The sequence below is a fragment of the Microbispora hainanensis genome, from assembly GCF_006874475.1.
GTDB classification, from domain to species: Bacteria; Actinomycetota; Actinomycetes; order Streptosporangiales; family Streptosporangiaceae; genus Microbispora; species Microbispora hainanensis.
Genome location: NZ_VIRM01000054.1, coordinates 1 through 54,328 on the forward strand (window position 1 = coordinate 1; position 54,328 = coordinate 54,328).

General features: G+C 71.4%; 58 protein-coding genes and 1 tRNA gene (1 of these 59 cut by a window edge). 24 read left to right on the plus strand and 35 right to left on the minus strand.

Annotated features, from left to right (window positions below):
- The first annotated feature begins 142 nt into the window (after positions 1-142).
- A complete protein-coding gene (locus FLX08_RS32155) occupies positions 143-925 on the plus strand; it encodes a hypothetical protein (RefSeq protein ID WP_142624026.1) in 783 nt (260 codons plus the stop codon).
- Positions 926-1,005: 80 nt separating this feature from the next.
- Here the strand turns inward: FLX08_RS32155 and FLX08_RS32160 are convergent, their stop codons facing one another.
- The 4 genes from FLX08_RS32160 to cysS all read right to left on the minus strand — a co-directional run bounded on the left by FLX08_RS32160 (position 1,006) and on the right by cysS (position 4,631).
- Positions 1,006-1,899: an inositol monophosphatase family protein gene (locus FLX08_RS32160; protein WP_244313065.1), complete on the minus strand. Its 894-nt coding sequence runs from the start codon at positions 1,897-1,899 to the stop codon at positions 1,006-1,008.
- A 231-nt stretch (positions 1,900-2,130) separates the two neighbouring features.
- Positions 2,131-2,203 (minus strand) — tRNA-Thr (locus FLX08_RS32165).
- A 51-nt stretch (positions 2,204-2,254) separates the two neighbouring features.
- A complete protein-coding gene (gene rlmB, locus FLX08_RS32170; protein WP_142624027.1) occupies positions 2,255-3,214 on the minus strand; it encodes a 23S rRNA (guanosine(2251)-2'-O)-methyltransferase RlmB in 960 nt (319 codons plus the stop codon).
- Positions 3,215-3,236: 22 nt separating this feature from the next.
- Positions 3,237-4,631, minus strand: coding sequence for a cysteine--tRNA ligase (gene cysS, locus FLX08_RS32175; protein ID WP_142624028.1), 1,395 nt, complete (start codon positions 4,629-4,631; stop codon positions 3,237-3,239).
- A 521-nt stretch (positions 4,632-5,152) separates the two neighbouring features.
- On the opposite strand from cysS, the gene FLX08_RS32180 reads away from it, so the two are divergent.
- Complete coding sequence (locus FLX08_RS32180; protein ID WP_142624029.1) at positions 5,153-6,820, plus strand: DUF2637 domain-containing protein; 1,668 nt, start codon at positions 5,153-5,155, stop codon at positions 6,818-6,820.
- A gap of 155 nt (positions 6,821-6,975) precedes the next feature.
- Here FLX08_RS32180 and FLX08_RS32185 read toward each other — a convergent pair whose 3' ends face one another.
- The 3 genes from FLX08_RS32185 to FLX08_RS32195 all read right to left on the minus strand — a co-directional run bounded on the left by FLX08_RS32185 (position 6,976) and on the right by FLX08_RS32195 (position 8,413).
- Positions 6,976-7,245: a GlsB/YeaQ/YmgE family stress response membrane protein gene (locus tag FLX08_RS32185; protein ID WP_142624030.1), complete on the minus strand. Its 270-nt coding sequence runs from the start codon at positions 7,243-7,245 to the stop codon at positions 6,976-6,978.
- Between the two features lie 209 nt (positions 7,246-7,454).
- Positions 7,455-7,913 (minus strand): 2-C-methyl-D-erythritol 2,4-cyclodiphosphate synthase, encoded by a 459-nt coding sequence (gene ispF, locus FLX08_RS32190; protein WP_142624031.1) that lies wholly within the window; start codon positions 7,911-7,913, stop codon positions 7,455-7,457.
- Positions 7,914-7,930: 17 nt separating this feature from the next.
- Positions 7,931-8,413 (minus strand): CarD family transcriptional regulator, encoded by a 483-nt coding sequence (locus FLX08_RS32195; protein WP_030510364.1) that lies wholly within the window; start codon positions 8,411-8,413, stop codon positions 7,931-7,933.
- 257 nt (positions 8,414-8,670) lie between these two features.
- On the opposite strand from FLX08_RS32195, the gene FLX08_RS32200 reads away from it, so the two are divergent.
- The gene (locus FLX08_RS32200; RefSeq protein WP_244313066.1) at positions 8,671-9,318 is read left to right on the plus strand and encodes a copper chaperone PCu(A)C; all 648 of its coding nucleotides are present in this window, start codon (positions 8,671-8,673) and stop codon (positions 9,316-9,318) included.
- A 115-nt stretch (positions 9,319-9,433) separates the two neighbouring features.
- Here FLX08_RS32200 and FLX08_RS32205 read toward each other — a convergent pair whose 3' ends face one another.
- Both FLX08_RS32205 and FLX08_RS32210 read right to left on the minus strand, forming a co-directional pair.
- Complete coding sequence (locus FLX08_RS32205; protein ID WP_142624032.1) at positions 9,434-10,123, minus strand: response regulator transcription factor; 690 nt, start codon at positions 10,121-10,123, stop codon at positions 9,434-9,436.
- Positions 10,120-11,310, minus strand: coding sequence for a sensor histidine kinase (locus FLX08_RS32210; RefSeq protein ID WP_425280656.1), 1,191 nt, complete (start codon positions 11,308-11,310; stop codon positions 10,120-10,122). The genes FLX08_RS32205 and FLX08_RS32210 overlap by 4 nt, the downstream gene beginning before the upstream one ends.
- 103 nt (positions 11,311-11,413) lie before the next feature.
- On the opposite strand from FLX08_RS32210, the gene phoU reads away from it, so the two are divergent.
- Together phoU and FLX08_RS32220 are read left to right on the plus strand one after the other, a co-directional pair.
- Positions 11,414-12,073: a phosphate signaling complex protein PhoU gene (gene phoU / locus FLX08_RS32215; RefSeq protein ID WP_142624033.1), complete on the plus strand. Its 660-nt coding sequence runs from the start codon at positions 11,414-11,416 to the stop codon at positions 12,071-12,073.
- A 564-nt stretch (positions 12,074-12,637) separates the two neighbouring features.
- Entirely contained in the window at positions 12,638-13,411 is a 774-nt protein-coding gene (locus FLX08_RS32220) for a hypothetical protein (RefSeq protein WP_142624034.1), read from the plus strand.
- Positions 13,412-13,463: 52 nt separating this feature from the next.
- On the opposite strand, the gene FLX08_RS32225 is transcribed toward FLX08_RS32220, so the two are convergent.
- From FLX08_RS32225 to mshA, 3 genes are read right to left on the minus strand one after another with little or no spacing between them, the layout of a single operon-like run.
- On the minus strand, positions 13,464-14,207 hold the full coding sequence (locus FLX08_RS32225; protein ID WP_142624035.1) for a phosphoglyceromutase: 744 nt from the start codon (positions 14,205-14,207) through the stop codon (positions 13,464-13,466).
- A gap of 39 nt (positions 14,208-14,246) precedes the next feature.
- A complete protein-coding gene (locus FLX08_RS32230; RefSeq protein WP_142624036.1) occupies positions 14,247-14,732 on the minus strand; it encodes a type III secretion system chaperone family protein in 486 nt (161 codons plus the stop codon).
- A gap of 10 nt (positions 14,733-14,742) precedes the next feature.
- Entirely contained in the window at positions 14,743-16,026 is a 1,284-nt protein-coding gene (mshA, locus tag FLX08_RS32235) for a D-inositol-3-phosphate glycosyltransferase (RefSeq protein ID WP_244313067.1), read from the minus strand.
- A 181-nt stretch (positions 16,027-16,207) separates the two neighbouring features.
- On the opposite strand from mshA, the gene FLX08_RS32240 reads away from it, so the two are divergent.
- Genes FLX08_RS32240 through FLX08_RS32250 form a run of 3 tightly spaced genes read left to right on the plus strand, consistent with a single transcriptional unit; the run spans position 16,208 to position 18,329 of the window.
- Positions 16,208-16,957, plus strand: a complete 750-nt coding sequence (locus FLX08_RS32240; protein ID WP_208761798.1) for an SDR family NAD(P)-dependent oxidoreductase — start codon at positions 16,208-16,210, stop codon at positions 16,955-16,957.
- Positions 16,954-17,772, plus strand: a complete 819-nt coding sequence (locus FLX08_RS32245) for a class I SAM-dependent methyltransferase (RefSeq protein ID WP_142624037.1) — start codon at positions 16,954-16,956, stop codon at positions 17,770-17,772. The genes FLX08_RS32240 and FLX08_RS32245 overlap by 4 nt, the downstream gene beginning before the upstream one ends.
- A gap of 29 nt (positions 17,773-17,801) precedes the next feature.
- Positions 17,802-18,329 (plus strand): GNAT family N-acetyltransferase, encoded by a 528-nt coding sequence (locus tag FLX08_RS32250; protein ID WP_142624038.1) that lies wholly within the window; start codon positions 17,802-17,804, stop codon positions 18,327-18,329.
- A 16-nt stretch (positions 18,330-18,345) separates the two neighbouring features.
- On the opposite strand, the gene FLX08_RS32255 is transcribed toward FLX08_RS32250, so the two are convergent.
- Entirely contained in the window at positions 18,346-18,864 is a 519-nt protein-coding gene (locus FLX08_RS32255) for an O-acetyl-ADP-ribose deacetylase (protein ID WP_142624039.1), read from the minus strand.
- A 51-nt stretch (positions 18,865-18,915) separates the two neighbouring features.
- Between FLX08_RS32255 and FLX08_RS42550 the strand changes: the two genes are divergently transcribed.
- The 5 genes from FLX08_RS42550 to FLX08_RS32280 all read left to right on the plus strand — a co-directional run bounded on the left by FLX08_RS42550 (position 18,916) and on the right by FLX08_RS32280 (position 21,587).
- On the plus strand, positions 18,916-19,272 hold the full coding sequence (locus tag FLX08_RS42550) for a BlaI/MecI/CopY family transcriptional regulator (RefSeq protein WP_142564955.1): 357 nt from the start codon (positions 18,916-18,918) through the stop codon (positions 19,270-19,272).
- The gene (locus FLX08_RS32265) at positions 19,269-20,183 is read left to right on the plus strand and encodes a M56 family metallopeptidase (RefSeq protein ID WP_142624040.1); all 915 of its coding nucleotides are present in this window, start codon (positions 19,269-19,271) and stop codon (positions 20,181-20,183) included. Before FLX08_RS42550 ends, FLX08_RS32265 begins: the two co-directional genes overlap by 4 nt.
- Before the next feature lie 83 nt (positions 20,184-20,266).
- The gene (locus FLX08_RS32270; RefSeq protein ID WP_142624041.1) at positions 20,267-20,701 is read left to right on the plus strand and encodes a helix-turn-helix domain-containing protein; all 435 of its coding nucleotides are present in this window, start codon (positions 20,267-20,269) and stop codon (positions 20,699-20,701) included.
- A gap of 3 nt (positions 20,702-20,704) precedes the next feature.
- The gene (locus tag FLX08_RS32275; RefSeq protein ID WP_142624042.1) at positions 20,705-21,061 is read left to right on the plus strand and encodes a hypothetical protein; all 357 of its coding nucleotides are present in this window, start codon (positions 20,705-20,707) and stop codon (positions 21,059-21,061) included.
- Between the two features lie 187 nt (positions 21,062-21,248).
- Positions 21,249-21,587 (plus strand): DUF2516 family protein, encoded by a 339-nt coding sequence (locus tag FLX08_RS32280; protein ID WP_142624043.1) that lies wholly within the window; start codon positions 21,249-21,251, stop codon positions 21,585-21,587.
- A gap of 82 nt (positions 21,588-21,669) precedes the next feature.
- Here FLX08_RS32280 and FLX08_RS32285 read toward each other — a convergent pair whose 3' ends face one another.
- Both FLX08_RS32285 and FLX08_RS32290 read right to left on the minus strand, forming a co-directional pair.
- A complete protein-coding gene (locus FLX08_RS32285; protein WP_142624044.1) occupies positions 21,670-22,641 on the minus strand; it encodes a magnesium transporter CorA family protein in 972 nt (323 codons plus the stop codon).
- 81 nt (positions 22,642-22,722) lie between these two features.
- Complete coding sequence (locus tag FLX08_RS32290) at positions 22,723-23,139, minus strand: VOC family protein (protein ID WP_142624045.1); 417 nt, start codon at positions 23,137-23,139, stop codon at positions 22,723-22,725.
- A 112-nt stretch (positions 23,140-23,251) separates the two neighbouring features.
- On the opposite strand from FLX08_RS32290, the gene FLX08_RS32295 reads away from it, so the two are divergent.
- Positions 23,252-24,886, plus strand: coding sequence for a DUF2207 domain-containing protein (locus FLX08_RS32295; protein WP_167530653.1), 1,635 nt, complete (start codon positions 23,252-23,254; stop codon positions 24,884-24,886).
- Here the strand turns inward: FLX08_RS32295 and FLX08_RS32300 are convergent.
- Positions 24,845-25,504 (minus strand): CGNR zinc finger domain-containing protein, encoded by a 660-nt coding sequence (locus tag FLX08_RS32300; protein ID WP_142624047.1) that lies wholly within the window; start codon positions 25,502-25,504, stop codon positions 24,845-24,847. The two genes, FLX08_RS32295 and FLX08_RS32300, sit on opposite strands and share 42 nt — an antisense overlap.
- Positions 25,505-25,589: 85 nt before the next feature.
- On the opposite strand from FLX08_RS32300, the gene FLX08_RS32305 reads away from it, so the two are divergent.
- Positions 25,590-26,471: an alpha/beta fold hydrolase gene (locus tag FLX08_RS32305; RefSeq protein ID WP_142624048.1), complete on the plus strand. Its 882-nt coding sequence runs from the start codon at positions 25,590-25,592 to the stop codon at positions 26,469-26,471.
- A gap of 11 nt (positions 26,472-26,482) precedes the next feature.
- Here FLX08_RS32305 and FLX08_RS32310 read toward each other — a convergent pair whose 3' ends face one another.
- Complete coding sequence (locus FLX08_RS32310) at positions 26,483-27,424, minus strand: asparaginase (protein WP_142624049.1); 942 nt, start codon at positions 27,422-27,424, stop codon at positions 26,483-26,485.
- Between the two features lie 45 nt (positions 27,425-27,469).
- On the opposite strand from FLX08_RS32310, the gene dtd reads away from it, so the two are divergent.
- Both dtd and FLX08_RS32320 read left to right on the plus strand, forming a co-directional pair.
- Positions 27,470-27,895, plus strand: a complete 426-nt coding sequence (gene dtd, locus FLX08_RS32315; protein WP_142624085.1) for a D-aminoacyl-tRNA deacylase — start codon at positions 27,470-27,472, stop codon at positions 27,893-27,895.
- Positions 27,896-27,930: 35 nt separating this feature from the next.
- Positions 27,931-28,461 (plus strand): VanZ family protein, encoded by a 531-nt coding sequence (locus FLX08_RS32320; RefSeq protein WP_142624050.1) that lies wholly within the window; start codon positions 27,931-27,933, stop codon positions 28,459-28,461.
- Positions 28,462-28,468: 7 nt separating this feature from the next.
- On the opposite strand, the gene ygfZ is transcribed toward FLX08_RS32320, so the two are convergent.
- From ygfZ to FLX08_RS32365, 9 genes are all read right to left on the minus strand, one after another.
- Entirely contained in the window at positions 28,469-29,575 is a 1,107-nt protein-coding gene (gene ygfZ / locus FLX08_RS32325) for a CAF17-like 4Fe-4S cluster assembly/insertion protein YgfZ (protein WP_142624051.1), read from the minus strand.
- An 80-nt stretch (positions 29,576-29,655) separates the two neighbouring features.
- On the minus strand, positions 29,656-31,239 hold the full coding sequence (locus tag FLX08_RS32330; protein WP_142624052.1) for a fused response regulator/phosphatase: 1,584 nt from the start codon (positions 31,237-31,239) through the stop codon (positions 29,656-29,658).
- Positions 31,223-32,926 carry an ATP-binding response regulator gene (locus FLX08_RS32335; RefSeq protein ID WP_142624053.1) on the minus strand — a complete coding sequence of 568 codons (1,704 nt, stop codon included), beginning with the start codon at positions 32,924-32,926 and terminating at the stop codon, positions 31,223-31,225. The genes FLX08_RS32330 and FLX08_RS32335 overlap by 17 nt, the downstream gene beginning before the upstream one ends.
- Positions 32,926-33,927 carry an ATP-binding protein gene (locus tag FLX08_RS32340; RefSeq protein WP_208761793.1) on the minus strand — a complete coding sequence of 334 codons (1,002 nt, stop codon included), beginning with the start codon at positions 33,925-33,927 and terminating at the stop codon, positions 32,926-32,928. The genes FLX08_RS32335 and FLX08_RS32340 overlap by 1 nt, the downstream gene beginning before the upstream one ends.
- A gap of 1 nt (position 33,928) precedes the next feature.
- Positions 33,929-34,330 carry an anti-sigma regulatory factor gene (locus FLX08_RS32345; protein ID WP_142624054.1) on the minus strand — a complete coding sequence of 134 codons (402 nt, stop codon included), beginning with the start codon at positions 34,328-34,330 and terminating at the stop codon, positions 33,929-33,931.
- Positions 34,327-34,692 carry an STAS domain-containing protein gene (locus FLX08_RS32350; RefSeq protein WP_208761794.1) on the minus strand — a complete coding sequence of 122 codons (366 nt, stop codon included), beginning with the start codon at positions 34,690-34,692 and terminating at the stop codon, positions 34,327-34,329. Before FLX08_RS32350 ends, FLX08_RS32345 begins: the two co-directional genes overlap by 4 nt.
- Positions 34,692-35,528 (minus strand): STAS domain-containing protein, encoded by an 837-nt coding sequence (locus tag FLX08_RS32355; RefSeq protein WP_244313068.1) that lies wholly within the window; start codon positions 35,526-35,528, stop codon positions 34,692-34,694. The genes FLX08_RS32350 and FLX08_RS32355 overlap by 1 nt, the downstream gene beginning before the upstream one ends.
- An 82-nt stretch (positions 35,529-35,610) precedes the next feature.
- Positions 35,611-36,024: a Fur family transcriptional regulator gene (locus FLX08_RS32360; protein ID WP_142624056.1), complete on the minus strand. Its 414-nt coding sequence runs from the start codon at positions 36,022-36,024 to the stop codon at positions 35,611-35,613.
- Positions 36,025-36,373: 349 nt separating this feature from the next.
- Positions 36,374-36,868 carry a heme-binding beta-barrel domain-containing protein gene (locus tag FLX08_RS32365; protein WP_142624057.1) on the minus strand — a complete coding sequence of 165 codons (495 nt, stop codon included), beginning with the start codon at positions 36,866-36,868 and terminating at the stop codon, positions 36,374-36,376.
- A 161-nt stretch (positions 36,869-37,029) separates the two neighbouring features.
- On the opposite strand from FLX08_RS32365, the gene FLX08_RS32370 reads away from it, so the two are divergent.
- A complete protein-coding gene (locus FLX08_RS32370) occupies positions 37,030-37,392 on the plus strand; it encodes a DsrE family protein (RefSeq protein ID WP_142624058.1) in 363 nt (120 codons plus the stop codon).
- Between the two features lie 27 nt (positions 37,393-37,419).
- Here FLX08_RS32370 and FLX08_RS32375 read toward each other — a convergent pair whose 3' ends face one another.
- The 5 genes from FLX08_RS32375 to FLX08_RS32395 form a co-directional block, all read right to left on the minus strand.
- The gene (locus FLX08_RS32375; RefSeq protein WP_142624059.1) at positions 37,420-38,127 is read right to left on the minus strand and encodes a type 1 glutamine amidotransferase; all 708 of its coding nucleotides are present in this window, start codon (positions 38,125-38,127) and stop codon (positions 37,420-37,422) included.
- The gene (locus tag FLX08_RS32380) at positions 38,117-39,391 is read right to left on the minus strand and encodes a DUF1727 domain-containing protein (protein WP_142624060.1); all 1,275 of its coding nucleotides are present in this window, start codon (positions 39,389-39,391) and stop codon (positions 38,117-38,119) included. Before FLX08_RS32380 ends, FLX08_RS32375 begins: the two co-directional genes overlap by 11 nt.
- Positions 39,392-39,533: 142 nt before the next feature.
- Complete coding sequence (locus FLX08_RS32385) at positions 39,534-39,917, minus strand: hypothetical protein (RefSeq protein WP_341874364.1); 384 nt, start codon at positions 39,915-39,917, stop codon at positions 39,534-39,536.
- 35 nt (positions 39,918-39,952) lie between these two features.
- Positions 39,953-43,042: an ATP-binding protein gene (locus tag FLX08_RS32390; RefSeq protein ID WP_142624061.1), complete on the minus strand. Its 3,090-nt coding sequence runs from the start codon at positions 43,040-43,042 to the stop codon at positions 39,953-39,955.
- Between the two features lie 126 nt (positions 43,043-43,168).
- Positions 43,169-45,109: a hypothetical protein gene (locus FLX08_RS32395; RefSeq protein ID WP_142624062.1), complete on the minus strand. Its 1,941-nt coding sequence runs from the start codon at positions 45,107-45,109 to the stop codon at positions 43,169-43,171.
- A gap of 145 nt (positions 45,110-45,254) precedes the next feature.
- Here FLX08_RS32395 and FLX08_RS32400 point away from each other — a divergent pair, with 145 nt between their 5' ends.
- The 3 genes from FLX08_RS32400 to FLX08_RS32410 are packed head-to-tail and all read left to right on the plus strand — an operon-like array spanning position 45,255 to position 47,547.
- Positions 45,255-45,914: a hypothetical protein gene (locus tag FLX08_RS32400; protein WP_142624063.1), complete on the plus strand. Its 660-nt coding sequence runs from the start codon at positions 45,255-45,257 to the stop codon at positions 45,912-45,914.
- Positions 45,914-46,591, plus strand: a complete 678-nt coding sequence (locus FLX08_RS32405) for a DUF4352 domain-containing protein (protein WP_142624064.1) — start codon at positions 45,914-45,916, stop codon at positions 46,589-46,591. The genes FLX08_RS32400 and FLX08_RS32405 overlap by 1 nt, the downstream gene beginning before the upstream one ends.
- Positions 46,588-47,547: a hypothetical protein gene (locus FLX08_RS32410; protein ID WP_142624065.1), complete on the plus strand. Its 960-nt coding sequence runs from the start codon at positions 46,588-46,590 to the stop codon at positions 47,545-47,547. Before FLX08_RS32405 ends, FLX08_RS32410 begins: the two co-directional genes overlap by 4 nt.
- Here FLX08_RS32410 and FLX08_RS32415 read toward each other — a convergent pair.
- Complete coding sequence (locus FLX08_RS32415) at positions 47,501-48,823, minus strand: hypothetical protein (protein ID WP_142624066.1); 1,323 nt, start codon at positions 48,821-48,823, stop codon at positions 47,501-47,503. The genes FLX08_RS32410 and FLX08_RS32415 overlap by 47 nt on opposite strands.
- 148 nt (positions 48,824-48,971) lie before the next feature.
- Complete coding sequence (locus FLX08_RS41630) at positions 48,972-49,160, minus strand: hypothetical protein (RefSeq protein WP_208761795.1); 189 nt, start codon at positions 49,158-49,160, stop codon at positions 48,972-48,974.
- Positions 49,161-49,250: 90 nt separating this feature from the next.
- Between FLX08_RS41630 and FLX08_RS32425 the strand changes: the two genes are divergently transcribed.
- The 3 genes from FLX08_RS32425 (at position 49,251) to FLX08_RS32435 (ending at position 53,239) form a co-directional block, all read left to right on the plus strand.
- Entirely contained in the window at positions 49,251-52,028 is a 2,778-nt protein-coding gene (locus tag FLX08_RS32425; protein ID WP_142624067.1) for a helix-turn-helix transcriptional regulator, read from the plus strand.
- A gap of 159 nt (positions 52,029-52,187) precedes the next feature.
- Positions 52,188-52,514, plus strand: a complete 327-nt coding sequence (locus FLX08_RS32430; RefSeq protein WP_208761796.1) for a putative quinol monooxygenase — start codon at positions 52,188-52,190, stop codon at positions 52,512-52,514.
- Between the two features lie 32 nt (positions 52,515-52,546).
- Positions 52,547-53,239: an SDR family NAD(P)-dependent oxidoreductase gene (locus FLX08_RS32435; protein ID WP_142624068.1), complete on the plus strand. Its 693-nt coding sequence runs from the start codon at positions 52,547-52,549 to the stop codon at positions 53,237-53,239.
- A gap of 77 nt (positions 53,240-53,316) precedes the next feature.
- Here the strand turns inward: FLX08_RS32435 and FLX08_RS32440 are convergent, their stop codons facing one another.
- Together FLX08_RS32440 and FLX08_RS32445 are read right to left on the minus strand one after the other, a co-directional pair.
- Positions 53,317-53,616, minus strand: a complete 300-nt coding sequence (locus FLX08_RS32440) for a DUF1416 domain-containing protein (RefSeq protein ID WP_142624069.1) — start codon at positions 53,614-53,616, stop codon at positions 53,317-53,319.
- Positions 53,616-54,328, minus strand: the 3' portion of a protein-coding gene (locus FLX08_RS32445; protein ID WP_142624070.1) for a sulfurtransferase. It continues 127 nt past the right edge of the window; 713 of the gene's 840 nt are visible here — the last part of the coding sequence; its start codon lies beyond the right edge, outside the window; it ends in the stop codon at positions 53,616-53,618. The genes FLX08_RS32440 and FLX08_RS32445 overlap by 1 nt, the downstream gene beginning before the upstream one ends.

Here is a 54,328-nt window from a genome sequence, read left to right on the forward strand (position 1 = left end):
CACGGTGCGGCCGGATTCGACCGGCTCGGGTTCACTGGTCGCCGGGCGGAAAGGATTGCCCCCGGCGACGAGCCCGTTCACGTGATACGCACGTCAGCGGCCGAGCTGAGCATTGAGCCGGGCCTGGATATCATCGCCGGTCATGGCGTCATGGAGTGCGAGATACCGCGCGGGCGAATGCTTCGCCGTCTGGGACGAGCTTCGGGCGTACGGCCCTGATGGCGTCCCCGAGGGGCTTCACGAGGACGCCGAGGCGGTCGCACGAGAGACCATGAGACGCGTCGCAGCCAACGTGGACGTCATCGTGGAGCGGCTCACCGCGGTGGGCTACGCCTTCGCCTACCCCGAATATGCCCGTCAGGCCCCCACGAAGGATGATCTGGCAGCGGTGAGAAGGGCAGAGCAGGTGATCGGCCCGTTACCGCTCGCTCTGCGCGCCTGCCTGGAGATCGTGGGAGGCGTCGACCTATGCGGCGACGGGGGCTCGGCGTTGCCCCATGTCAGTTACCACGCAGATCCGTACGACGAGCGAATTCTCTACCCGGACCCGCTGATGCTCCCTCCAGGCTCCCGCCTGCAGCGAGACTGGGAATCATGGGGCGGCGACTTCGAGCAGGGGTGCGCCTGCACTGATCCCGAAGAAGAGGACCGCTGTCGATTTCACTCGGAAGGCTTCCCCTTCGCCTTCGCGCCGGACGAAGTCCACAAGGCCAACTTCAGCGGCGGTCAGCAGAACATCCTGCTTCCGAGCAACGCGGCGGATCCCGAGTTGATCGGCGCCCGCCACCGGACGGGTGTCACGCTTATCGATTACCTGCGGATTTCACTGGCCTGGGGAGGCTTTCCCGGTTATGACGAGGCCCCCGCATTCGTCGCCGTACCAGGGATGATCGAAAAACTGCGTCGTGACCTTCTCATGTTCTGAGCGCCACCTCTCGCCACGGCGCCAGACACAGTGACGCGCCCAGCGCGCGGCTCGCCGGTCCGGAGTGACCCTCAAGAGAGCTAGATCGTACGACCCGCGTCCTTTTCGACCCCTGAGACGAGTTCGACCAGGTCGGCCAGGATCTTCGGGGTTGCGGCGATGGTGGCTCGGGCCTTCATCGTGTGCGGGGTGCCGTCGATGTCGGTGACGATGGCTCCGGCTTCGCGGGCGATGACGACGCCTGCGGAGGTGTCCCAGGGATTGTTGGACAGCATGATGCAGGCGTCGGTCTTGCCGTCGGCGACCCAGGCGAGATGGACGGCGGCGGAGCCGAACATGCGAATGCGCTGCACCCGGGCGGCGAGCCGGTAGTTGAGCGGGAGCCGGACGCGGTTCCTGGCCTCGGCGTCCTTGCCCACGGCGTAGTCGCCGACGGCGACGATGGCGGCCTCCATGGCGTCGGTGGTGCTCGCGCTGATCGGCCGGCCATTTGCGGTGGCTCCGGCGGCTTCGGCTGCGGCATAGCGGGTGCTCAGGAAGGGGAGGTCGATCACGCCGAGGACGGAGCGGTCGTGGTCGAGAAGGCCGAGCGAAGCCCCGCACAGGGGGATGCCGTGGGTGAAGTTGGCGGTGCCGTCGAGCGGATCGAGTGCCCACATGAGGCCGTCGCCGACGTTGGTGATGCCTTCCTCCTCTCCCAGGAACCCGATCTCCGGGGTTTCCCGTGACAGGAAGTCGCGTACGGCGTGCTCGACGGCGTAGTCCACTTCGGTGACCATGTCGCGGTCGCCCTTGGCGGTGACCACGCCGGGGAGCTTGGTCGTGATGATCTGGCCGGCGATGGTGACGGCCTGCTCGGCTATGGGCAGTAGCGCGCGGGCGTCAAGGGTCATCCGGGTGTGCTCCGCTCCCACATAGAGATAGACCTGCTCGAAGACGGGGAACAGCCCGTCGGCGGCGATGTTGTCGCTCATGACGAGCGTAGGCGAGTCGACTCCGCGGGCCGCCGGGAGGTAGGGCGGTACGACGGACGTCTACGGGCATCTCATCGAGGGCGAGCGGCGCAGGCCATTTCCGGCGCACTGCTGGTGCGACTCAAGCGGGCGGCTCCGAGGGTGGTTCCCGACGACGCCGACAACCGGATGAGCCGCGAAAGCACAAGGCCCCCGACCGGGAATTACCTGGTCAGGGGCCTGTCGTACGAGAGCCGCCTTGGGGAATCGAACCCCAGACCTTCTGTTTACAAGACAGATGCTCTGCCGATTGAGCTAAGGCGGCCTGTCACCCAGACGAGTTTAGTGGGCCCGGGGCCGTACCGTCACGGTGAAATCACCGGCGACGATGCTGGGCGACCTCGTAGAGAGCGATCCCGGCGGCCACACCGGCGTTCAGCGACTCGGCGGCGGCGTTCATGGGGATGCGGACGATCTGGTCGCACGCCTCCCTGACCAGGCGGGACAGGCCCTTGCCCTCCGAGCCGACGACCACGACGAGCGGCTCGGTCGCGAGCTCGACGTCGGCGATGTCCACCGTGGCGGTGCCGTCGAGGCCGATCACGAACAGGCCCTCCTCCCGGTACGCCTGGAGCGTCTGGGTGAGGTTCGACGCTCGGGCGACGGGGAGGGTCGCGAGGGTGCCGGCCGAGGTCTTCCAGGCGCCGGCGGTGACGCCCGCCGAACGGCGGGACGGGACGAGCAGCCCGTGCGCACCGAAGGCGGTCGCCGAGCGCGCGATGGCGCCGAGGTTGCGCGGATCGGTCACGCCGTCCAGGGCGACGATCAGCGGCACCTCGGCGGCCTCCCTGGCCCGCTCCACGAGCTGCTCGGGATGCGCGTAGTCGTACGGCGGGACCTGCAGGCCGATGCCCTGGTGGACGGTGCTCTCGGTCAGCCGGTCGAGCTTGTCCCTGCTGACCTCCAGCAGCGCGATGCCACGGTCGGCCGCGAGCTTGATGGCCTCGCGGACGCGGTCGTCGTTGTCGATCCGCTGCGCCACATACAGCGCGTTCGCGGGCACGTGGGCACGCAGCGCCTCGAGCACCGGGTTGCGCCCACCGATGATCTCGGGGGCGTCCTCCCGGCGCGTACGGCTCGGCGTACGCGAGGACGAACTCCCGCCGCCCCGGGCCTCGCGCTCGATCCGCTCGGCGCGGGCCTTGTCCTTGTACCAGTGCCGCATGTGCGCGGGCGGCGTCGCTCCCTTGCCCTCAAGGGAGCGCCTGACCTTGCCGCCCGTGCCCTTGGTCGGCCCCTGCTTCTTCGACGGCTTCCCTGAAGCCCTTCCCGCCATGGTCTCTAGCGTAGGGCCACGCTTACTGTGCCAGCTCCCACCGCGGGCCCTGCGGGGTGTCCTCCACCACGATCCCGGCCGCCGCGAGCTGGTCGCGGATGGCGTCGGCCGCAGCGTAGTCCTTGCGGGCCCGCGCGGCCTGGCGCTGCTCCAGCGCGACGGCGACGAGCGCGTCCACGACCTCCCGGAGCCCCGAGTCGCCGGTCGTACGCCACTGCTCCGACCTGGGGTCGAGGCCGAGCACGTCGAGCATGTTCTGCGTCTCGGCGAGCAGCCGGGCGACCTGCTCCTTGTTGCCCTGGGCCAGCGCGACGTTGCCCTCGCGGACGACCTCGTGGATCACGGCGAGCGCCTGCGAGACGTTCAGGTCGTCGTCCATGGCGTCCACGAACGCCTGGGGCAGCGGCGCGGCGGCGTCCACGTCGTGGATCACCTCGGCCGCCCGCGTGACGAACCCCTCGATCCGGCGGTAGCCGGCCGCCGCCTCCTGGAGCGCCTCGTCCGAGTAGTCGATCGGCGAACGGTAGTGTGCCGCGACCAGGTAGTAGCGGAGCTCGACCGCACGCACCTTGCGGAGCATGCCGGGGATCAGCAGCGAGTTGCCGAGCGACTTGCTCATCTTCTCGCCACCGAGCGTGAGCAGCCCGTTGTGCAGCCAGTAGCGCGCGAAGCCGTCGCCCGCCGCCTGCGACTGGGCGATCTCGTTCTCGTGGTGCGGGAAGATCAGGTCGACCCCGCCGCCGTGGATGTCGAACGTGCCGCCGAGATACTTGGTCGCCATGGCCGAGCACTCCAGGTGCCAGCCGGGACGGCCCTTGCCCCACGGCGTCGGCCACGTGGGCTCGCCGGGCTTGGCGCCCTTCCAAAGCGCGAAGTCACGTGGGTCGCGCTTGAGCGAGTCGGTGTCGGTGTCACCGGCCGCCCGCATGTTCTCCAGCTTCTGGTTGGAGAGCTTGCCGTATCGGTCGGCGTAGGACATCACGTCGAAGTAGACGTCGCCGCCCGCCGCGTACGCGTGGCCCTTGTCGATCAGCCGCCGCATCAGCTCGATCATCTCGGGCACGTGGCCCATGGCCCGGGGCTCGACGGTCGGCGGCAAGCAGCCGAGCTGGTCGTACGCCCAGGTGAAGGCGCGCTGGTTGCGCTCGGCGACGACGAACCAGGGCACGCCTTCCCCGGCGGCCACCCTGATGATCTTGTCGTCGAGATCCGTGACGTTGCGGCAGAAGGTCACGTCGTAGCCCTGCCGCGTCAGCCAGCGGCGAAGAACGTCGAAGTTCACGCCGGACCTGATGTGCCCGATGTGCGGCGGAGCCTGAACGGTCGCACCACACAGATACATCGAGACCCGGCCGGGCTCGACCGGTACGAATTCACGGACCGTACGCGTGCTGGTGTCGTAGAAGTGCAGGCTCACGAAGGCAAGGCTAACGCCTGGCAGCCCAGCACAGGTCTAGTTGGGCGTCCGTGAACGGCTTCATGTGGCCGATCACGGAAACTTCCGACACATAAGTCCCGATATAACCCGAAACAAAACCCGTCACGATCTGTACGGCCGTCCGCGCGAGCTTCACCGAACCGGCGCGAGGCCCGGCCGGACACGCAGCGTCGCCAGGACCACGCCGGCCCCGACCGCGCCGGGCCAGGCCGGAGCCGGACCGCGCCGGGCCAGGCCGGAGCCGAACCGAGCCGGGCGGAAGCCGAGCCGCTGCCAGGCCGGAGCCGAACCGAGCCGGGCGGAAGCCGAACCGCTGCCAGGCCGGGGCCGAACCGAGCCGGAATTGGGCACGCCCGGCCGAACCAGGCCGAACCGGGGCGGAGCCGGCCGTTTCGAGAGCGTATCGGAGGTTGCCGGTGCGGTCGCCGATTACCGACACGAAGCGGGTGATCACGCGAGTGCGATCGATCGTCACTCCGATTCTGTAGGCTCGAAACGCCATGGACGTGACTCCCCCCGGCGCGGCAGGCACGGCCTCCCGCCCGTCCCGAAACACTCCCTCCGGAATCCCGCTGGTGCTGCGCCGCCTGGCCATCGGCCTCGCGGGCGCCGCCATCGCGGTTCTCGCGGGGATCGCCTGCGCGCTGTCCTTCGACGACCTGCGGGCTCTGGCCGTCTCCGGGCGTGCCGAGCCGCAGCTCGCCTACCTCTATCCTGCGGCGTTCGACGTTCTGCTTGTCGTCGCCCTGGTCAGCGTGCCGTTGCTGCGGGGCGCGCGCCTCCTGGTCCGCTTCCAGGCGGGCTTCGTCCTGATCCTGCTCCTGGCGTCGGCCGCCGCCGCGAACGCCGCGACCGCCGTCGGCGTCTCCTTCGACCCCGACGCCTCCGCGCTCGTCGTCGCGTTGGCGCCCTGGGTGATGCTCGCCGTCGGGCTGTGGCTGTTGCTGCTCCTGCTGAAGCACGTGCGCACCAACCGGGCCGACCTGGACGACGACGACCTCGATGACGAGTCCGCCGACTCCGACGACTCCGACGACGACCTGGTGCCCTTCGGCGGCGCGCGCGAGCCCCGGGCCGCCGTCACCGCCCCCTATCCGGTGGCCGCGCGGGAGCGTCCCGCACCCACGCCCACCGTCACCGCGCCCACCGTCACCGCGCGCCCCGGCTCCGAAAACCCGCACACCGCGCACGCTGGCCCCGCGCACGCTGCCACCGAGGAGCACGGTGCGCCGCCCCTGCAGCCGGTTCCGGAGGCGGTGGCGCCTCCCGGCTACGTCCCTCCGCTGCCGGTCAGCCCGGTCTCCGAGACCGTCGCGCCGCCCGAGTACGCCCCGCCGCTGCCCGTCACCCCTCCGCAGGACAAGGATCCACAGGCCGACGATCCACAAGCCGACGATGAGAACGGCATACGGATCGCGGACTCCGTCCCTGAACCCGCGCGGGAAACCGGGTCCGAGGCCGCATCCGAGACCGCGTCCGAGACGATCGCGGAACAGGCACAGGACGAGCCCGAGGTCCTGCCGATCGTGCCTCCGACGGCGGCGCCCCGCACCCCGCCCGTCACGGAGCAGGCCGAACCGGCCATCACAGAACCGGCCGTCGCAGAGCCGGTCGTCTCAGAACCCGCCGTCGCAGAGCCGGTCGTCACAGAGCCGGTCGTCTCAGAACCCGCCGTCGCAGAGCCGGTCGTCACAGAGCCGGTCGTCTCAGAACCCGCCGTCGCAGAGCCGGTCGTCACAGAGCCGGCCGTCACAGAGCCGGCCGAGACGGGTGGCCGTCCGGCGCAGCCCCGCCGCAACCGTCCCGTGCGCTGGGGCGACCTCGTACGGCCGCACACCGGTGACGTCCTCGTGCATCCCCGTCCCAAACCGGACGAGCCCGCCGACGCCGAGCAGGAGCGGGCCGAAGACGAGGCGGGCGTCGACACCCAGCCGCTCCGCCAGATCAGGGACGTGCCGGATCCCGCCCACGGATCGGACTGCGCCGACCCCGGCGAGCAGGACGGCGGGCGCGAGCCGTACGCCGCGGAAGACAGCCGTCAGGAAGCCCCGGACGCCCCGGACGCCGAGGACACCACGGAGGACGTCGCGAAGGACGACGAGGAGGGGACCGTCCCGATGGCGCCTCCGTCCGGCCGGATGCGCAGCACGCCCCGCCCGCCCGACTGACTGACAGGCACTCCACCGGGCAGCGCCTCATCTTTCCCGCCTCATCTTTCCCGCCCCATCTTTCAGAACGCGCAGGCCCGCCCGGCTGGAGAACCAGCCGGACGGGCCTGCGCGCTAGGGGGTGAGGGCGGGGGCCGCCCCACCGAGTGAGTGCCTTACACCCGCGACCCTCGCTTGAGACCGGCGACGATGCCGACGCCCACGATGGCCAGTACGACCTGCATGACCAGTTCGATCCAGTCGATGCCATCCGTCGTCGCCACGCCCATGACCTGGGCGATCGCGGTGCCGATGAGCGCCGCGACGATACCGACGACGATCGTCAGGATCCAGCCGATCGGCTGGCGGCCCGGCAGGAACAGGCGGCCCAGAGCGCCGATGACCGCACCGATGACGATGGCGCCGAGAATGGACTCGATTGTCATATCGACCTCCCGATGAGGGTGACCCTTTCATCCTCGGACAGTGGGCTACCCCATGGAAGGGAAATATGCGTCCCATGAAAGAAAAAAGAAGGCGGCGGCTCGATTCCGCGCCTTGGTTCGAGCCGCCGCCCACGCGTTAGTGAGACGCTCCGGGTCTCATTCTGGTTGGCATGTCCGATTGGAACGGAACATCCATGCCGGGAGGGCCTTCATGCCGGGAGGATCAGAGCGGTCGCGATGGCCGCGACGCCCTCACCGCGACCGGTGAGCCCGAGGCCGTCGGTCGTGGTCGCGCTGACGCTCACCGGCGCCCCTGCGGCGGCCCCGAGGGCCTTCTCCGCCTCCGCGCGTCGAGGTGCGACCTTCGGGCGGTTCCCGATGATCTGGACGGCCAGGTTGCCGATCTCGAATCCCGCCGCCCGCACCTGGCGGGCCGCCTCCTCCAGGAGGGTCACGCCGGCGGCACCCGCCCAGCGGGGATCGGAGGTGCCGAAGAGCGCGCCCACGTCTCCGAGCCCGGCCGCCGACAGCAGCGCGTCGCAGCAGGCGTGCGCCGCGGCGTCGCCGTCGGAATGACCGGCCAGCCCGGTCTCCTCCGGCCAGAACAGGCCGGCGAGGTGAAGCTCCCTACCCGATGCGAAAGGGTGGACGTCGACCCCGACGCCCACCCTTGGCGATGTGATGTTCAGGAGTTCAGCACCTCGTCGAGCAGGGCCTCCGCCTTGTCCTCGTTGGTCTTCTCGGCCAGCGCGAGCTCGCTGACGAGGATCTGGCGGGCCTTGGCGAGCATGCGCTTCTCACCGGCGGACAGGCCGCGCTCCTTGTCGCGCCGCCACAGGTCACGCACCACCTCGGCCACCTTGTTGACGTCCCCCGACGCCAGCTTCTCAAGGTTGGCCTTGTAGCGGCGGGACCAGTTGGTGGGCTCCTCCGTGTGCGGCATGCGCAGCACGTCGAACACCCGCTCGAGTCCCTCTTGGCCGACGACGTCGCGCACACCGACGAGCTCGGCATTTTCCGCTGGTACCTGTACGGTCAGGTCGCCCTTGTCGACCTTCAGCACCAGGTAGGTCTTTTCCTCACCCTTGATGGTTCGGGTCGTGATGGCCTCGATCCGAGCAGCCCCATGGTGGGGGTAGACGACAGTGTCGCCGACCTGGAAAGTCATGTGACGAGTACCCCTTCCGCTGTACTCCAGGGTACCACGCGGTTACCGCCTCCCGGAACAGTGAAAGGAACATAACTGCAGGTCAAAGCCTCGTTTTGGGGCTTGACAAGCCATCCACTCTGTGAATCGGCATACAGGACATACCGGATGACCTGCACTGCTGCGGCCTGTGGACCGGGAGCCGACGCCGGACCGGTGACCGGCGCGGATAAGGTGATTGCTGCCCATACACGTGCGTACCAAGGAGACCTCGAACCGTGACCAGCAGCCGCCGTCGCAGGGCGATCGCCGTTGCCGCGCTCCTCGCCGCCGCCATCCCTGCACTGGCCGCGTGTGGCGCCGGTTTCGACGCCAACACCAACGCGCCGTACGCCCCGAACGAGGCGGGTGTCCTCTATGACGGCGACGGCCCCGGCAAGGCATACGGCAAGAACGGCGTCATGATCCCGCAGGCGTTCATCCTCGGGCCCGACTCCGGCCAGGAGCTCGCCGCCGGCGGATCGGCGCCGCTCTACCTGACTCTCCTGAACAGCACGGGGACCGCCGACCAGCTCACCAGCATCGTCCCCGAGGAGCAGAAGGCCACCTCGGCCAGCGTGCAGAGCCCCATCGACCTCCAGCCGGGCGTGCTCGCCAAGACCCCCGGGGTCACGATCGACGGCCTCAAGACGGCGCTGCGCGGCGGCGAGAGCATCAAGCTCACGCTCCTGTTCAAGAACGCCGGCGACATCTCGCTCACCGTGCCGGTCGTCGCCCGCAGCCGCGAGTTCGCGACGCTGCCGCCGGCGCCGACGGCCACGCCCACGGCCCCGCTCGCCACCGGGAGCCCGGCGCCGTCGGACGCCGCCACCTCGGAGACCACCGAGGCCACTCCCACCGGGGCGCCCGCCGAGAACGCCGGCTGACGGCCGTGCAGACGTCCATGTAGACGTCCTGTAGACGCGCAGGAGCCCCTGTCCGGCCGGACAGGGGCTCCTTTCCATCGGAGGGGCCGCATGAGCCGTACGAGCCCCTACAGGCTCACTCGTCGGCGGGGTCGAACTTGTAGCCAAGGCCGCGCACCGTGAGGATGCAGCGGGGGTTGGACGGGTCGGCCTCGACCTTGGCCCGCAGCCGCTTCACGTGCACGTCGAGGGTCTTGGTGTCGCCCACGTAGTCGGCGCCCCAGACCCGGTCGATGAGCTGGCCGCGGGTGAGCACCCGCCCGGCGTTGCGCAGCAGCACCTCCAGCAGCTCGAACTCCTTCAGCGGGAGCTGCACCTGCCGGCCGCGTACGGCCACGATGTGCCGGTCGACGTCCATGCGGACCGGTCCCCCGGCCAGGACGGCCGACTCCACCTCCTCGACGTCGCCCTGCCGGCGCAGCACCGCACGGATGCGTGCCACCAGCTCGCGGGACGAGAACGGCTTGGTCACGTAGTCGTCGGCGCCCAGTTCGAGGCCGACGACCTTGTCGATCTCGCTGTCCTTGGCGGTCAGCATGATGACCGGCACCTTCGACCGCTGCCTGAGCGAGCGGCACACCTCGGTGCCGGGCAGGCCCGGGAGCATCAGGTCGAGCAGGACGAGGTCGGCGCCGTTGCGGTCGAACGCGTCCAGCGCGTCAGGGCCGGTGGCCGCCACCGCGACCTCGTAACCCTCTTTCCTCAGCATGTACGACAAGGCGTCCGAGAACGACTCCTCGTCCTCGACAACGAGCACCCGAGTCACTGAGCGGCCTCCTGGGGAATGGTCGTGCTTGGTACGGGGACCGCCTGACCGCCGAACGCGGGAAGGCGAAGAGTGAAGGTCGAACCGGAGCCCTCTTTGCTCCACACCGTGACCTCGCCGCCGTGGGCGACGGCCACGTGTTTCACGATCGCGAGACCGAGCCCGGTGCCGCCGGTGGCCCGGGACCTTGCGGCGTCGACGCGGAAGAACCGTTCGAAGATGCGCTCCTGCGCGCTTTCCGGGATGCCGATGCCCTGGTCGCTCACGCTCACCTCGACCGTGTCCCCGGCCGGCCTCGCGCTGATCACGACGCGGGTGTGCTCCGGACTGTAGGCGACGGCGTTGTCGATGAGGTTGCGCAGCGCCGTGACGAGAAGCTCCTCGTCGCCCCAGACCTTCAGGCCCTCGGTGCCGCCCGCGACGAGCGCGATGTCCTTGGCCGAGGCCTTCGTGTTGCACCGGTCGATGGCCTCGTGCACCGTCTCGTCCACGCACACCTGCTCGGGCGCCGGGATGGGCTCCCCGCCCTGGATCCGCGACAGCGTGATCAGATCCTGCACCAGATAGGTCAGGCGGGCGGCCTCGTGCTGCATCCGGCCGGCGAACCGCCGCACGGCCTCGGGGTCGTCGGCCGCTTCCTCCACGGTCTCGGCGAGCAGGCTCAGCGCGCCGACCGGCGTCTTGAGCTCGTGGCTGACGTTCGCCACGAAGTCCCTGCGCACCGCCTCGACCCGCTGCCGCTCGGTCTGGTCCTCGGCCAGCACGAGCACCTGCCCGTGGGTGCCGAGCGGAGCGACCCGCACCGCGAACGACGTGGACTCCTGCCCGAACTTGCGTCCGGCGGTCTCTATCTCGCTCTCGCGGATCTCGCCGTCCCTGCGGACCTTCCTGGCCAGCGCGAGTAACTCGGCGGCCATGAGCGACTCACCGCGTACGAGACCGAAGGCCCGCGCGGCCGAACTGGCGCGCAGCACCCGGTCTTCGCGATCGAGGACGACCGCCGAGGAGGGCAGCACGGCGAGCACCGACGCCACCCCCGGAGGCAGGCCGTCGTCCACCGGTTCCGGTGTGCGGGGCTTGTCCGCCTGCCGTCGGATCGCGAGCATGACGAAGGAGCCGAGGACGAATCCGCCCATCGCCGCCAAGCTCGCCAGCAACTCGTTCACATTCAGCAGCCTAGGCGGCATTTCCGGTTGTTCCACCTGCCCGACCTGGCACGACGCCCTGTTTCCGGAAAAGTTCATCCGGCGGTCGGAATTCGTTCACAGACGCGCGCGTAGCGTGGCGGCCATGCGCGACGCCTATCACGAAGAGCTTGCGGCCCTGACCGACCGCCTGGTGGAGATGACCCGCCTGGTGCGGTCGGCCATGTCGAGGGGGACGACCGCCCTGCTCGACGCCGACCTGCAGCTGGCGGAGAGCGTCATCTCCCAGGACAACGAGGTCGACCGGCTGCACCAGGAACTCGAAGCCTCGATCTTCGAGCTGATGGCCACGCAGCAGCCGGTGGCGGTCGATCTTCGTACCGTCATCACCGCCCTGCGGATGGCCGCCGACCTGGAGCGTATGGGCGACCACGCCGAGCACATCGCCAAGATCGCCCGCATGCGCCACCCCGAGTCCGCCATCCCGGCCGAGCTGCGCGACACGTTCGTCGAGATGGGCGCCATCGCCGAGAACCTGATCACCAAGGCGGGCAGCTGCATCGCCTCCCGCGACATCGAGGTCGCCAAGGAGCTGGAGGAGGACGACGACGCGATGGACCGCCGTCACCGCCGCCTCTTCCGCACCCTGCTCTCCAAGGACTGGGAGCACGGCATCGAGGCCGCCATCGACATCACGCTGGCCGGCCGCTACTACGAGCGGTACGCCGACCACGCCGTACGCGTCGCCCGCGACGTCGTGTACCTGGTCACGGGTACGCGCGAGCTGGACGCCCCCGCCGGCTGACCCAGCGGCGTACGGGGGCGCGAAAGCCCCGGTCCTCGGGGGGCCGGGGCTTTCGCGTATCCAACGAATCGCCGGACCGCGGGTCGTTTGTCGCACATGCCACGTAGTCTTCGCTCCCGTGCCGAGACGATCATGGGCCTTCTGGGCGGCGGCCACGCTGACTGCGGCGGCTCCCGCCCTTCTCTTCTGGGTCGTGTCCGTCGTGACCGGCGACGACGGCAGCCGGACCTACATAACGATGTTCCAGCAAACCTGCCTCGGGTGGGACATCCACAATCGGATATTGCTCTGGGCATATCCGGTCAAGGCCCTTCCCCTCTTCTCGTACGGCGGCGCACCGCTGATCGTCCTGGGATTCGCGGGCTGGTGTCTGAGCCTGCGGAGCGGGCGCGCCGGACTCGGCAGGATCATCGGCCGGTGCGATGGCCGGCGTCCTGCTCGTCCTCGACCTCCCCGACTTCCTGCTGCCCACGCTGGACGCGGCGCTCGGCCCGGTGTGCCTGGACGCGTGGGGGCCGCCCGAGAGGTTCTCCACGCAGATCTGGTGGGGGCTCTACGACTGCGTTGCGCCGGTCCTCGTGCTGCTCGCCGTACGCGCTCCCCGGCGCGTCTTCGTCCGCCGGGGACCGCTCGCCCGTACGGCGGCGGCCGTCCTGGTGGTGTCCGCTGTGCGCGCTGGCGAGCCGGCACGGAGGAGACATCCACGCTCGGGCGGTCCAGGAGGCGCCCCAGGCGTCCCTCGCGACCTCGCTGCCGGGCCTGTGCCCGGCCGTGGCCCGCGCGCAGCAGGCGGAGGCCGACCGTCAGCAGGCGGAGTCGGACGCGTACGTCGCGAAGAAGGAGCGGGCCTGCGCCGCGCATCCCCGGCACCGCCCGAAGATCAGGCCCGTACGGCAGCGCCGGGCCACCATGTGGACCGAGTTCTGGACCATCGACGGCTGGGAGGAGGGCTACGAGGGCGAGGACGATCCCCCGGACCTGGTGGAAGACCTGGTGGGCGGCGGCCGGGGCACGCTGGCGATCTGGGGGGCCGACGAGGTCGGCCACGCCTGCGTGACGGTCGAGTCCTACACCCGGCGCCCCCCACTGGAGACGAGGGGCTGGGAAGAGGTGGTCGAGGTGGGCTACGAGAGCCCGACCGGGGCCCTGGCGCTGTCGGACGGCGACGGGACGAGGCTGAGGGGCCTCACCGCGCGCGGCCCGGGTTCGTACCGCGTGCGGGTCCACCTGCGCGGCCGCAAGCTCGTCTACCAGGTGGCCTATCCCCCGGACGGCGCGGTCGAACTCCTCGTCCAGGTGTTCCCCGGCACGGCGAAGAGGCCGGTCGCCTACAAATGACCGAAGGCCGCCCCCCACAGCGGGACGCGGCCTTCGTGACAGACGTGAGAGGTTACTTCTTGCCCTGGTTGGCGACGGCCTCGATGGCGGCCTTGGCGGCCTCCGGGTCGAGGTATTCGCCCTTGCCGACCGGGCGGAAGTCGGCGTCCAGCTCGTAGCGCAGCGGGATGCCGGTGGGGATGTTCAGGCTCGCGATGTCGGCGTCGCTGATGCCCTCCAGGTGCTTGACGAGCGCGCGCAGCGAGTTGCCGTGCGCCACCACCAGCACGTCGCGACCGGCCGCCAGGTCGGGCACGATCTGGTCGTACCAGTACGGCAGCATGCGCGCCACGACGTCCTTGAGGCACTCCGTGCGCGGCACCAGCTCGGAGGGCAGCAGGGAGTAGCGGCCGTCGCCGAGCTGGGAGTACTCGTCGTCGTCGGCGATCGGCGGCGGCGGCACGTCGTAGGACCGGCGCCACAGCATGAACTGCTCGTCGCCGAACTCCGCGCGGGTCTGGGCCTTGTCCTTGCCCTGGAGCGCGCCGTAGTGGCGCTCGTTCAGCCGCCAGGAGCGCTTGACCGGAAGCCACAGCAGGTCGGCCGCCTCAAGTGCGAGGTTGGCGGTCTTGATGGCCCGGGTGAGCACCGAGGTGTGCACCACGTCGGGCCGGATGCCGGCCTCAAGGAGCAGCTGACCGCCGCGCCGCGCCTCCTCCTCGCCGGTTGGCGAGAGTGTGACGTCCACCCAGCCGGTGAACAGGCCTTTGACATTCCATTCGCTCTCGCCGTGCCGCAGCAGCACCAAAGTCGCCATGCGGCCAATCCTATCGGCGTGCGGCAGACGCCCCGTTGGTCAGGATTCGACCACCCGCGCGAAGGCCCGCAGGTTGGCCAGCGACTCGCCGCGCTTGACCCGCCACTCCCACTCGCGCTTGATGGACGTCGCGAAGCCCAGCTCCAGTGCGCGGTCGAACGACTCGTCCGAGTAGGTGAGGACGCAGCCGAGCACCCGGTCGATCTCCTCCTCGGTCACCGCGTCGAGCGGCAGCCGGCCGACGAGGTGCACGTCGCCCGTGGCGTCGACGGCGAAGTGGACGCCGTACATCGAGCCGTTCTTGTGCAGCAGCCAGCGGTAGAACTCGGCGTGGTTCTCGTCGGGCTGCCGGCAGAAGAACGCCTCGATGTTGAGCGCCTGGTCGCCGATGACGAGCCAGGTCAGCGTGGCGAGCTTGTGCTGGCCCGGCAGCCTGACCAGGAACGCGCCCGGCTTCGGCCGCTCGTAGGACAGCTCGGCGGACTCCAGCGCCGACGCGATGACCGCTTCCAGATCCGGTCTCATGGGCCCCAGCCTATGAGCTCACCGCGACGGGGGTCTGGTGGAGCTGGGCCAGGGCGCCGGCGTACACGTCGGCCAGCCGGGCGGCCGTCGCCGACCAGCCGAAGCCCGTGGCGTGCTGCACGGCGTTGGCGGCCAGCTCGGCGAGCCGATCCGGACGCCGGGCCAGCGCGGCGAGCTCCCGCGCCCAGTCGTGCGGGTTGTGTCCCGCCACCAGCACCCCGGACACGCCGTCCTTGACGGCCGTGCGCAGGCCGCCGACCGCCGCCGCGACGACCGGGGTGCCGCACGCCTGCGACTCCAGCGCGACCAGCCCGAACGACTCGTTGTAGGAGGGCACGACGGTCACGTCGGCGGCCCGATACCAGTCGGCCAGCTCCGGCTGCGGCGCGGGCGGCGCGAGCCGTACGACGTCGGTGATGCCCAGCTCGGCCGCGAGGTCGCTGAGCAGGGAGGGATGGGCGAGGCCGTTGCCGCTGGGCCCGCCGACGCAGGCCACCACGAGCCGCGGGCGAAGCGAGGGGTCCTCCACGAGCATCCGGGCGGCGGCCCTGAGCAGCACGTCGGGGGCCTTGAGCGGCTGGATGCGGCCCACGAACAGCAGCACGTGGGCGTCCTGCGGCAGGCCGAGGCGGCGGCGGGCGGCGCCCTTGGACGCGGGCTGGAAGACGGCGAGGTTCACGCCCGGGTTGACGACCGCCACGCGTTCGCGCGGCGCGCCGTACAGGCTGATCAGCTCCTCGGCCTCGGCGGCGGTGTTGGCGACCAGGCGGTCGGCCACCTCCACGACCTGCTCCTCGCCGAGCACGCGCATCGCCGGCTCGGGCTTGTCGCCCTCGGCGAGCAGGAGGTTCTTCACCTTGGCCATGGTGTGCATGGTGTGCACGAGCGGCACGCCCCAGCGCTCCTTGGCCAACCAGCCCACCTGGCCCGACAGCCAGTAGTGCGAGTGGATCAGATCGTAGCGGCCGGGGTCGTACATCGCCTCGGTGCGCAGCACGCCGGACAGGAAGCCGCACAGCTGCCCGGGCAGATCGGCCCGGTCGAGCTCCTCGTACGGCCCGGCGGTGACGTGGCGCACGAGCACGCCCGGGGTCAGCTCGGCGACCGGAGGCAGGTCACGGGCCGTGCGGCGGGTGAAGATCTCCACCTCGATGCCCAGCGCCGCGAGCCGTTTGGCGACCTCGAGAATGTAGACGTTCATGCCGCCCGCGTCCCCCGTGCCTGGCTGGTCCAGCGGGGACGTGTGCACGCTGATGGTCGCGACGCGGTTGACCCGACGCCGTAACACCGACACCCGAACCACCTCCGAGAGGGTTATAACCACCAAAATCATCACCGGATTCCCCGACATCGGTGAGCGCCGGGGGTCCTGAGAGGATGTCGCCTGCCGATTCAGGCGATGGGGAAGGACGATGGCGGTGACGATGACCAATCCCGCGACCGGTCCCGCGACCGGTCCCGCGGCGACCGAGGCCGTGGTCAGGACCGCGGTGGTGACCGGCGCGAGCAGTGGCATCGGCGAGGCGACGGCCCGCCGGCTCGCCGCGGAGGGATACCGGGTTGTGGCGGCGGCGCGACGGCGGGACCGTCTCGACAAGCTCGCGGCCGAGGTGCCCGGCATCCGCCCGGTGACGCTGGACGTGACCGACCAGGCGTCGGTGGACGCGCTGGCCGCCTCGCTTGAGCGCTGCGACGTCCTGGTGAACAACGCGGGCGGCGCGTTCGGGCTCGAACCGGTGGCCGAGGGCCGGGTGGACGACTGGCAGCGCATGTACGACGTGAACGTGCTCGGGACCCTGCGCATGACCAGGGCCCTGCTGCCGAAGCTCATCGCGTCGGGCGACGGCGTGCTGGTGATGCTCACCTCGACGGCCGGCCTGGTGTCGTACGAGGGGGGCGGCGGCTACTGCGCGGCCAAGCACGCGCAGACCTCGATGACCGAGACCCTTCGCCTGGAGCTGTGCGGCGACCCGGTGCGGGTCGTCGAGATCGCGCCGGGCATGGTGATGACCGAGGAGTTCGCGCTGACCCGCTTCCGCGGCGACGCCGAGCGGGCCGCCAAGGTCTACGAGGGCGTGCCCGACCCGCTGAGCGCCGACGACGTCGCCGACGTGATCGCCTTCGCCGTGACCCGCCCGTCGCATGTGAACATCGACAGGCTGGTCGTCCGGCCCCGAGCGCAGGCCGCCCAGCACAAGGTGCACCGGGTCACAGCGGGGACATGAGACCGGCGCGTCCGGGCCGGCCGGTCGGGACGGTCACGCGGGGCACCACCGGGCACAACCGGCTGCGCCGCTGCGACCGCTGGATCGCCGCCGTGTACGGCCCGCTGCTGCGCTCGGCCTGGGCGGGGGCGGCGCCGCTGGTCGTGGACCTCGGCTACGGCGCGTCCCACACCACGACGACGGAGCTGTTCACCCGGTTGCGCCGGGTCTGCCCCACCGTGGAGGTGGTGGGCGTGGAGATCGCCGCCGAACGGGTCGCGGCGGCCAAGCCGTACGAGCGGGAGGGGCTGTCGTTCGTCAGGGGCGGCTTCGAGCTGCCGGTCCCCCGCCCGCCGATGATCGTGCGCGCCTTCAACGTGCTGCGGCAGTACGGCGAGGCCGAGGCGTGGGAGCACTGGCACCGGCTGCGGGCCGGCCTGCACCCCTCTGGCGTGCTCGTGGAGGGCACCTGCTCGGAGGTCGGCCACCGGGCGACCTGGGTGGCGCTCGGCGCGGAGGGGCCGCGCACGCTCACCCTCGCGGCCCGGTTCACCGGCTTCGAACGCCCCTCCGACCTGGCCGAACGCCTGCCCAAGACGCTGATCCACCGCAACGTGCCCGGCGAGCGGATCCACGCGTTCCTGGCGGACTGGGACCACGCCTGGGCGACCTGCGCCTCCTTCGGCGCGTACGGCACCCGGCAGCGCTGGATCAAGGCGGCCGAGCTGCTGGCGCGCGACTGGCCGGTGGAGACGACCCCGCCGACCGGCGGTCCCGGGCGCTGGCGGCTCGGCGAGCTGACCCTGCCCTGGAGCAGCGTCTCCCCCCGCGGTTGACGTACGAGGCGGTTGATAACGTCCGGCCCATGCGTTTCGTCCTCGACCCGGAGATGACCCCCGAGCTCTTCGAGGAGCTCCTGAGCTGCTGGGCGGAGGTCACCAACGCGGGCGGCGCGGTGGGATTCGTGCCTCCCGTGACGCCGGAGGACATCAGGCCGACGGCAGACCGGGCGTTCGCCCGCACGCGCGCCGCCGCCGGGCCGCAGGCCCCCGACAGCCTCCTCGTCGGCTTCGGCGACGACGGCGCCCCGGGCGCGTGGCTCATCCTGGGTGACAACGGCTCGGGCCTGCGGGCGCACTGGCGGTGGCTGCTGCGCGTCCAGGTCCACCCCAAGCACCAGGGCAAGGGGTATGGCCGGGAGCTGTTGCTCGCCGCCGACGACGCCGCCAGGTCGCTCGGCCTGGAGGCGTTGCAGCTCACCTGCCGCGGCGGCACCGGGGTCGACCGCTTCTACGCGAGCGTGGGCTACCGGGAGGTCGGCCGGGTGCCCCGCTCGATCCGGGTGACCCCCGGCGACGACCGCGACGAGATCTACATGCTCAAGTGGCTGTGAAAGTTTGGCCTAATGCTTAGCCGATGTCCCGTAGAGCCGATTCGAACACGGCATAGGCTGCGGTGTTGAACAGTACGAAGCGCACCTCTTCCACGACGGCCGGGGCGGCCTGCCGTACCGCGGTGATCGCGATGCGGGCGGCGTCCTCGACCGGCCACCGGTAGATCCCCGTGGAGATCGCGGGGAACGCCACCGTGCCGGCGCCCAGCGCGTCGGCGACGACGAGCGACTCCCGATAGCAGGAGGCGAGCAGATGGGATCGGTCCTCGCTCCGCGAGTGCACGGGCCCGACGGTGTGGATCACCCATCGCGCGGGCAGGCGCCCGGCGGTGGTCGCGACCGCCTGCCCGGTCGGCAGCCCTCTCCCGTAGCGGGAGGCGCGCAGCGCCCGGCACTCCTCGAGGATTTCCGGGCCGCCGCGACGATGGACGGCTCCGTCCACCCCTCCGCCGCCCATGAGCGACGAGTTGGCCGCGTTGACGATCGCGTCCACCCGCTGCTCGGTGATGTCACCTTCGACCAGAACGATTTTCATGCCGCCTACCTCTCTACAGGACGTAGTACTACCCCGGGTAGGCTGAATGACGTGAAGGGACTGGGAGAGCTCGAACGCAGCATCATGGACATCCTCTGGGCGGAGAACACCCCGCTCACCGCGCGCGAGGTGGGACGCCTCATCGAAGACCGCGACCTCGCGCCGACGACCGTGATGACCGTGCTCGACCGGCTGGCCCGCAAGGGCTTCCTCACCCGCACCCGCGACGGCCGCGCCTGGCGCTACCAGCCCGCCGCGAGCCGTGACGCGTACGTCGCCGAGCTGATGCTCGAAGCCCTGGACCTGACCGGCGACCGCGACGCGGCGCTGACCCGCTTCGCCCGCGCCGTCTCCGGGTCCGAGGCCGAGATCCTGCTGAAAGCCCTCACGGAGCTGGAGGAAGAGTGATCGCGGCGGCGGTCCTCGCGGCCCTCGCGATGATCTGCGCGGTCGCCGCGTGGCGGCTGACCTTCGCGCGCTGGACCTGGCGCGCCCCGCGCACGGCGATCCTGCTGTGGCAGTCGCTCGGGCTGACCTGGGGGCTCGCCTCCATCGGCGCCCTGCTCGCCTTCGCGTTCGACCCCTACCGCAAGGGCATCGTGCACGGGTTCGCGGAGTTCCTGCTGAGCGTGGAGTTCGGCGCGCGACAGCCGTACGACTACCTGCGGCTCGCCGCGCTGATCGCCGGCCTGTCGCTGCTCGCGGTGCTGGTGGCCCTGCCCCTCGCCGCCGGTGCGCAGACGCTGCGGGCCCGCCGCCGCCACCGGCTCCTGCTCGCGCTGGTCGCCAGGGACGAGCCTGCGGTGCCCGGCGTGCGGGTGGTCGACTTCCCCGGGGCCGCCGCCTACTGCCTGCCGGGGCTCAAGTCGCAGGTCGTCATCAGCGACGGCACGCTGCACCTGCTGTCGTCCGCCGAGCTGGACGCCGTGCTCGCGCACGAGGCCGCCCATGTGCGCGAGCGCCACGACCTGGTGCTGCTGCCGTTCGCCGCGCTGCGCCGCGCGCTGCCGTGGTCGAAGCTGGTCCGCGACGCGCAGGCGTCGGTGGAGCTGCTGGTCGAGATGGCCGCCGACGACCGCGCCCGGCAGCGGTGCTGCCCGCGCAGGCTGGCCACCGCCCTGCTGCGCTTCGGCGCCTCGGCGGCGCTGCCCACGCCGCAGGGCGCGCTCGGCGTGTCCGCGCCGTCCAGCGTGATGGCCCGGGTCGACCGGCTCGTACGGCCCGAGGTCACGCTTCCGGCCGCCCACCGCTTCCTGATCCTGGCCGGATCGGTGGTGCTCGCCGTCAGCGCCCCGCTGCTCTGGCTGCTTCCCGGTTGACCCGTCTCTTGCCTCACCATGGGTGCTAGCTGGAAGTATCCATCGCGTTTGCAATTGCAAGCAGTGCGAGGCAGACTGGGGGCATGGAACTGCCCAAGGTCGCCTCGCTCGGTGAGTACATCCGCCAGCAGCGGCAGCAGGCGAAGATCTCGCTTCGTCAGCTCGCCGCGCAGGCCGGTGTGTCCAACCCTTACCTGAGCCAGGTGGAACGGGGCCTGCGCAAGCCGAGCGCGGAGATCCTGAACCAGATCGCGAAGGGTCTGCACATCTCCGCCCAGGCGCTCTACGTCCAGGCCGGTCTCATCGAGGACCGCGAGCCGCACAGCGACGTGCTGGCCGCGATCCGGGCCGACGTCACGCTCACCGGGCGGCAACGCCAGGTGCTGATCGACATCTACGAGTCGTTCCGCAAGGAGAACCGGGCCGACACCGCCCAGCCGCCGCAATCGGCTGAGCATCTCGGGGACGACCCGGTTCTCCCAGGCGACGGCATTACACCGGATTCGAGGGAAGGATAACCCATGACCATCACGACCCAGGCCAAGAAGATCACGGAGTCGAAGCCGTTCTACGCGCTCACCGGCGCCGGCGACTTCGCCGTGGAGAAGGCCCGCGCCTACGCCTCCACCGTGCAGGACAAGGCGGAGACCGTCGCGCGCGAGCTGCCGGAGAAGGCCAAGGGCTACGCCGACGCCGCCACCGCGCGGTTCACGCGCCTGTACGACGACCTGGCCAGCCGTGGCCGCAAGGTCGTCAGCCGGGTGAGCGGCGAGGCCGCGCTGGAGCTGACGGAGGTCTCCGAGACCGCCGAGCCGGCGATCGCCGAGACCACCACGAAGCGGACCGGTCGCGCCCGCGCCACCACGGCCCGGAGCTGACCGGAGCCGACCGGAGCTGATCTGCGGCCCGACCGCCAACGGCACGGCGGCGGCCCGCCTTCTCTGCGGGGGAGGCGGGCCGCCGCCGTTGTGCTTCCACGGGAACCGGTCCTTCGCGTCCGCGCCACGTGTCGGCGCCGCCCACTAGTCTGGGGGCGTCAGTGACTGTGACCGTGTGGGAGCGTCCATGTTCGGGCTGTACGGCATCCTCGACATCATCTTCTGGCTGCTGTCCGTCGGGGCCTTCGTGTTGTCCGGCTGGGCGCTGGTGCACGCCCTGCGGATCCCCGCAAGCGCCTTCCCCGCGGCCGGCAAGCAGACCAAGCCGCTTTGGCTGATCATCCTCGGCCTCGCGACGCTGTTCACCTTCGCCGCCGCGATCAACTACCTCGGCATGGGCATGGGGCTGCCCAACATCTTCACGATCGCCGCCGTCATCGCGGCGGGCATCTACCTCGCCGACGTGAAGCCCGCGGTCAACGGCTACCGGGGCGGCGGCAACCAGGGGCCGTACGGGCCCTGGTGACAGGCAGGGTGACAGGCAGGGTGACAGGCAGGGTGACAGGTCGGCTGACAGGCAGGCTGACATACGGGCCGAGACGCCGGGCTCAGAGCCAGTCGCGAGCCCGGAACACCCAATAGAGCGCCCCCGAGGCGACGACGATCAGCGTGGCGGACGTCCAGAACCCCAATGCGTGCCCGAAGCCGGGAAACGGGATGTTCTGGCCGTAGAAGCCGGTGATCAGCGTGGGCACCGCGATGATCGCGGCCCAGCTGGTCACCCGCTTCATGATGAGGTTCATCCGGTTGCCCTGCATGGTCAGGTGCGTCTCGCGGATGTTGCTGACCAGGTCGCGCAGCGACTCCGTCCACTCCGTGGCCCGCAGCACCTGGTCGTACACGTCCTGGAAGTACGGCGTCATCTCGCCGTCGCCGCTCAGGCCGTTGCGGCGCAGCAGCGTGTTCACGGCCTCCCGCATGGGCATCACGATCCGGCGCAGCGTGACCAGGCTCTTGCGCAGCTCGAACGTGCGCCGCTGGTCCTCCGGGCTGACCGGCCGGTCGCCGAACACCGTCCCCTCCAGGTCCTCGACCTGCTCGTCCATCGCCTCGACGGCCTCGAAGTGGCTGTCCACCACGTAGTCGAGCAGACCGTGCAGCAGGAACGCGACGCCGTGCCGGGCCAGGTCCGCCCCCTCGTCCCAGCGCCGCATCACCTCCTCGATGGAGAAGTCGTCCGACTGGCGCACGGTGACCAGCGCGTTCTTCGTGATGAAGGCGGCGGCGGGGGCGACGCGCACCCGGCCTGACGCGCTGTCGAACGCCGCCGCGTAGACGCTCAGGAACATGTGGCTGTCGTAGACGTCGAGCTTGGGCCGCTGCCGGTGCTGCAGCGCGTCCTCGACGGCCAGGGCGTGCAGCCCCAGCTCCTCGCTGATGGCGTGGAGGTCGTCCTCGGTGGGGGCGCACATGTCGAACCACACCACCGCCGACGGGTCCCTGACCTTCTCGGAGACGTCGGCGACCGGAAAGTCCTCGGCCTCCAGCGTTCCGTTCCGGTACACCCGGGTGTGTCCCATGGACGGTTACCCTACCGATCCGGCGCCCCCACGCAGGGGGCGCCGGCATCCCGGCGGCGGTATCCCGGCGGTGCCGCCGCGTCAGCCCTTGGCGAGCTGCTGGAAGCGGACCATGTTGCCGGCCGGGTCGCGGAAGGCGCAGTCGCGGACGCCGTACGGCTGGTCGATCGGCTCCTGCAGGACGTCGGCGCCGGACTGGCGGATCTTCTCGAACGTCGCGTCGCAGTCGGGGGTGGCGAAGACGACGGCGCGCAGCCTGCCCTTCGCGAGCAGGTCGCTCAGCGCCGCGCGGTCCTCCGGGGAGGCGGTCGGGTCGGCGTTGACGGTCTCGAGGACGATGTTGACGTCGGGCTGGGACGCCGGGCCCATGGTGAGCCAGCGGGCGCCCTCATATCCGACGTCGTTGCGGAGTTCGAGGCCGAGCACGTCCCGATAGAAGGCGAGCGCCGCGTCGCCGTCGTCGACCGTGATGTAGCAGTAGTGCAAGGTGAGTTCCATGCCCATGACGCTATGGCCGGGGGTGTTCCCGGGGCTTCTCGATTCCTGACCGGTTGGGCCGGCTCGCATCCGATCCTCGGTTGGAGCACCGGGACCGGTAGGGTTGCGGCTCATGGTGGATCTCGCGCGCCGGCTCGGACTGGCGGCACTGCTCGCCGTCCTCGCCGCCTCCCCCGCGCACGCCGTCGCCGCACATGCCGTCACCGCGCACGCCGTCACCGCGGCTTCCGCCCCTCCGGCGAAGGACGAGGTGACGATGGAGCTCCGCAAGAACGGCGTGCTCCACGTGAAGGAGACGGTCACCCCTGCCGGCGAGACGGTGCGGCGCACGCCGCTCACCCGGACCCGCTACGACGACGGCCACGACCGCGTCTATCGCATCTCCAACGTCAAGGGCGGCTCGTACGACGGGGAGACCCTGACGTTCACGGGCACGGTGGAGTATGACGTGACCGGCGCCGTGACGCCCACGGCCTCGGGCGAGGAGCTGCGCTGGTTCGCGGTGTCCGGTCCCGTGCAGGACGCGGTCGTCACCGTGACCGGCCCGGGCCGGGTGCAGAACCTGTCCTGCTTCGCCGGCGAGCCGAGCTCGGCCATCGCCTGCACCAGCGCCTCGGTCGAGGAGACCGGCACGACCTCCACGTTCGAGCAGCAGGGCCTCGGCGAGGGCCAGACGCTCACGGTCGTCGTCGGCTACCCGAAGGGCGCCACGGGGGCCGGGCCGATCCTGGAGCGCAGGTTCGAGCTGTCCACCGCGTTCACGCTGAACGCGGTGACCGGCGGCTCACTGGCCGCGCTGCTGGTGCTGCTGCTGGGCGGCATCGGGCTGCTGTACTGGACGCGGGGCCGCGACGCCCGCGTGGTCGGCAGCGAGTCGGGCCCGGTCAGCGGCCACCGCGACGGGCGTTTCAGCCCGCCAGACGACGTGCGCCCCGGCCAGATCGGCACGCTGTTCGACGAGCAGGCCGACGTGGTCGACGTGACCGCGACCATCGTCGACCTCGCCGTGCGCAACTTCCTGCGCATCGACGAGCAGCCGCGCCAGACCTACGACACCCCCGACTGGTGCCTGGTCAAGCTGCCCGGCGCCCGGCTCGGCGACCTGCTGCCGTACGAGCGGGCCCTCTACGACGCGATCTTCGACGGGCGTGACCGGGTGCTGCTGTCGGAGCTGCACGGGTCGTTCGCCGCCCGTCTGGCCACGGTGCGCGACGCGCTCTATCAGGACGTCGTGACGCAGGGCTGGTTCGCCCGGCGGCCCGACTCCACCCGGTCGCGCTGGACGACCCTCGGCCTGGTGGTCGTCGCGCTCGGGGTGGTCGCCACCGTCCTGCTCGCCTGGTTCACGACGTACGGCCTGCTGGGGCTGGCCCTGATCATCGCCGGAGCCGCGCTGGCCTTCGGCGCCCAGTACATGCCGGCCAAGACGGCCAAGGGCGCCGCGGCCCTGGCGCACACGCTCGGGTTCCGCGACTACCTGGCCGGGGCGGCCATCGACGACGTCCCCCCAGGCCAGCGCGTGGAGCTGTTCTCCCGCTACCTGCCCTACGCGGTGATTTTCGACAGCGTGGACCGGTGGGCACGGGTGGTCAGCGCGTTCGACGGCAACGGGCGGCAGACCGACCACCTGTACTGGTATCAGGGCCCGGCCGAGTGGGACCTGTCCCGGTTCGCCGACTCGATGCGGACGTTCGTCATGACCACCTCAGGGGCGATCTCGACCTCCCGCCAGTTCCGCTCCCTCTGAGCCCGGGCTCTGCGAGTCCGGGCCCTCTGAGCCGGGGTCGAGGCCCCGGCGACGCCGGTAGTGCCGGGCGACCCGGGCCCGGTTGCCGCACCGCGCCGCCGAGCACCAGCGCCGGCGCGGATGGGCGGGCAGGAACAGCATCACGCAGTCGTCGGCCTCGCATTTCCGCACGGTCGTGACCGCCGGGTCGGTCAGCAGGCCGGCGACGGCCTCGGCGAGCACCGCCGCCAGCCGGACGCCCAACGGGCCCTCCCGGTGCGGCACGGCCGTCACGGCGGCGCCGTCCCAGACCAGCTCACGGACCGCGGGCGCCGCGCGCTGCGCCCGGTTGAGGCCGCGCAGCGCGTCCACTGGCGGCCGCAGGCCCCGTCTCACCTGATCGATCGCGGCCGCCGCGTGCTCACGCACCTCATGCACGGGCGACAGGTCGTCGCCGGTCAGCCGCGCCTGCCCGCCCTCAGGGAGCGCGCCGGCCAGCCGGTCCGCCTGCAGGCCCAGCCAGGCCCGCAGCCCCTCGGCGGTGGCGATCAGGTCGGCCTGGCCGTCCGGTGTGCGCGGGCGGGTGTTGACCAGGTCGAGGGCGAGCGGCTCCCCGGTGAGGGGGACCAGGTCGGTCATGAGGCTAATGCTAATGCACCCGATTGACACATTAGGCGAGCGATCGCTAGAACTAATGCATCATCGACACCAGGAGGCATTAGTCATGACGCCGCTCACCGTCGCGCGCACGCTCCACCGGCATGTCGAGGTCGGGGACGTGCGGGTCTTCTACCGTGAGTCGGTGCCGGACGAGGGCGGCGACGACGCCCCCGTGATGCTGCTGCTCCACGGATTCCCGTCCGCGTCCCACCAGTTCCGCCGGCTCATCGACGTGCTCGGATCCCGCTATCGGCTGATCGCGCCCGACTATCCCGGTTTCGGGCACACCGAGGCGCCCGCGGGCTTCGCCTACAGCTTCGACGCCCTCGCCGACGTGATGGAGGGCTTCGCCGAACGGCTCGGGCTCACCCGGTTCGTCATGTACGTCTTCGACTTCGGCGCCCCGGTGGGATTCCGGCTGGCGACCCGGCACCCCGAGTGGATCGCCGGTCTCGTCGTGCAGAACGGCAACGCGTACGAGGAGGGCCTGTCGGACGGCGCGCGGGCCTTCATCGCGCTGCGCCCCGACGTGGAGGGCGACGAGGACAGGGTGCGGGCGCTGCTGACGTTGGAGATGACCCGGGGCCAGTATGAGGGCGGCACGGCCGATCCGCGGCTGGTGGCCCCGGACGGATGGACGCTCGACCAGCACTTCCTCGACCTGCCGGGGCGCAAGGAGGCCCAAGTGGCGCTGGCCTTCGACTACCACACCAACGTGGCGCTCTATCCGCGGTGGCAGGCCTGGCTCCGCGAGCACCGGCCGCCGGCGCTGATCACATGGGGCCGCGACGACATGTTCTTCCCCGAGCCCGGGGCCCACGCCTACCTGCGCGACCTGCCCGACGCCGAGCTGCACGTCATCGACACCGGTCACTTCGCGCTGGAGGACCGGCTCCCCGAGATCGCTCCCCTGATCGCGGCGTTTCTCGACCGCGTGTGGAAGTGACGCGCGACCGGTCAGGCGGGACGGACGCGGACCTCGCCGACCGGGGCCCCGCCGCCGAACAGCGGGGCGGTGGCCAGCCCGGCCAGCTCGGGGGCGTCGATCCCGGCGGCGCGCAGCGCGGCGACGGTGACCGGCACCCGGGCCCGGCCGCCGCCGTCCACGATCTTCACGGCCCCGGCCCGCCCCTCGGCGTCGGCGAAGGCGTCGAACGCCTCCGCGCCCGACTTCACCAGCAGCCCGGGAACGGCCCGCATCAGCAGGTTCTCGGCCCGGGTCGTGCCGCTCGTCCACTCGGGGTGCGCGCGCATCGCGTCGGCGACGCGGCGCTCCGGCGTGCCGGCCGGGGCGAGCGTGAGGGCGCGGAAGGCGCGCGCCACCCCCGCCATCGAGACGAAGAACAGCGGAGCGCCGCAGCCGTCCACGCCGGTCGCGGCGACCCTCTCGCCGGTGAACTCCTCCACCGTGGCGCGGATGGCCCGCTGCAGGGGGTGGCCGGGATGGCGGTAGTCGTCGACCGGCCAGCCGTTGACCACGCAGGTGGCGAGCATCGCCGCGTGCTTGCCCGAGCAGTTCATCAGGATCCGACCGGCGTCGCCGTGCTCCCGCAGCACCTGGCGGCGCGCCTCCTCGTCGAGGGGCAGGTCCTCCGGGCACCGCAGGAAGGTCTCGTCCAGCCCCGCGCCCGCGAGGATCTTCCGTACGCCGTCGATGTGGAAGGGCTCGCCGCTGTGGCTCGCGGCGGCGAGCGCGAGCAGCTCGTTCTCCAGCGGCAGGCCCGCCCGCACCATCGCGAGCGCCTGCAGGGGCTTCATGGACGAACGCGGCGACGCGAGGCTGGAGGTGTCCCCGCACACCAGGGCCGGGGCGCCGTCCGTCCCGATCACATGCACGCGTGCGCGATGCACCGACTCGACGAACCCCGACCGCACGACCTCGACCACCATCTCCGACATGACGGGCAGTCTATGGAGCCCCTGGACATGGCAGAATTCGGGGCCATGCGTGCGGTCGTACAGCGGGTCAGCTCCGCGTCCGTTGTGGTGGATGGTCAGGTCGTCGGCGCCATCGACGAACCCGGTCTGCTCGTGCTCGTGGGTGTCACCCACACCGACGGGCGCGCCGAGGCGGCCCGGCTCGCCGCCAAGCTGTGGGGGCTGCGCATCCTGCACGGCGAGAAGTCCTGCTCCGACATCGGCGCGCCGCTGCTGGTGATCAGCCAGTTCACGTTGTACGGCGACGCGCGCAGGGGCCGCAGGCCCACCTGGCAGGCCGCCGCGCCCGGCCCGGTGGCCGAGCCCCTCGTGGATGCCGTGGTGGCCGAGCTCCGGGCGCTCGGCGCACGGGTGGAGACGGGCGTCTTCGGCGCCGACATGAAGGTGAGCCTCACCAACGACGGGCCGATCACCCTCGTCCTGGACGTCTGAGCGTCGCGGTCTCCCCGGCCTGTCATCATGATCGGATGCGGGAGGCGTGGAGCACCTGGGGACATGTCGTGGTCGCGACCGTCTGCACCGTTCCCGTGGCCGCTCTCGCCGTCCTGCTCCTGTCCCGCCGCCGCGCCCGCCGGGGACATCCCGCTCCCCTCCGCGCGTCCGTCGCGGACGTGGTCATGGTGGCCGGGACCGCCCCCTGGATCTGGATGATCCTCACTCCGGGGTCGGAAGAGGGCGTGCACCTCGTCCCCCTGGTGGACCTGGCGGGCCAGCTCGCGCTCCTGTCACCGGGAGCGGCCGTCGTGCAGATCGGCGGCAACCTCCTGGTCTTCGCCGCGCTCGGCGCGATGCTCCCGGTCCGCTCCGCGCGCTTCACCTCGCCCGCGGCGGTGGCCGCCGTCGCGGCCACCGCCTCACTCGGCGTCGAACTCCTCCAGTTCGGCCTGCGGCTCGGCCGGGTGAGCTCCGTGGACGACGTGATCCTCAACGCGGCGGGCGCGGTGCTCGCCGCGCTCTGCACCCGGCGGTGGTGGGCCCGCCGAGCGGAGACGAGTTGAGCGGCGGCTATCGGATGCGGCGGCGGAGGGCGGGGTCGATCGTCACGTTGCGCCCGGCGTCCGGCGGCACCACGACCTCCTGGCTCGCCGCCACACCGCCCGCCAGCAGGTCGACGTCCACCGGCACCGTACGCTTCACGACCGCGAGGGCGATCGGGCCCAGCTCGTAGTGGCGGGCCGACGAGCCCACGAAGCCGATCTGGCCCGGCGCGGCCGCGCCTTCCACGGCGCCCTCCACAGCGCCCTCCGCCGCGCCCTCCACCGCGCCCTCCGCCGCGGCCCCCGGCTCGGCCTGGGCCGGCGTGCCGGCACCGAGGGTCACCGGGGCGCCGTGCGGAGGCAGCTCGTCCACGCTGCCGTCGAGATGCAGGAAGACCAGGCGGCGGGGCGGGTGGCCGAGGTTGTGCACGCGGGCGACCGTCTCCTGACCCCGGTAGCACCCCTTGGTCAGGTGCACGGCCACGTCGATCCAGCCGACCTCGTGGGGGATCGTCTTGTGGTCGGTATCGAACCCGAGCCTGGGCACGTGGGCGGCGATGCGCAGCGCCTCGTAGGCCCACAGGCCGGCGGGGCGCAGGCCCAGCGCGTCGGGGAGGCCGCCCAGCCGCTCGCGCGGCACGAGCAGGTCGCCGCCTATGGCGACGGCCCCTTCCACCGGTGTGCCCGCGCTCGCGTCCGGAGCCGGCGGGGCGAGCGAGACCACCGCGTAGTCCGAGGTGACGTCGGCGACCTCGACCCGCAGCATGAACCGCATCTTCTCCAGGAAGCCGACCAGTTCGGCCGAGGTGCCCGGCTCCACGTGGGCCCACACGGCCTCGCCGTCGTCCACGAGCGTGAGGTGGTGCTCGACGCGGCCCTGCGGGTCGAGCAGCAGCGCCTGCGTGGGCGTGCCCGGCTGGAGCGTGTCGAGCTTCTGCGAGCTGAGGCTGTTGAGCCAGCTCAGCCGGTCGGGCCCGCTGATCCGCACGACCTCGCGGTTGCTCCGGTCGACCAGCGCCCGCCCGGCGGCCAGTGCGCGCTGCTCGGCGTAGGGATCGCCGTAGTGGGCCGCGACCGTCTCGTCCGGCGCCTGCGCGGCGACCGCACCGGATGTGTCTAGCAAAGGGCTCCGCATGTGTCCAAGGCTATTCGGTCCCCCGCCGCGGTCGCGGCGACGCCCGGCTCGCCTGTGGACAACCTGACTGTGGCCGGCCGTCAGCGCGGCACCCGCCGGAGGGCGACCAGCGCGACGTCGTCCTCACGGGCGCCGAAGGTCGCGATCAGCCGGTCGCAGAAGCCCTCCAGGTCGTCGCCCACGTCCTCGGCCTGCTGGCGGGCGACCTCCAGGCTCTCGTCGAGCAGTTTGTCGCGGTCTTCGATCAACCCGTCGGTGAACAGCAGAACGGTGGCGTCGTCGGGCAGCCGCACCCGGTCCACCCGATACTGCTCGTGGGCCACGCCGAGCAGCAGGTTGCCGAACCGGTGATAGGCCGCCCCCGCGCCGGCCAGCAGCGGCGGGATGTGCCCGGCGTTGACGATCTCGGTGTCCCCCGTCGCGGGATCGATCAGCATCAGGCAGACGGTCGCCGTCATGCCGGGGTGGTAGCGCCGCAGGACGGCGTTGAGCAGGCTCATCGACCGGGCGGGATCGACCTCGTCGATCACCGACGCCCGCAGCGCGTAGCGCAGCTCGGCCATCACGGTGGCGGCGTGCAGCGAGTGGCCCTGCACGTCGCCGAGCGCGACCAGGACCCGATCGCCGAGGGGCAGGACCTCGTAGAAGTCGCCGCCCACCTCCACGTTGTCCACCGCCGGCTGGTAGCGCACGCTGATCCGCAGGCCGGGCACCCGGGGGATCGCGGCGGGCAGCAGGCTGCGCTGCAACGTGAGCGAGATCGTGTGCTCCTCCGCGTAGGCGCGGGCCGCGTCGACCGCCAGCGCCAGCGCCTGGCCGAGCTGCCGCAGCAGGCTGAGCTCCTCGCCGTCGAGCGGCGCGTCCGTCTCCACTCCGAGGAACACCGGCGACCGGCCCGTCTTCGTACGGCACAGCACGCCCGCCACACGGGCGACGATGTCGCTGTCGGGCACGAGGCGGGCCCAGGTCGCGCTGTCGATCTCGAACGCCTGCACGCCGGGGGACTCCCCGATGGAGATCGTGCTCAGCCGCTCCAGGGTGTCGGGATGGACCAGCCGTGGCGCCGCGTGCTCCCCCGGCCGGGCGGAGAACCTGCGCACTCTGCCGTCCGGCGGGATCGCCAGCACCCGCGAGTAGCGCTCCAGCAGGCGGGAGCAGCCCTCGGCGGCCACCGACAGGAGCCCTTCGAAGTCCTCCGCCTGGTTCATCTCCAGCGTGATCTCGGCCAGCTCGCTCAGCCTGGCCGCCATCCGCTCGGCACGCTGCCGCGCCCGGTAGTAGCGCAGGGTCGCCCGCACGGTCGCCGCGAACTCGTCGGGCTGGATCGGCTCGGAGAGGTACGCGTCGGCGCCCCGTTCCAGCCCCTCGGCGCGGTCGGCCGGGGTGACGGCGTTGCCGGACACCTGGATCACCGGGATCGAGGCGGTCTCCGGGTCCGCCTTGATCTTCTCGCACACCTCGATGCCGTCCACGTCGGGCATCCGTACGTCGAGGATGACGAGGTCGGGCTTGAGCTCGCCGACGACGGCCAGCGCCTCCTCGCCTCCGCCGGCCTCGATGACCCGGTGTCCGCCGCGGCGCAGCCAGCTCGCCAGGATGTAGCGCTTGGTGGGCACGTCGTCGACGACCAGCACCGTCGCCGCGGCGTCAATCTCGAGTGCCATGCCCGTCCCCCTTCACGTTCCCGGCGCTGTCGCGTACGGCCTCCCGGATCGCCTCCAGAAGCCGATCCCTGCGCAGCCCGTGCTTCGGCAGCACAGGATGCAGCGGTCCCGGCTGCTCGGACACCACCGACACGACGACCGCGGGAATGCCGCGCAGGGCGTCGTCCTCCGCCATCCGGTGCAGCAGCGCCGTGCCGTCGAGGCGCGGCATGAGCAGGTCGATCAGGACCACCTCCGGGGGCCGCTCACGCATCAGCTCCAGGGCCTCGACGCCGTCGGCCGCCTCGTCCACCGCGGCGGCGAACCCGAAGAGCATCCGCCGGGCCACCGCGCGGAAGCCCGCGTCGTCGTCGGCCACGAGCACCCGGCCCACCTCCGGACCGGCCGTCCGGTGCGGCACCCGCAGCGTGGCGGTGGTGCCCTCGCCGGGCGTGCTCGCCAGTTCAAGGGTGCCACCGAGCGCCTCCGCCAGCCTCCGCGCGTACGGCAGGCCGAGACCGGTGCCCTTCGCCCTGAGCTGCAGCGCCCCGGGCACCTGGTAGAACTCCTCGAAGACGCGCTCCAGGTGCTCGGGGAGAATGCCCACACCGGTGTCGGTGACGGTGAAGACCACCTCCGCCATCGCGGAGTCCACGACGGCCGCCAGCCGCACCTCCCCATATTCGGTGAACTTCAGCGCGTTCGACAGCAGGTTGCGCAGGATGGTGGTCAGCATGCCCTCGTCGACGAACATCTCGCCGATCTCGCCCGACACGTCGACCGACAGCGTGACCCCGTCGGCCGGTCCGGTGGGCTGGAGCGTCATGCGCAGCTCCTCGGCAAGGGCGACCACGTCCACCATCGACGGATGCGGGTCCAGCCGCCCCGACTCGGCCTTGGCCAGGTCGAGCAGCTCCCCCACCAGCGCCAGCAGGGTCTCCGCGGACGTGCCGACGAGCGTGATCTGGTGCTCCTGCTCCTCGCTCAGCGGATCCCCGCCCGAGCCGAGCAGCAGCCGCACCAGCCCGATGATCGAGTTGAGCGGCAGCCGCAGCTCGTGGCTCACGCTGGCCCAGAACCGCTGCCTGGCCTCGGCCGCCTGCCGGAGCTGGGACGACTTCTCGTCCAGCTCGGCGTAGAGCGCCACGACGCCGCGGTTGGTCTCCTCCAGCTCGGCCGACAGCTGGTTGTAGAGCGCCACGACGCCCTGGTTGGTCTCGGTCAGCTCCGCGTTGAGCCGGAGCACCTCCTCCAGGGTGGCGGCCAGCTCCCTGTTCTGCTCCCGCAGCACGTCAAGGGCCGCCGTGGACGGCGAGCGGCGGGCCAGCTCCTCGCGGATGCCGTCGAGCGTCCGGCGGCTGTGGTGCCCGGGCACCCGCTTCACGAGCGTGACGCGTCCGTCCTCGGCCGACAGCGCGATCTCGTCGACCATGCGACCGGCCAGCTTCACGCCCTCGGTCTGCCGCACGTCGGCGCCGTGGGGATAGTCCACGGTGATGACCAGCCGGTCCTCACGCAGGTCGAAGACGACGACGCTCCCGGCGCCCCGGGTCAGCGCCTCCCGGCCGATCTCGCTGAGCGCGGTCGCCACCCGGATCTGATCCTGTGATTCCAGCCCGACGAGTTCGGCGATCCAGCGGCCCAGTTGCCGTACGGCGAAGACGTCCTGGTCCCTGCGGATCTCCGCGCGGGTGAGCACCTCGCCCATCACTGCCCCTGTTTGACGGTGACGACGCAGGCGTCGTCCCTGCGGCTGCCGGCGTCGCGCAGCAGGGTCGCGCCCACCACGGCCGGGGAATGGGCGAAGAGTCCGGGGAAGGAGGCGGGGTCCCAGCGGTCGGTGAGACCGTCGGAGTGGAGCACCACCGTGGCGTGCGGCGGCAGCGCGTACTCGTACTGCCGGGGACGCCTGCCCTTGTGCCCGGCGATGCCGGGCAGCGAGATCATCCCCTGACGGCCCTCGGCATGGGCGATCCAGCCCGAGACGTTGCCCAGGCCGGCGAACGTGACGCTCTCACGGCCCACCCGCACGACCGCGACCGCCCCGCCCCGGGTGTGGCCCAGCCCCCGGTGCAGGCGTTCGAGGGCGACGACAGGAAGGGCGTTCGGCTCCTCCATGAAGATCCGTACGGCCTCTCGGGAGGCGTGCGCGGCGAGGCCGCCGTGGCCGAGGCCGTCGCAGACCAGCACGCTGATCGTGTCGCCGTCGTCGGCGAAGGCGAAGGCGTCGCCGCACACGCTCTCCTCGCCGATGGGACGGCGCAGCCCGCTCACCCGCAGCGGCGGGCCGGGCTGCCCGTCCGGGGTGAAGTGCATGACCAGCACGGTGCCCCTGCCGGGCACCGAGTAGACGTCCCAGCCGGTGGCCATGCGGGCGATCGCCCCGAGGCCGATGCCGAGCGTGCCCGAGGTGGAGTAGCCGTCGCGCAGGGCGCGGCCGAGGTCGGCGATTCCGGGGCCCTTGTCGACGGCCACGAGCTCGACCGCGCCCGGCCGCTCCGGGTGGGGGCGTACGAGCACGGCGCCGTCCACCGCGTGCTTGACCAGGTTCGAGACCGCCTCGGTCACCGCCACCGCGACCTGACCGGTGCGGTTCTGGTCGAACCCCGAGGCCATGGCCAGCGCGACCGCCGTCCTGCGCACCGCGCCGATCACGCTCGGATCGGCGGTGGACACCCAGACGTCCTCATACCGGTGCGTCATCGTCATGTCACCGGCCCCACTTGGTGACCGTGACGCTGGTGCCCTCGCCGGGAGCGGAGACGAGGTCGAACTCGTCCACGAGCCGCCGCGAGCCGCTCAGCCCGAGTCCCAGCCCCCCGGCGGTGCTCCAGCCCTCGGTCAGCGCCTGCTCGATGTCCGGGATGCCCGGCCCCTCGTCCGTGAAGACGAGCCGCAGGCCCGGCCGCCGCCCGCCCTCCAGCACCTCGATCACCACCCGGCCTCCGCCGGCGTGCACGAGGGCGTTCCTGGCCAGTTCGCTGGCGGCGGTCACGATCTTCGTCTGGTCGACCAGGGAGAGCCCGATCTCCGCCGCGAGGGTCCTGGTCTGCTGACGCACGACGACGACGTCACCGTTGGTGGCGATGGGCAGCTCCCGGGGCGCGCTCACCCCGCGCCGCCCCTGACGTGCTCCAGCATCGCGACGCCCTTCTCCAGGTTGAGCGCCGTGCGCACGCCGCCGAGCGACAGTCCCAGCTCGACCAGTGTGATCGCCACCGCGGGACGCATGCCGACCACGACGGTCTCCGCGTCGAGCATGCGGGTGATCGCGGCGATCGTGGAGAACATGCGGCCGATGAACGAGTCGACGATCTCGACGGCCGTGATGTCGATGATGACCCCGCGCGCACCTGTGGAGACCACCATGTCTGCCAGGTCCTCCTGCAGGGCCAGCACGCTCTGGTCGTCCAGGTCGATCTGGATCGAGACGATCAGGATGTCGCCGAGCTTCAGAATCGGCACCCGTTGCATCAGGCGCGCTCCGCCCTGACCGCGACCCTCGTCTTCGCCGCGCCCGTGATCTCCACGCCGCTCCGCTTCAGCGCGTACGACAGCGCGTCGGCCAGCGAGGCCTTGGTGACGATGTCGCCGAACTCGATGCCCAGCGTGACGATCGTGTGCGCGATCTGCGGGCGGATGCCGGAGATGACGCATTCCGCGCCCATCAGCCGGGCGGCGACGACGGTCTTGAGCAGGTGCTGGGCGACCTGCGTGTCGACGGCGGGCACGCCGGTGATGTCGATGACCGCGTGCTCCGAGCCGGTGTCGACCAGGGTCTGCAGCAGCTTCTCCATGACGACCTGGGTGCGGGCCGAGTCGAGCGTGCCGACGAGCGGCACGGCGACGATGCCCTCCCACAGCTTGACCACGGGCGTCGAGAGTTCGAGCAGCTGCTCGGCCTGGTCGAGGATGATCCTCTCCCGGGCGGCGGTGTAGGTCTCGAAGGTGAACAGGCCCAGGTCGTCGACGAGCCGGGAGAACCACACGAACCCGCGCAGCGCCTCCGGGCCGCCGTCGGCCTCGGCCGCCTCGTACAACGCCTCCTTGAGCGAGAAGACGAGCCGCGCGGTGTCGGAGGGGGTGTGCCCCTGCCGGACGCGGGCGCGGGAGAGCTCGGCGAGCAGCCCGCGTACGTCGGCGAAGTCTCCGTCGTCGCTGCTGAGAGCGGTGCGCAACGCCTCGTAGAGGTCACGGAGGTCGTCGGGAGACGCTCCGGACAACTGGGTCCATCGCTGGAGCAACCGCTCCTCGCTGGACAGAAAAAGTTCGACTATGCGCCGCCTGGCGGCGTCCGCGGGAACGGTCACCCTCATCTCCTGACGATCGGCGTATGCGCCACTCGTCACGCTACCGGCCCCCGAGCATAGGCCCCAAAACGGACCAGAATAGTCATAGCCGACATTTACTGCAATACCCGAAAACCGTCAGATGGCGGACGTCGGTCGCGAAGCCCAGTTCCTTGTCCAGTGCCGAGACGAGACCGTCCACCATCTCGGGGGCCACCTCGGTGACCTCGCCGCACCCCCGGCAGACGAGGTGGACGTGATCGGCCTCGGAGGCGAGGTGATAGGTGGGAGCACCGTGGCCGAGATGGGTGTGGGTGACCAGCCCGAGCTCCTCCAGGAGTTCGAGGGTCCGATAGACGGTCGAGATGTTGACGCCCCTGGCGGTCTGCTGCACGCGGCAGCAGATGTCCTCAGGTGTGGCGTGTCCCAGCTCGGTTACCGCTTCCAGCACGAGCTGGCGCTGGGGGGTGATCCGGTAGCCGCGGGCGCGCAGCTCCTCGTGCCAAGTCTCGGCCATGCCCAGAGTGTAAGTCGTGCCCCGGGGGGCGTCTTCTCCGCTGCGGCGGAGGGGCGGGAACGTCACCGCATAAATTGTTTGCCCGCCCGCGCGACGATCGCATAGCGTGAAGGCACGCAGAAGGGAGGTGGTCCAAACAATGGTTGATCATTCTTGGGCTAGCGAGGTGGCTGTCCGCTAGGACTCGTCCATCTGGACCTTCCGTCTGGATGTCGGACGACATCCTGGCGAATCCTCGACAGACACCGGAACCCCGGGCAGCCGGCGGCCGCGGACGACTACCGTCCCGGCCATGGTCCAGCCGGCCCGCCTCATACGAGGCGGAGCGCGCCCGGGGTTCTTTTTTTCGCTATTCGGCTTCGAAGTCGCCGACCCGCTTGAGCTCCGCCGAGGCGTGCGACTGCAGCGGGTGCCCCAACGCCGCCATGTCGTAGGCGTACATGAGGTTGCCGTTGACCAGGCCGTAGAGCCGGTGGCCCGCGTTGTACTCCTTGGCCGTCGTGGTCCGCGCGACCACGTCCGTACGCAGCTCGATCTTGTGGAAGACGACCTCTCCCACGTAGATCTCCACGATGCCGGTCGGATGCGCGAGGCACACCTCGATCTGGCGCTCCGGCTGGATCCGCCAGAATCCCGTCTCCATGGACAGAGGCCGGACCTTGTTGCCCTCGGCGTCGAGCAGCCACGTGCGGCTTTCGTAGGTCAGGAACGGCTTCCCGATGTGCCCGAAAACGATCTCCTGGCCGAAGTTGGCGCTCTCCATCGTGGGATAGCCGATCACCCCGGCCCCCTCCCAGCGGCCCAGGAGGAAGGCGATCGGCTCGAGGTCGGGATGTACGTCCATGAATACGAGCTTAGAGGCGGGCGAGCGGCTCCTCGCACCCCACACCGGCATGCGCCGATTGTCCAACTTGTACGGCATGCGACCGCACACCACCCACCCCCGGCGGACTAGGCTCGGCAGTGCCGCGACGGGGCAAAGATCGGCGGGAGGGGCACGAAAGCATGGGGAGATCACTGGTGATAAAGGTGACGGCGGGGGCGGACGCCCCGGAGCGCTGCAACCAGGCGTTCACGGTCGCGGCGGCCGCGCTGGCGAGCGGTGTCCCGGTCTCGCTGTGGCTGACCGGCGAGTCCGCGTGGTTCGCGCTGCCGGGCCGGGCCAAGGAGTTCACCCTGGCCGAGGCCGCCCCGCTGGAGGACCTGCTCGACGCCGTGCTCGCCGCGGGCAGGGTCACGCTGTGCACCCAGTGCGCGGCCCGCAGGGGCATCACGGTGGACGACGTGATCGACGGCGTGCGCATCGCCGGGGCCTCCACGTTCGTCGAGGAGGCCCTGGGCGAGGGCGTGCAGGCGCTGGTCTACTGACCCGGCTCTACTCCACTCGCCGACCGGTCAGCTCGGCAGCACCGCGCGCAGTCGTTCGTCGCGCAGCGCCTGATACCAACTGTCGTCGATCGGCGGCAGCGGTCCGGCCACCCAGCTCAGCAGCAGGTCGGCCAGCGCCGGGTTGCGGGCGAGCGCCGGCCCGTGCAGGTAGGTGCCGATGATGCGGCCCGCGTAGCAGCCCTCGGTGCCGTCGCCGTTGCCGGTGCCGACGAGGGTGCGCGACAGCGGGCGCACGCCGGGGCCGAGCCTGGTCACGCCCATGTGGTTCTCGAAGCCCGTCAGCGTGGGCAGCCCCAGCGCGGGGTCCACCTCGGCGGCCAGCTCGCCGACGGAGCGCCGCTCGCCCCGCCCCGAGCTGATGTCCAGCAGGCCGATGCCGGGCACCGGCTGCCCTTCCTCGCCGCCGAACACCGTGCCCATGATCTGGTAGCCGGCGCAGACCGCCAGCAGGGCGGCGCCGCGCTGGATCGCGGCGTGCAGGCCGCCGTCGCGGCGCAGCCGCTCGGCCCCGAGGATCTGCGGCCGGTCCTCGCCGCCGCCGATCAGATAGACGTCGCCCTGCTGCGGCACGGGGTCGGACGAGCGCACGTGGATGGTCTTGGTCCGGATGCCGCGGGCCCTGGCCCGCTGCTCCAGCACCAGGACGTTGCCCTGGTCCCCGTACGTGCTGAGAAGGTCGGGATAGATCCAGACGATGGACAATTCAGACTGCACGGCCGAACTCCGCTCGGATCTGCTGGAACGCGGTGTAGTTGGCGATCACGTCGATCTTGCCGGGCGCGAGGAGGCCCACCGCCTGCTCGAACGAGTCGCAGAGCTGGAACGGGACCTCGGCCACGGCCAGCCGCAGCGCGAGGTCGCGGCGGCGCTCGCCGGTGACGAGGACGGGCCTGCCGCGCAGGATGCGATAGTCGACGTCCCACAGCCAGGAGGTGTCGCGGCCGTCGGGTCCCTGCGCGTTGACCGACAAGATGATCGGCAGCGCCGGGTCGGCGACGTCGAACGCCTCCAGCCACCCGGCCGGGTTCTTCGCCAGCAGCAGACGCAGCGACCGGCCGTCGCGCTCGACGGTCGTGTAGCGCCCGGCGACGGAGGTGACCATACGCAGCCGGGGCAGCGACCGGGCGGGGTCGAGGCCGAGGGTCTCGGCGACCGCCAGCGCCACGGCGGCGTTCGCCCGGTTGGCCTGGCCGGGAAGCTGGAGGTCCAGGCGCCAGTGCCGGCCCCGGGGGTCGGTCACGTACTCCCCGTCGAGCACCCACGTCGGCTCGGGCCGGCGGAAGGTGCACTCACGGCACGCCCAGTTGGTCTCGGCCATCTGCGCCGCGGTGAGGCCCTGGCCGCCGTTGCCGAACCCGGAGCGGTCGAGCGGGCCGCCGCACTCGGGGCAGCACCAGGAGTCCTCACGCCAGCGCTGCCCCGCCGACACCCAGGTGACCCGGGCGGCGGTGGACGCGCTCCAGGTGACCAGCGGGTCGTCGCAGTTGGCGATCACGTGCACGGGCCTGCCAGCGAGGGCGCGGCGCCACTTCTGGGCGAGCAGCCAGATCTCGGCCGCCCGGTCCATCTGGTCGCGGCTCAGGTTCATGAGGCAGACGATCCCGGCGTGGGTCGTGTCGAGGACCTCGGGGAGGTATTTCTCGTCGACCTCCAGCACGCCGTACGGCGCGTCCTTGTTGGAGGCGAGCGCCGACACGTGCCCGGCGGGCATGTTGGCGCCGAAGGCGTTGGTCGCGACGTCGCCGAATTCCTGCAGTGCCGAGGTGATCAGACGCGTCGTCGTGGTCTTGCCGTTCGTGGCGCTGACCAGGACGAGCTTGCGGTCGGCCGCGAGCTTGCGCAGCAGGTCGGGCTCCAGCATGAGGCCGACCCTGCCGCCGATCACCGAGCCGTCGCCACGCCCGGTGGCCCTGGACAGCGTCGCGGCCGTGCGGCCCAGGGCGCTGGCGAGCTGCGCCCGCAACGGAAGCTGACTCATGCCGAGATCCTAACCGCGCCCGACGCCTGCCCGACGCCTGCCCGACGCCTGCACGACGCCTCCACGGAGCCTGCGCCGAGCCCGCGCCGAGCCCGCGCCGGCGTGGCGGCGCCGAGCCGCGCCGTCCTACGGCGTCCCGCGATCACCCGGCCGCCGGGCCCGATAGAGGTCGCGGAGCAGCGCGACCTCGGCGCCGTGGTGGATGATCTCCCGGTTCACACGCAAGCCACTGAATCCGCTCCATCGTCAGCGTGCCGCCGCCGAAGTGGTAGTCGGCGCGCTGCGCGAGCGTCTGGCCGATGTGCGCCAGCCGCCAGGCGACGGTGGTCAGCGGGGCCGGCTCGGGCGCCGGGAACGCCCAGTCCAGCGCGAAGGCGCCGTCGGGCCGCGCGCGGATCGACCAGCATCCCTCCGCCGGCTCCCACAGATATTCCGCGTCGCCGAGGCCGGACATGCGTGGCCGGAGCTGGTTCTCCCAGTGCCAGGTGAGCTGGGACGCGAGTCGCCGCAGACGAGAGGAGGGCATGGGCTCTCGGGACTCCTTGCGGGGGTTGGGGGGGATCACGATCCGAAGGACAGCTCCGCGGGGGTGTCGCCGTCGAACGGCAGGACGAACCGGCGCGGCCAGGACAGCACGGTCTCCAGCCAGCCCGCGCTCATCGTCTGGGCCACGTATTTGACCCGTTCGCGCGGCTCCACCCCGATGGCGACCGTCGTCACGTCGCGCTGGATGCCCTCGTGCTCGTCGTCGCCCAGGATGACCCGCCAGGCCAGGGCCCGGTTGCGGTCGACCTCCATCGACAGCGGGTGGTGGCGCAGCGCCTTGGCGCGGTGGCCGAGCAGCTCGGTGCGCACGCCGACGGCGACCCCGCCCTCGGCCGGCTCGGCGCCGTTGACCCCCTGATGGGGGTACGGCCGGCCGGCGGGGTCGGTGCCGAACAGCGGATACTCCATCGCCGGGGCCGGGCTGCGCAGGTTGGGCGCCGGATGCCCGAACGGGAACAGCCGGTCCACCTCGTGCAGCCAGCGGACCTGCGGGATCACCCAGGCCGCGCCCGGCCGCTCGCCCGCCCGCATCGGCGGCTCGCTCTCTCCGCCGTCCGCCTGGCCCGCCGCCAGCAGTCCGGCGGCGACCTCGGCGGCCTTCTCGGTGAGCAGCGCGGGATCGAACCACGTCCGCAGCGACCAGGCGCGGCGCGCGACCGACCGCTCGACCAGCGTGGCCAGCAGGCACTCGCGCCGCTTGGCCGGCAGCTCCGCCCAGATGTCGGCGAGCACGCGCGGCACGCCCGGCAGCGACCGGTTCGTCACGAACGCCAGCACGACCGTGTCGGTCCAGATCCGCAGCCACGCCCACTCCGGGGCCACGGCGAGCAGGTCGGCCTCGCGCAGCTCGACCAGCGTGCACGCCTTCCCCGTACGGCACTCGCGCCCGCAGGCCGCCGAACGGCGCCCGCAGATCGGCGGCACCGGGCCGAGCGTCTCGCGTTCGCGGTCCTCGCCCAGGGGCACCTGGACGCGCAGCGGGCGGTCCATGCCGTCGGCGAACACCGCGGCGAAGCCCGGCTGGAGCGACACCACCTGGCGCGACTGGTCCTCGCTCAGATTCATCGCCGCCCCGACGAGCGCGCGGTCGTCCTCGGCCGGAAGCCGGTGCACGACCTTGAGCGCGGTGTTCTTCACCACGTCGGAGACGAGCTTGGTGGGGATCTGCTCGGCCACGATGATGCCTTCGCCGTACGCCCTGATCTCGGCGAGCATCCCGGCCAGCAGCTCGACGGCGTGGGTGGAGGCCCGCTGGGAGCCCCGGTCGCGCAGCAGCCGGTGGGCCTCCTCGATGACGATGACGTGCCGCAGGCCGCCCGCGCCGTCCTCGCCCCGCGGTTCCGAGCGGGCGCGCATGCGCAGGTGCTCCACGATGCGGATGATCAGCGTGCCCATGAGGAACGCCTTGTCCTCGTCGTTGGCCACGTCCTCGATCGCGAGCACGACATTGCGCTGGAGCAGGCCGCCGATGTCGGCCGGATGGCCGCCCTCGAAGAACCGGCCCGCACTGCCGACGCGCAGGCTGCGCAGGCGCAGGCTGATGAAGCCCTCGACGTCGGCCTGGACCTCGTTGCCGTAGCCGATCTCCTGGATGACCTCCAGCGCCTGCTGCTGGAGCTGCTCCAGGGTCGGCACGGCCGGCTGCACGGCGGCACCCGGGATGCCGCCGCCGGTGACCACGTCCCAGCCGTTGGCCTCGTAGACGCGCTGCAGCGCCAGCGACATGATCTGCGGGAACGGCTCCTCGGCGTCGAACGCCGCCATGAACAGCGCCCTGACCATGTCGATGTGGGCCTGCACGGGATAGCCGGGCTCGGGCGCGAGCGGGTTGACGCTGATCGGCACGTTGTCGGGCGCCGAGGGGTTGATGACGGTCAGCGGCGCGAGGTGCTCCACCCGGCCCGCCATCGCGGCATACTCCGACTTGGCCGGCTCGATGGCCAGCCACGGGATGCCCGCCTTGGTGAGCTGCTCAAGCAGGTGGCGTACGGTCTGCGACTTGCCCGAGCCGGTGGCGCCGGTGACGAAGGCGTGGCGGTTCAGCGTGGCCAGCGGCACCCGGAACGTCCCGACGGCGCGGTCCTGCCCGTCGACGATCGCGCCCAGGTCGACGGTCTCCGCCGAGCCCTCGACCTCGGTCTCGCTCGTCACGTCGAAGAAGCCCGCGTCGAGCACCCGGACCCCCGGCACCTCGCGGCGCGGCAGCCCGGCGAGCGCGGCGAGGGCCCCGGCCGTCGCCGCGAACGGCGCCGCCGCGCCGTCGGCCGAGTCCTGGAGGTCGACGGCCAGCGCCTCCCCGAAGCCGTACACGGACTCGCAGGTGCCGTCGCCGGACAGGGCGGGCAGCGACATCGCGCTGCGCAGCCGATAGGGGTGGTGGCTCATCTCCACCGAGCCGACCAGCACCGGCGCGATCTGGCGCAGTTCGTCGGGGCCGGCCGCGCCGGCCAGCACCCGGACGTTCCACAGGCCCGCCTCGCGGAAGGCGTCGAGCTCCTGCATCCTGCGCTCGGCCCGCTCGGCGTCGAACCGCGACCGCTCCGACGCGTCGCCATACTGGCGCAGCACGTTGAGCTGGGTGCGCAGGTGGGCCACCTCGGCGTCGAGCAGGTCGGTCGGCTCGGCGACCACCACCCACGCGAACGGCCGGGACATGAGCGTGACCAGCGTCGACTCGAACAATGTGGGCCGCTTCGTCTCGTCGGGCTCCGGCTCGCGCCTGCCGTAGAGCGGCGGGGCCTGCCGGCCGGGGCACGGCGTCCAGACGAGGTCGGCGAGGTCGGCCAGCCACTCGTCGCCGATCTCCACGCCGCGCGCGCCGCCGGGGAACAGCAGCGGCTGCGGGCCGGTGACCGGCGGCTCCGGCGTGGTCGCCGCCCGCTTGGGCGGCTTGGGCGGTGTGAGCGGTCCCGCGTTGGTGATGAGCTCCAGCGGCGCACCCGAACCTCGCGACAGCCAGCCGATGACGAACGGCCGGTTGCGCTGCGCGGCGGACAGGACCGCGGGGAGCACCGTGACGAAGTCCCACTCCGCGGACGAACTACGCGATGGGGCGGTGATCGCCTGAATCCGGTACCACGGCCCGCTCAGGGGAAACGGCTGCATCAGACCCCTCAGGTGACGACGAACAGGGGAGAGACTCCTCGAACGATCACGGCCGCACACCCCGGTTGACGATGCCCTTACCGACAGCGGACGGTGTCATGGGCGCGTACGACGTTTCGGAGGCGCTCATGACCGCTTGCGCCAGTCGAGGCGGGGCGGCGGTGGGCCCAGGTTAGGGGGCACGTTCGGAGGCACGTCGGGCAGCACGGGCTCCTCCGGCTCCGGCTCGGGGTCGGGCTCGGGGGGCGCGAGGGCGGCCCGCCGGATCTCCTCGAACTCCCCCAGCGTCGTCTTGGGGAAGGTGAGTATCGCCGGGTTCGCATCGGCGAGGCGCACCTGGCGTCCCTCCGCCGTCGAATAGGTGACGATCACGGAGGTCGTCGGGAGCTGCTGGAGCTGGTGCGGCTCGACCAGGAACTCCCGCGACCGCTGCAGGACCCCGTCGGCCACCGTGGGCGCGCGCCGCCCCCACTCGGTCGACTCGGTGATGTCCTCGCGCAGGTCGCCCTCGCCCTTCTCCTCCCCCTCCGTACGGCTCTCGCCCACGGTGGAGGTGTAGTAGCCGCTGGGGCCGTTGACCGCGGTGCTGAACGTCTCGGTGAGCTGGGCGAGCTCCAGACGGTGCTCGGTGCCGACGTGCTCGCTGGCCACCCGGGCGTCCTCGGCGTTGCCCAGGCGCATGAACGCGACCGCCGCGTGTCCCCGGCCGAGCCGCTCCCGCACGGTCGGGGTGAGGCTGCGGTAGGTCAGCACGAGCCCGGTGCGCGAGGTCTCGCAGGCGTCCATGAGCCGGTCGAGCACGTCGCCGCGCAGCTTGTCGGCCCCCGCCACGATGATCGTGTGATACCAGGGCCGCTCGCTGGCCGGCGACTGCCGCAGGATGTGCGTGAGCGCGGTCGCGACGTAGGTCCCGAGCACCCGGTTGCCGAAGACCCCCGCCTGCCGGTCCATGCTGACGACGCGCAGCCGCGCGGGCGGCAGCCGTACGGCCTGGGAGCCCAGCGTCTCCAGCTTGCGCAGCTGCGACTCCAGCGCCCAGGCCCGCTCGATGACCACCCGGTCGGCCACACCCCGGCCGAACAGCGTGCCGATGCGTTCGAGCTGCGACGCCGTGAGCAGGCCGTCCTTCATGTCGTCGCGCGGGTCGCCCACCTGGGCCAGCGCCCGCAGGGCGGCGGTGACCTGGCTGATCGTCGCGTTCTCGCCCAGGACCTCCAGCACGCGCTCCAGGATCGCGTTGTCGAAGCCGATGTCCCTGCTGGTCTCCTCGCTGACGCTCACCACGTGGGCGAGCACGTCGGCGAACGCCTCGGGCTTGAGCGTCGCGCCCAGGTCGAGCCGGGGCAGGTCCACCGGGAGCACCCAGACGAGCGGGTCGTCCCCGCCCCTGCGCGCCAGCTCGATCAGGTCCTTGGCGATCGCGCCCTCCGACAGGTCGAGCACGGTCAGGTGGCCGCCGCTGTAGAGCCGGGTCGCGCCGATCAGCGTGACCAGCGCCGACCAGCCGGTCAGCGTGCCCCCGGCCACGTCGACCCGGTCGATGTCGTCGGGGACCGCCACGGCATACCAGGTGATCTGCCGGTCGAAGCGGTTCTTCTTCTCGGCCCAGTCGCGGTATTTCGCGGCGTGCTCCTCCTGGGCCATGACGATCTCGCGCTGGCGGCGTTCCTGCTCGCGCAGCGCCTTGCGCCGGCGCTCGTCGAGCCGCTCGTCGACCGTACGGTCGCCCTGCCGGATGGCGTAGGTGCAGATGGCGGCCACACCGCCCGCGGCGACGAGGCCCAGCGCCACGAACGACCAGGTGAGCAGGCCGGTCACGCCGAGGATCAGGATCCCGGTGGCCACGACGGCCATGAACGTGCGGAAGATCTTGACCGGGCGGTTGAGCAGGTCCTTCTGCAGCCGCTCCCGGTGGACCCACTCGGTGTCCACCGGAGGCTCGGTGACGTCCTCCCTGGCGGGTCGCTTCGGCGGCGGCCCGGGATCCGGGTACAGCAGTGCGTACTGCCAGCCCAGGTAGATCCGATCCGCCTGCAACTGGGCATGCTCGGGGTGCGGGTCGCCCACGGGCCCTCCATGTCCGCCTCGGTCTCAGCGTAGGAGCTGGAAGCCCTGTCAGGGCGCGCTTCTCGCCATTCGGACGTATTTCCGCGCGGGGGACCGCACCAATGCGACCAATGGGGCAACTGTGGTCGTACTACGATCGCTTGCCATGACGTCATCCCCCAATGGCGCCCGCCGACGACGCCCGGTCCTCGTCCCGGTCGCCTCCGCGCTGGCCGTGGTGGGCATCGGCGTCACCGCCGCGCTCGGCGGTTTCAAGGAGGCCCCGGAGAAGCCGCCGCCCACCGTCTCGCCGGGCGACGTGATCGACCAGGGGCAGTTCCACACCCAGTTCATCAAGGCGATCGACACCACCGAGAAGGGCGACTTCGGCACCGATAAGCGCTACCTGGAGCTCGTCCTCAAGGTCACCAACATGGGCACGGAGACCGCCTCGGTCGGCCTCATGCCGGAGCCCGGCAAAGGCTTCCACCAGAGCACGACCTTCGCCAGCTCCCTGCTGCGGACCCGCCCGGAGATCAAGACCAAGTACGGCCCCGACGTCTCCGTGCTCAGCCTCGGCGTCGAGAGCCACCAACTGCACCCCGGGATCACCACCACGGTCGTGGTGAAGTACGAACTCGAGCCCACCGCGACCGCGCCCTCGGAGGTCAGCCTCGACGTGGGCTCGTTCGCGTACGAGACCGTCGGCATGCGCGACCAGACCCATTACTGGTTCCTCGCCGGCCAGAACGAGGACGGCGAGGGCCCCTTCGAACCCGACGTCGCCGCGCGGATCACCCTTCCCGTGCGGAAGGAGAGCAGCTGATGGCGGTCACCCAGGTGGAGAGCCGCACGGCACGGCGCGCGGCGCGGAAGAAGCCGCCACGGCGCAGCGCGGGACAGCGCATCGCCGCAGGAGTGGCCGGAATCGTGCTCGCGGCGGCGGCGGTCTACGCACAGCAGAACTTCTCGGTGTCCTTCGAGCAACGCATCTCCTATCTGACCTACAAGGGCCGGATCGGCGAGACGGTGGAGACCAAGCGCTTCACCGTCAAGGCCCTGTCGGTCACGGCCGCTCACGCCGTGGACACCACGGACTACTCCAACAAGGTGTCCAAGGTGGCCACGAGCAACCTGTTCCTCCTGGTCGACGTCTCGGCGACGAGCGCGCGCGAGCCCTTCAAGCTGAGCAGGCTCAGTCCCCCGATCCTCCTGACGGCGGACGGCCGGAGCTACGAACCGACGGACAAGGTCAGCGACTCCCTGACGCTGTTCAACAAGTACATCCAGCCCGGGTTCTGGTCGAGCGGGCTGCTCGTCTTCGAGGTGCCCGAAGACGCCGTGCCAGGCGCCGCCCTCGTCTTCGTCCCTCCCGTCAGCCCGCTGGTGAGCGACAACTTCGCGCCCGAGGCGCAGATCGACCTGGGGCTGTCCGGCGCCGCCGCCGGCCGGCTGATCTCACAGGCGGAGGATTACCACTCTCTCGTGAGCGCGAGCCGATGACCGAGACGCCCATGGACGGAACCCCGCCGAGGAACGGCCCAGACGCCCGCGACTGGTTCGCACCCCCGGCCGAGCAGCCCTCCGACATCACCTACAGCGGGCCCCTCCCCGCGCCCATACCGACGGCGCCGCCCTCCATACCCATCCCCGGCACGCTGAAGCCGCCGACGGACCTGCGGGTGTGGCCGCCCCTGGAACCCGAGGGGCCCGAAGGGGAGGACAGGTCCACCCAGCCCTTCCCCGCGCTGCGGACGAACCGGCAGCCGCCGCCCGGGGCGCTCGCGCCCGCTCCCCCGTCCGCGGAGCCGCCTGCGGAGCCGCCCAGGGTGCCGCCCGCTGAAGTGCCCGCGGAAGTCTCCGCAGGGGTCTCCGCTGTGGAGCCCACCGCGCCCAGGCGGCGTACGGGCCTGCTCGTGGGGGGAACCGTGCTGTCCGTCGTGCTCGCCGTCGGCGGCCCCACGGTGTTCGGCTACCAGGCGTACAAGTACGGCCGGCCCGACGACATCGTCCACACCGTGCAGCCCGGCCAGGCGGGAGTCTGGCAGCACGTGTCGTGGCGGGCGACCGTGGAGAAAATCAAGGATCCCACCGGCAAGCCGGAGCGGTCCGACCGCCAGTGGCTGAAAATCGTGATCACCAGGACCGCGCTCGACGCCGAGGGCGCCATTCGTCACGGAGCGCCGGCGGAGGTCAAGTTCACCGACCGGGCCGGGCGCACGTGGCAGGTGGAGCTGGTGAACGACGAGACGCCGCCCGACGTCAAGGACAACAAGATCGGCACGCCCTATCGGCTGGAGATGATGGGCGTGGTCCCGCCGCCCGTGGCCGACGAGGTCGAGGTCGCCCTACGGCCGAGCACCTACCGTGACGTGCCCGATCAGTCCGCCGAAGACTTCGTGAAGGACGCGTTCACGAATCCGGAGAAGAATGATGACGTTCTCCGGTTCCGCCGGTGAGCCTGCGGCGGGTCGCGGCGAGGTCGAACGTGGCGGCGATCAGGCACATCGTCACCAGGGTCACCACCAGGTCCACGACGTAGACGACCGGCTCACCGGTCGCGAACCACAGGTACGGCTGCTCGCTCGCGGTGAGGTAGCGGCCGGCCCTGAGGAGATAGTCGCCGCCGATGTGCAGGCCGACGTAGCAGAGGGCGAACAGCCCGAACAGCGGGGCGCCCCCGCTCACCGTCAGCCGCAGTGAGTTGAGCAGCGGGATCCATCGAGCGGTCCAGCCGGCGCTCAGCTTCGCGAGGGCGAGACGCGTCCAGTTGTGGGTGCGCTCCAGGTGGACCGCCGCGTGCTCCAGGCGCGTCCCCCTGATCGTGGTGCGGGTGTCCTCCGCGTAGGCGCCGTAGACCAGGATGCCGATCGTCAGCCACGTGAGCGGGATGGCGAGGGCGTCGACGACGTACGGCCAGACGCCGCCCAGCCACTCGGTGGCCGGCTTCCACCCCGGGACGCTCTCCTCGGCGTTGGCCGCGAAGTCGTGCCAGGCGGCGACGGCGGACCGCTGACCGATCCAGTCGGAGCGTGCCCCCACCGCGGCGGCGATCGCGTTGATCCCGTAGAACGCGAACGCGAGCTCCCCGAACGTGGCGAGGATGCCGGAGAAGCGGCCCTCCCCCGCTTCGTGGCGGCGGCCGAAGTACCACTTCACCACGTAGGCGACGATCATCGTGGCCAGGGAGACCTTCGGATCGAGGTTGAGCAGCCCGGCCGCCACCCCGCTGTCGTTGCCGCTTCCCGCGTCGAGCAGGTAGCGGTCCGGCTGCCGCAGGATGTCGATGTTGGCGAACTCCCTGGCGTCGTCGGCGACGAACCCCCAGGTGGTGTAGATGCCGGCGAAGACGAGCGCGGTGCGGTTGAGCGCGTTGAGCATGCTCTCCTTGGCCTCGCCGCCCGCGCGCCGGGTCTGGGTCTCCAGCAGCGCCTCACGGACGACGTACAGCATGCCGACGGTCGTGGCGAGCGACGTCATCACGACGAGCGTGAAGAGGAACATCGTCACGACCAGCCGGGCCTGATACCACGAGCCGTGCGAGATGGTGGCGGCCAGCAGAAGCAGCCCCCACCGCACCAGCCGTCCGGCCGAGAACCAGAGGATCAGCGGCAGGGCGCATTTGGCGAGGATCCGCAGGGCGTTCAGCGGCAACGCGTACGGCGACAGCGTCCAGGAGGCCCGGCGCGGCGCGGCATCCTGGCGAGGGGCGGCAAGTGCGGACGTTCCGGACACCTGCCGCATGCTATCGGCTCTCGGTCCTCCCTACGGAGCGATGAGCTCGACTGTGGGGAAGTAGGTCCGATATCGGGTGGTGTCACGGGTGAGTGGCCGGTATTTTCCGCACCGCCGCGTGCACGCCGATGAAGAAGTCGGGCAGCGGTCACCTCTTCTCACCCCCGGGCCTGCGATAGGCGGGAAACGCCTTGCCCGCGAGGAAGGCCGCCTCGAAGGGCACGTCCTCACGCTCGTAGTCCTCGGGCGGCAACGCCTCGTCGAGACGCTCGATGCATCGCGCGAGCGCGGCGGTGCACCGTGCCGACGCTGCCGCGCGCGTCCGGGTGGTGGGCATGGTGGGATAATCCCTGCTCAGGTGCGCGGCCGGTCGTTCGGCTGCTCAGCGCGGCAGGACAGGGGACGCAGCAGGAGGCGGGCGACGGCAGTGGCAGGCGTAGGCGTCGATCCGACCGGACTGGTCGGTCGAGACCGCGAGCTCGCCGAGCTCCTGACGTTCCTGGACACGGCCGGGACGGACGGAGCCGCCATCCTGCTCACCGGTGATCCGGGGGTGGGCAAGACGGCGCTCCTGGACGCGATCGCCGAGCCGGCGGTCGCGAAGGGGTTCCGGGTGGTCCGCGGCAGCGGCGTCGAATACGAGACGGACATCAGCTTCGCGGGGCTCCACCAGCTCATCGTCTCGCTGTCGCCCGAGCTCGGTCGTCTGCCGCGTCCCATGAGAGAGGCCCTCGAAGTCGCGCTCGGTCTGGGTGCCGGCCCCGCGCCGAGCCGGATCGCCGTCCTGAACGCCGCACTGTCGCTGTTCGCCGAGGCCGCGAAGGAGCGGCCGCTGCTCCTCGTCGTCGACGATCTTCATGTCATCGACGACGCGAGCCGATCCGCGGTGGGTTTCGTCGCCAGAAGACTGGACGGTCACCGCATCGGGCTGCTCGCCTCCCGGCGAGCGGAATCCGGCGCGTCGTTCCAGCCCACCGGCCTGGCGGAGCTCCAGGTCGCGCCGCTCAACGACGCGGACGCACTGCGACTGCTGTCCCGGCGCTTCGCTCACCTCCCTCGCCGGGTCCTCCGGACAGTGGCGAGAGAGGCACAGGGGAACCCGCTCGCCCTGCTCGAGTTCGCCGGATCCACCACGGTGTCCGGTGATCCCCACGGCGGAGGTGCGGCGTGGGCGAGCGGCCCGGCACGAGACGTCCGTGCTCTGTACGCCGCCCGCGTCGAGCGGCTACCGCGGCGAACGCGCGATCTGCTCCTGTTCGCGGCTCTCGAGGGCTCAGGCGACATCGGCGTTCTCGAGGCGGCCGGCGGGCCGGGTGGGCTCGACGGACTCGCTCCCGCCGAGCGCGACCACCTGGTCAAGGTCGCGGAGAACAGCCGCGTCGTGCGCTTCCGGCATCCGCTGGTCAGGTCCGCGGTGGTCGACGGCTCCACCGGCGAGCAGCGGCGCAGCGCCCACCGCCGGCTGGCCGACGCGCTGGTCGACCAGCCCGAACGCCGCGGTGATCACCTCGCGAGGGCCACGACGGCGCCCGACGAGACGGTCGCCACCGTCATCGAGTCGGCGGCCCAGAGCAGCCTGCGGCGCGGCGACGCCGCCGGCGCCATCGCGCGGCTGCGGCGTGCGGCCGAGCTGAGTCCGGACCAGGCGGCCCGGAGACGCCGCCTGTCGCAGGCCGCCTACGTCGCCGCCTGGCTCGCGGGCCACCTGGAGATCTCGCACGAGATCATGCGCGAGGTGCAGGGCGACCCGGCGGCCCGGTCGCTCGCGGCGGCCGCGACCGCCGGCTTTCTCGTGCTCGTCACGGAGGGTGACGCGGACACCGCCCACGCCATCCTGATGAAGGCGATCGGACAGGCTCCGATCCCGTCCGGCCTGCCACGCGGCGAGCTGGAGACCGCGCTGTTCACCCTGACGCTCGCCGGCGAGTACTCGGGCCGGCCGGAGCACTGGCGGCCGCTGGTCGACCTGCTCGCGCGGTTCCCCGACGCGCCGCCCGCCGCCGCGGTGTCGCTGGCGCGGATCCACCACGACCCCGGCGCCGTCACCGACGATCTGCTGCGCCGCCTGGACGACGAGATCGCGCAGCTCAAGGACCAGACCGACGCCGACGTGGTCATCCGCACCGCGCTGGCCGCCTCGTACCTCGATCGCCTCCCCGGCTGTCGCGAGGCCGTGTCCCGCGTCATCGGCGACGGCCGCGACGGCGGCGTGGTCGGAGCGAGCATGCCGGGCCTGATCTTCGTCGCGCTGGAGGACCTCGACGTCGGCCGGTGGCCGTCGGCGGCGGACGCCGCAGCCGAACTCATCGCGCTGTGCGAGGAGACGGCGTACGACCTGTTCGGCCAGGTGGGGCACTACGTCGCCGCAATGGTCGCGGCCCAGCGCGGCGACCTCGACGTGTGCCGCGACCACTGCGAGAAGATCTGGAGCTGGTCGGGGCCCCGGGGCCTGCGACGGATGGAGAACTGCGCCCACCAGGCGGCGGCGCGGGCGGCCCTCGGGGCCGCCGACTTCGAGACGGCCTTCCGGCACGCAACGGCGATCTGCACCGCGGGTGTGCTGCCGCCCTTCAACCCGGAGGCCGTGTGGTCCGCACCGGACCTCGTCGAGGCGGCCCTGCGCTCCGGGCGCCTCGACGAGGCGCGACGGCACGCGGACGCGGTGCGCAGCGCCGGCGTCGCCCGCCTCTCGTCGCGGTTCGCGCTGAGCTCGGCCACGGTCGCCGCGATGACGTCGGGTCCCGAGATCATGGCTCAGCGCTTCGAGGAGGCACTCGCGGTGCCGGGCATCGAGCAGTGGCCCTTCGAGGTCGGCCGTGCTCACCTGGCGTACGGCGAGAGGTTGCGCCGTCAAGGACTCAACCGCGACGCCCGCGTGCAGCTGACCGCGGCCCGCAGCCGCTTCGAGCAGCTCGGGGCCCGCTCGTGGGAGGCCCGGGCCGCGGCGGAGCTTCGAGCCACCGGGATGACGCGGACCGCCCGGAGCAAGGCCGGCGCGACCCTCACCCCGCAGGAGCTGGAGGTCGCCAGGCTCGCGGCGACAGGGCTGTCGAACCCGGAGATCGCGTCGCGGCTGTTCCTCTCGCCACGAACCGTCTCGTCACACCTGTACCGCCTGTTCCCCAAGCTGGGAATCACGTCACGTGCCGCACTCCGCGACGCTCTCGAGGCGCTGCCCCCGGAGCCCCCGACGGCGCGGCCGTAAAGGTCCACCGGCCCGGTCGCGGTACTGCCACGGCCCTGACGTAAGCATCCGGCGATCACATGGCAGTCAGCTGACGGAGGCTGTCGGAGACCGCGCTGAGCCACCCTCGTGGGTACATCAAGCCGCCCGGCACTCGGGCGAGACCGCGAGGAGCACAGCGTGCCGTGCGTCACCACCGGCGAGGGAGCCGAGATCTTCTTGCTCCAGACGGAATCGAACCCGGGAGGGCTGCCGACCGAGGTCTTCGACACCGCGGCCGTCACCCCCTCGCGCAACGACCCGGGCAACATCGACTACGAGGCCCACGAGGTCGAGGGCGCGCCCGGCTCGTTCGTCATCTACGAACGCTGGGAGAGCCGCGCCCATCTCGAGGCCCATCTCGCCGCGCCCCGGATGCAGGAACTCATCCCGCAGATGCTCGAGCTGATCGAGGGCTCCATCGAGGACGGCATCCGCCTGCTGCGCCCCTTCCGCCCCGCCCACTAGACACGACCCCGCACGCTACGGAGAGAAGGACCATGACGACCACATTGATCACCGGCGGCAACAGAGGACTCGGCCACGAGGCGGCGCGCCGGCTCATCCAGGCGGGCCAGACCGTCTGGATCGGAGCCCGGGACGCCGAGAACGGCCGCAAGGCCGCCGACCGGCTCGGCGCCGGATTCGTCCAGCTGGACGTGACCGACGACGCGTCGGTCAACGCGGCGGCCGAAACGCTGCGCACGCGCGTGGGCCACCTGGACGTCCTCATCAACAACGCCGGAATCCTCGGTGAGGTCACCTCACCCGAGGAAATGACGGCCGACCAGGTCCGCCATGTCTACGAGACCAACGTCTTCGGCCTCGTACGGGTCACGCGCGCGTTCCTGCCGCTCCTGCGCGCGGGGAGCGTTCCATCCGTCATCAACATCACCAGCGGCCTGGGGTCGTTCACGCTGACCCACGACCCCGAGCGCGTCGAGTCGCACTATGTGCTGGCCGCCTACAGCTCGTCGAAGAGCGCGGTCACCATGCTGACCATGCAGTACGCCAAGGCGATTCCCGACGTCCGCTTCAACGCCGTGGACCCGGGCCAGACCGCGACCGAGTTCACCGGCCGCCTCGGGCACAGCGTCGAGGAGGGCGCCGAGGCCGCGGTGCGCATCGCCACCCTGGGGCCTGACACGCCCACCGGCACGGTCACCGACCGCGCCGGTGTGCTCCCCTGGTGATGATCACCCCATGCCGCGCACACCATGAAAGGCCGGTGCGTTCGCGGGAACGCACCGGCCTTCTGTGAAGCGGTGGATCAGACGGCGACCGAGAGCTGGGCGACCTCGCCGAGCTTGGCCTCGACGGGGACGTCCTTGGTGACGCCGCCGCCGGCGATGATGCGGACGGTCCACTGGCCGGGCGCGGCGAAGAAGCGGAAGATGCCCTCGTCGGAGACGACGACCTCGCCGGTGAACTCGCCGCTGTGGTCCAGCAGGCGGGCGTACGCCGAGCCGGCGCCGGAGACGACGCCCTGGATCACGGCCTGGTTGGACAGGTCGATGCCGGCCGGCAGCGCGACGGTCTGCTCAGGAGCAGCGCAACCCTGGGTGGTCATCAGCGGGCCTCCCCCAGCTCGATCGGCACGCCCACGAGCGAGCCGTACTCGGTCCACGAACCGTCGTAGTTCTTGACGTTGGGCTGGTCGAGCAGCTCGTGCAGCACGAACCAGGTGTGCGCGGAGCGCTCGCCGATGCGGCAGTAGGCGATGGTGTCCTTGGAGAGGTCCACGCCGGCGCCGGAGTAGAGCTCGCGGAGCTCGTCGTCGGAGCGGAAGGTGCCGTCGTCGTTGGCCGCCTTGGACCACGGGATGTTGCGGGCGGTGGGCACGTGGCCGCCGCGCTGCGCCGCCTCCTGCGGAACGTGGGCCGGGGCGAGCAGCTTGCCGGTGAACTCGTCGGGAGAGCGCACGTCGACCAGGTTCAGCTTGCCGATCGCGGCGACGACGTCGTCACGGAAGGCGCGGATGTCGTTGTTCGGCTCCTGGGCCGCGTACTGCGTGGCCGGGCGCTCGACGACGTCCGTCACCAGCTCGCGGGACTCCAGCTCCCACTTCTTGCGCCCGCCGTCGAGCAGCTTGACGTTCTCGTGGCCGTAGACCTTGAAGTACCAGTAGGCGTAGGCGGCGAACCAGTTGTTGTTGCCGCCGTACAGGACGACGGTGTCGTCGTTGGCGATGCCGCGCGACGACAGCAGCGCCTCGAAACCGGCCTTGTCGACGAAGTCGCGGCGGACCGGGTCCTGCAGGTCGGTGCGCCAGTCGATCTTCA

Excerpts from the sequence above, each read along its gene's own strand:
- FLX08_RS32155 (WP_142624026.1), top strand. The coding sequence starts at position 143 with ATGGCGTCATGGAGTGCGAGATACCGCGCGGGCGAATGCTTCGCCGTC.
- FLX08_RS32160 (WP_244313065.1), bottom strand. The coding sequence starts at position 1,899 with ATGAGCGACAACATCGCCGCCGACGGGCTGTTCCCCGTCTTCGAGCAG.
- rlmB (WP_142624027.1), bottom strand. The coding sequence starts at position 3,214 with ATGGCGGGAAGGGCTTCAGGGAAGCCGTCGAAGAAGCAGGGGCCGACC.
- FLX08_RS32180 (WP_142624029.1), top strand. The coding sequence starts at position 5,153 with ATGGACGTGACTCCCCCCGGCGCGGCAGGCACGGCCTCCCGCCCGTCC.
- FLX08_RS32185 (WP_142624030.1), bottom strand. The coding sequence starts at position 7,245 with ATGACAATCGAGTCCATTCTCGGCGCCATCGTCATCGGTGCGGTCATC.
- FLX08_RS32195 (WP_030510364.1), bottom strand. The coding sequence starts at position 8,413 with ATGACTTTCCAGGTCGGCGACACTGTCGTCTACCCCCACCATGGGGCT.
- FLX08_RS32210 (WP_425280656.1), bottom strand. The coding sequence starts at position 11,310 with ATGCCGCCTAGGCTGCTGAATGTGAACGAGTTGCTGGCGAGCTTGGCG.
- phoU (WP_142624033.1), top strand. The coding sequence starts at position 11,414 with ATGCGCGACGCCTATCACGAAGAGCTTGCGGCCCTGACCGACCGCCTG.
- FLX08_RS32225 (WP_142624035.1), bottom strand. The coding sequence starts at position 14,207 with ATGGCGACTTTGGTGCTGCTGCGGCACGGCGAGAGCGAATGGAATGTC.
- FLX08_RS32230 (WP_142624036.1), bottom strand. The coding sequence starts at position 14,732 with ATGAGACCGGATCTGGAAGCGGTCATCGCGTCGGCGCTGGAGTCCGCC.
- FLX08_RS32245 (WP_142624037.1), top strand. The coding sequence starts at position 16,954 with ATGAGACCGGCGCGTCCGGGCCGGCCGGTCGGGACGGTCACGCGGGGC.
- FLX08_RS32250 (WP_142624038.1), top strand. The coding sequence starts at position 17,802 with ATGCGTTTCGTCCTCGACCCGGAGATGACCCCCGAGCTCTTCGAGGAG.
- FLX08_RS32255 (WP_142624039.1), bottom strand. The coding sequence starts at position 18,864 with ATGAAAATCGTTCTGGTCGAAGGTGACATCACCGAGCAGCGGGTGGAC.
- FLX08_RS32270 (WP_142624041.1), top strand. The coding sequence starts at position 20,267 with ATGGAACTGCCCAAGGTCGCCTCGCTCGGTGAGTACATCCGCCAGCAG.
- FLX08_RS32275 (WP_142624042.1), top strand. The coding sequence starts at position 20,705 with ATGACCATCACGACCCAGGCCAAGAAGATCACGGAGTCGAAGCCGTTC.
- FLX08_RS32280 (WP_142624043.1), top strand. The coding sequence starts at position 21,249 with ATGTTCGGGCTGTACGGCATCCTCGACATCATCTTCTGGCTGCTGTCC.
- FLX08_RS32285 (WP_142624044.1), bottom strand. The coding sequence starts at position 22,641 with ATGGGACACACCCGGGTGTACCGGAACGGAACGCTGGAGGCCGAGGAC.
- FLX08_RS32290 (WP_142624045.1), bottom strand. The coding sequence starts at position 23,139 with ATGGAACTCACCTTGCACTACTGCTACATCACGGTCGACGACGGCGAC.
- FLX08_RS32295 (WP_167530653.1), top strand. The coding sequence starts at position 23,252 with ATGGTGGATCTCGCGCGCCGGCTCGGACTGGCGGCACTGCTCGCCGTC.
- FLX08_RS32300 (WP_142624047.1), bottom strand. The coding sequence starts at position 25,504 with ATGACCGACCTGGTCCCCCTCACCGGGGAGCCGCTCGCCCTCGACCTG.
- FLX08_RS32305 (WP_142624048.1), top strand. The coding sequence starts at position 25,590 with ATGACGCCGCTCACCGTCGCGCGCACGCTCCACCGGCATGTCGAGGTC.
- FLX08_RS32310 (WP_142624049.1), bottom strand. The coding sequence starts at position 27,424 with ATGTCGGAGATGGTGGTCGAGGTCGTGCGGTCGGGGTTCGTCGAGTCG.
- dtd (WP_142624085.1), top strand. The coding sequence starts at position 27,470 with ATGCGTGCGGTCGTACAGCGGGTCAGCTCCGCGTCCGTTGTGGTGGAT.
- FLX08_RS32320 (WP_142624050.1), top strand. The coding sequence starts at position 27,931 with ATGCGGGAGGCGTGGAGCACCTGGGGACATGTCGTGGTCGCGACCGTC.
- ygfZ (WP_142624051.1), bottom strand. The coding sequence starts at position 29,575 with ATGCGGAGCCCTTTGCTAGACACATCCGGTGCGGTCGCCGCGCAGGCG.
- FLX08_RS32330 (WP_142624052.1), bottom strand. The coding sequence starts at position 31,239 with ATGGCACTCGAGATTGACGCCGCGGCGACGGTGCTGGTCGTCGACGAC.
- FLX08_RS32335 (WP_142624053.1), bottom strand. The coding sequence starts at position 32,926 with ATGGGCGAGGTGCTCACCCGCGCGGAGATCCGCAGGGACCAGGACGTC.
- FLX08_RS32340 (WP_208761793.1), bottom strand. The coding sequence starts at position 33,927 with ATGACGATGACGCACCGGTATGAGGACGTCTGGGTGTCCACCGCCGAT.
- FLX08_RS32350 (WP_208761794.1), bottom strand. The coding sequence starts at position 34,692 with ATGCAACGGGTGCCGATTCTGAAGCTCGGCGACATCCTGATCGTCTCG.
- FLX08_RS32360 (WP_142624056.1), bottom strand. The coding sequence starts at position 36,024 with ATGGCCGAGACTTGGCACGAGGAGCTGCGCGCCCGCGGCTACCGGATC.
- FLX08_RS32365 (WP_142624057.1), bottom strand. The coding sequence starts at position 36,868 with ATGGACGTACATCCCGACCTCGAGCCGATCGCCTTCCTCCTGGGCCGC.
- FLX08_RS32370 (WP_142624058.1), top strand. The coding sequence starts at position 37,030 with ATGGGGAGATCACTGGTGATAAAGGTGACGGCGGGGGCGGACGCCCCG.
- FLX08_RS32380 (WP_142624060.1), bottom strand. The coding sequence starts at position 39,391 with ATGAGTCAGCTTCCGTTGCGGGCGCAGCTCGCCAGCGCCCTGGGCCGC.
- FLX08_RS32385 (WP_341874364.1), bottom strand. The coding sequence starts at position 39,917 with ATGCCCTCCTCTCGTCTGCGGCGACTCGCGTCCCAGCTCACCTGGCAC.
- FLX08_RS32390 (WP_142624061.1), bottom strand. The coding sequence starts at position 43,042 with ATGCAGCCGTTTCCCCTGAGCGGGCCGTGGTACCGGATTCAGGCGATC.
- FLX08_RS32400 (WP_142624063.1), top strand. The coding sequence starts at position 45,255 with ATGACGTCATCCCCCAATGGCGCCCGCCGACGACGCCCGGTCCTCGTC.
- FLX08_RS32405 (WP_142624064.1), top strand. The coding sequence starts at position 45,914 with ATGGCGGTCACCCAGGTGGAGAGCCGCACGGCACGGCGCGCGGCGCGG.
- FLX08_RS32410 (WP_142624065.1), top strand. The coding sequence starts at position 46,588 with ATGACCGAGACGCCCATGGACGGAACCCCGCCGAGGAACGGCCCAGAC.
- FLX08_RS41630 (WP_208761795.1), bottom strand. The coding sequence starts at position 49,160 with ATGCCCACCACCCGGACGCGCGCGGCAGCGTCGGCACGGTGCACCGCC.
- FLX08_RS32435 (WP_142624068.1), top strand. The coding sequence starts at position 52,547 with ATGACGACCACATTGATCACCGGCGGCAACAGAGGACTCGGCCACGAG.
- FLX08_RS32440 (WP_142624069.1), bottom strand. The coding sequence starts at position 53,616 with ATGACCACCCAGGGTTGCGCTGCTCCTGAGCAGACCGTCGCGCTGCCG.